The organism is Streptomyces sp. NPDC102270 (genome assembly GCF_044766405.1).
Classification (GTDB): Bacteria; Actinomycetota; Actinomycetes; order Streptomycetales; family Streptomycetaceae; genus Streptomyces.
In genome coordinates, this window is sequence record NZ_JBIWLX010000012.1 from 119,978 (window position 1) to 177,648 (window position 57,671).

The window sequence follows — 57,671 nt, forward strand, 5'->3', positions numbered from 1 at the left end:
TGCCTCCACGGGCCTGTGCAGGCGCAGAGCTCACTGGTCCGCGGCCGTGCGCTGTCGGCAGGCTTGCTGGTCCGCGGCGTGTGTGGCCTGGCCGGCCCCGCTGCCTCCACGGGCCTGTGCAGGCGCAGAGCTCACTGGTCCGCGGCCGTGCGCTGTCGGCAGGCTTGCTGGTCCGCGGCGTGTGTGGCCTGGCCGGGCCCGCTGCCTCCACGGGCCTGTGCAGGCGCAGAGCTCACTGGTCCGCGGCCTTCGCACATCGGCAGCCTCGCCGATCCACGATCCATGCGCCCCCGGCAGGCCCCGCCCCGCCGACGCAGCCGCTAGTCCCACGACCCCTGTGCCGGCGGCAGTTCCCCCGCCTCCGTGAGGTCCTGCGGGGTCAGACGCAGTTCGGCCGCCGTCGCGTTCTCCGTCACCCAGCGCTCCTGCTTGGTGCCCGGTACCGGGATCACGTGGCCGCCCTGCGCCAGTACCCATGCCAGGGCCACCTGGGCAGGGGTCACCCCCTCCCCGTGCCGGGCCGCGATGCGGCGCAGGCCGACGACGATCGGCTGGTTCGCGGCCATCATCTCGGCGGTGAAGCGGGGATGCCGGGCGCGGACGTCGTCCGGTTCGAAGCCCTCGCCCGGGGTCAGAGTGCCGGTCAGGAAACCGTTGCCGAGGGGCATCGCCGCGAGGAAGCCGACGCCGCGCTCCGCGCACCACGGCACCAGCGTCTCCAGAGCCTCCGGCGACCACACCGACAGCTCCGCCTCCACCGCGCTCACCGGGAACACCTGCTGGATGCGCCGCAATTGCCGGATCGTCGCGTCGTACAGCCGGGTTCCGGAACGGCGCCCGCCCCGCGCCCCCATCGCGCACAGCCCCAACGACCGTACTTTTCCGGCCTGTACGAGCTCCGCCATCGCGCCCCAGGTCTCCTCGACCGGGACCTCGGGGTCCTCACGGTGCAGTTGGTAGAGGTCGATCACGTCGGTCTGAAGCCGGCGGAGGGACGCGTCGCAGGCTCTCTTCACATAGCCGGGGCGGCCGTTGGCCACGATGTGCTGCTCGCCCACCAGCAGACCGACCTTGGTCGACACGAACGCCTCCTCGCGCCGCTCCTTCAACACCCGCCCCAGCAACAGCTCGTTGGTGAACGGGCCGTACATGTCCGCCGTGTCCAGCAGCGTCGAGCCCAGATCGAGCGCCCGGTGCACGGCCCTGACCGACTCGTCGCCCCGCTGCCGCGACCCGTTGTAGGCCCAGCTCATCGGCATGCACCCGAGTCCGACGGCTCCCACCGCGAGCGCCGCCGCGCCGATCGTCCTGCGCTCCACCTGCTCGTGACCCTCCCTCTTCCGGCCCCCAACCTAACCTCTGGGCTCCCGGGCGCCTGACATAGCCTCCAGAGCATGAGTGCTGACGTATGGCTTCCCATCCCGCCCGACGACATCGAGGGGCTCCCCGAGGGCCTCGACTACCGCTTCTGGAACGGCGAGGAGGACTTCCCGGCGGACCCGGCCGACTGCGCGTACTACGTCGTCCCCTACATGAAGCCCCTGGACGTGGTCCTGCGGCCCCTGCCCCGGCTGAGCTCCGTCGATGTCGTACAGACGCTGTCCGCGGGCGTCGACAACGTGACTCCCGGTCTGAAGCACCTGCGTCCCGGCGTACGGCTGTGCAACGCGCGCGGTGTCCACGAGGCGAGCACCGCCGAACTCACGCTCACCCTGATCCTCGCCTCGCTGCGCGGGATCCCCGACTTCGTGCGGGCCCAGGACAAGGGGGAGTGGCAGGGCGGATTCCGGCCCGCCCTTGCCGACAAGTCCGTCCTCATCGTCGGCTACGGCTCGATCGGCTCCGCCATCGAGGACCGGCTCGTACCGTTCGAGGTCGCGCGGGTGGCGCGCGTCGCGCGCTCCGAGCGCACCACGGAGCGCGGCCCCGTGCACCCGCTCGCCGAACTGCCCGCCCTGCTCCCCGAGGCGGACGTCGTCATCCTGTCCACGCCCCTCGACGAGACCACGCGTCACCTGGCCGACGCCGATTTCCTTGCCCGTATGAAGGACGGCGCGCTCCTGGTGAACGTCGCCCGCGGCCCCGTGGTCGACACCAAGGCGCTGCTCGCCGAGTTGGAGACCGGTCGCATCACCGCCGCCCTCGATGTCACCGATCCCGAGCCGCTGCCCCAGGGACACCCCTTGTGGCAGGCGCCGGGCGTACTGGTCAGTCCCCATGTCGGAGGACCCACGTCCGCGTTCCTGCCGCGCGCCAAGCGCCTGTTGGTGGATCAGTTGAACCGTTATGTGAACCAGGAGCCGCTGCGCAACGTGATCCTTACGACGGGATCAGGCGGCGCGTGACGCGTACGGAACGCGCTGTCGGGCGCGGGCGCGCAACAGGCGCGTAATCCGCTTCCGGTACCCTCCGCAACCTTTCGGACGCGGTGCGTGCCCGCATCGCCGCTGGTCGTCACGGAGCGTAGAGGAACTATGTCCCTGAGTGACGAGACTGGTGTATCGTCCCGACAGGGGCTGCGCCGTGCATCGTTCGGCGCCGGGGATGGACATTGCAGACTGTGAGGGGGGCGACGGGCGATGCACGGCCTATGGACCAACGATCCGACGCGGCGGGGCCGCCGGCTCCGACCCTGGCACACAGCCGCGCGCGGACGCGGCCACCACGCCGGTCACGGCGGTCACCACAGCCATCACCGCAGGCACAACAGCCGCAGGAGGCATGCGCACCCGGCGCACCCGGAGCCCCGGGACCCCGGAGCGGCGCGGACCGGGAGGGCCCGGTGAGCTCGCCCCCGTCTCCCACGACCACCCTCGACGGAGCGCTGCGGGCCCGGCCCGCACGGGGGGCGCTGCCCTCCCTGCCGCCGGCCTCCCGTGGCGGGTCGACCCTGGTCCATCAACTCCTTCTCGCCCTGGTGTGCGCGGCATACGCCATCGGTTCCGCGCTCGGCTGGGGTTCGCCCGAAGTGGCCCTGATCATGGGTGATTTCGGGCTGAGCGCCGCGGCGGGCACGGCAGCCGTGTCGTGCTTCGTCTACGCCCGTAACCGATGGGTCCGCTTTCGGCCCGCCTGGCTGCTCTTCGGGCTCTCCTCGACCATGGCGTCCCTCGGCAACCTGATCTGGGGGTGGTACGAGGTCGTCCTGGGCCAGGAGGTGCCCAACCCCAGCTACGCCGACCTGTTCTTCCTCTGCTTCGCGCCGCCCGCCATCGTGGGTCTGCTGGTCCTCGCCAAGCGGCCGGTGACGAAGGCGGGCTGGGTCTGCCTCGGCCTCGACGCCTGGCTGATCGGCGGCTCGCTGCTCACGCTCTCGTGGAGCCTCGCCCTCGCCCAGGCGGCGAAGTCCGAGGGGCCGAGCGTCGCGCACACCGCGCTGTCCCTGGCGTACCCGCTGCTGGACATCGCCCTCGTCAGCATGGTCCTCGCCCTGCACTTCCGGCGCTCGGCGGTCAACCGCACCGCGGTGAACACCGCGATCGGCGCGCTCGCCCTGACCGTGATGTGCGACGCCCTGTTCACGTCGCCGCTGCTGCACAACAGCTACCGCTCCGGCCAGTTGCTGGACGCCGGCTGGTTCGCCGGCTCCCTGCTCCTCGCCTACGCCCCCTGGGCCGCGCCCCGGCACCCGGACGGTGACCGGCAGCGGCCGGCCGGGCACACGCGCGTGGTGCGCGAGCACCTGCCCAGACAGCGGTTCGGGATCCAGCACCACCCGTCCGCGCAGGGACCGCAGGGACCGCAGGGCGCGCAGGGCGGTGACCACGGCCGGTATCCGGCCACCCGGCCCATCACCGGGTCGCTGGCCGCCCTCACCCCGTATCTCGCCGCCGCGGTCTGCACGCTGGGGATCCTCTACAACGTCCTCAACGGCCGCAGCGTGGACCGGGTGGTGCTGCTCACCGGCGGCACCGTCGTGCTCGCCCTCGTGATGCGCCAGGGAATCATGCTGCTCGACAACATCACCCTCACCCAGGAACTCGCGCAGAAGGAGAACCACTTCCGCTCCCTGGTGCAGGGCTCCAGCGACGTCATCATGATCGCCGCGCCCAACGGCATCCTGCGGTACGTCTCCCCGGCCGCCGCCGGTGTCTACGGACGCCCCGCCGAGGACCTCGTGGGCACGGAACTGGCCGGTCTCATCCACCCGGAGGATCTGGGCTGCGTGGTGCACGAGGTGCGACGCTTCCTCGCCGCCAACCCCCTCGAAGAACCCACCACCCGCATCGAGTGCCGTTTCCGCTCCGGCGAAGGCGGCTGGCTCAACGTCGAGTCCACCGTCAACCGTCACCACGGCGGTCTCATCTTCAACAGCAGGGACGTGACCGAAAGAGTGCGCCTGCAGGCGCAGCTCCAGCACAACGCCGAGCACGACCCGCTGACCGACCTGCCCAACCGCGCCCTGTTCACCCGGCGCGTCCAGCAGGCCCTGTCCGGCCGCCGCTCCTCCGACCGCGGCACGGCCGTCCTCTTCATCGACCTGGACGGCTTCAAGGCCGTCAACGACACGATCGGGCACCAGGCCGGGGACGAACTGCTCGTCCAGGCCGCCCGCAGACTGCAGGACGCGGTCCGCTACGGGGACACCGCCTCCCGGCTCGGCGGGGACGAGTTCGCCGCGCTGATCGTCGGGGACGGCACCCGCGACCGCACCGCCCGCGAGGCCAACATCCTGGAGCTCGCCGACCGCCTCAGGGTCACGCTCTCGCAGCCCTACCTCATCGACGGCAACGATGTCCGGGTCGCCGCCTCCATCGGTGTCGCCTTCGCCGAGCACGGCCTCGGCGCGGGCGAGCTCCTGCGCAACGCGGACCTCGCGATGTACCGCGCCAAGGCGGGCGGCAAGGGCCGGGTCGAGCTGTACGCGCCCCAGATGCAGCAGGACGTCGTACGGAAGGCGGAGCTGGCCACGCGCCTGCGTGCCGCACTGCACGACGGCGAGTTCGCCCTGCTGCACCAGCCCGTCGTCTGTCTGGGGGACGGCCGGATCACGTCGGTCTGCGCCCAGGCGCGCTGGCGCTCCTCCCAGGGAGTGCTGTTCACGCCGGCCGAGTTCCTGCGGGTGGCCGAGGACAGCGACAGGACGCAGGAGCTGAGCCGCTGGATCCTGGAGGAGGCCGTCGAAAAGGCCGCCGAGCGGGCCGCGACCGGGATCACCGTGCCCGTGGCGGTCCGGATGAGCGCCCAGCGGCTGCTGGACCGCTCGCTGCCCCTGGGGTCCGTCGAGGCGCTGCTGACCCGGCACGGGCTGCCGTCCGGCTCCCTGGTCATCGAGCTCTCCGACGCCGACCCCCGGGTCTCGCTGGACGAGCTGGAGCGCCGGCTGACCGCGATCCGGCGCGTCGGGGTCCGGATCGCGCTGGACGGCTTCGGCAGCGGCTACGCGGCGATCACCGCCCTGCGCAAACTCCCCGTCGACATACTGAAGCTCGACCGCAGCCTGGTCGAGGGCGTCGTGGAGTCCGCCAGACTGCACAAGATCACCAGCGGGCTGCTGAGGATCGCCGGAGATCTCGGCCTGCAGTCCGTGGCCGACGGCGTGGACCTCCCGGAACAGGTCGTCGCCCTGCGGGCGATGGGCTGCACCCACGGGCAGGGCATGGCCTTCTCCGGGCCGCTGGACGAGTACCGGCTGCGCAGGGCGATGGCCTCGGGCCACTATCCGGTGCCGCACGGCCCCGCGGAGCCCGCGTTCGCGGGAACCTTGGAAAGGGGCGCGGGGGTGTACACCGGAAGCATGTCTGCCGTACTCGGTGGTGGGACCACCCTGCGCTCACATAATGAGACTCCCGTCCCACCCACTTGACAGTCAGTGCGTGCCGGGGGGAGGGTCAGTCTCATGCGCACCCGAATTCTCGTACTTGGAAAGCGCGTCGGCTGACGCTGAGCCACAGACCGCTCAGCGATCCCCACCCGGCGCGCTCCCCTCGCTTGCCTTATGGCACGAGGGGTTTTTTGTTGCCCAGCCTCCCCACCTCAGCTTCACACCCTCAGCATCGAGAAGAGAATGACGATGACCGAGCAGGCCACCGGGGCCCATCCGCAGCCGCGGCCCCGATCCGGAGGACAGCAGTCCGCCCCCGAGCACGTCACGGGCGCGCAGTCCCTCATCCGCTCTCTCGAGGAGGTCGGCGCCGAGACGGTATTCGGCATTCCCGGCGGTGCCATCCTTCCCGCGTACGACCCGCTGATGGACTCCACCCGGGTGCGCCACGTCCTGGTCCGTCACGAGCAGGGCGCGGGCCACGCGGCCACCGGTTACGCGCAGGCCACCGGCAAGGTCGGCGTCTGCATGGCCACCTCGGGCCCCGGTGCCACCAACCTGGTCACCCCGATCGCGGACGCCCACATGGACTCGGTGCCGCTCGTGGCGATCACCGGGCAGGTGGCCTCCAAGGCGATCGGCACGGACGCCTTCCAGGAGGCGGACATCGTCGGCATCACCATGCCGATCACCAAGCACAACTTCCTCGTCACCAAGGCCGAGGACATCCCGCGGGTCATCGCGCAGGCCTTCCACATCGCCTCCACCGGCCGCCCCGGCCCGGTCCTGGTCGACATCGCCAAGGACGCGCTCCAGGCGAAGACGACGTTCTCCTGGCCGCCCGTCATGGACCTGCCCGGCTACCGCCCGGTGACCAAGCCGCACGCCAAGCAGATCCGCGAGGGCGCCAAGCTGATCACCCAGGCCAAGCGGCCCGTCCTCTACGTCGGCGGCGGTGTCATCAAGGCCGGCGCCACCGCCGAGCTGAAGGTCCTCGCAGAACTCACCGGAGCTCCCGTCACCACCACCCTGATGGGGCTCGGCGCATTCCCCGACAGCCACCCGCTGCACGTGGGAATGCCGGGCATGCACGGTGCGGTCACCGCCGTCACCGCGCTGCAGAAGGCCGACCTGATCGTCGCCCTCGGTACCCGCTTCGACGACCGCGTCACCGGCAAGCTGGACAGCTTCGCCCCGCACGCCAAGATCGTCCACGCCGACATCGACCCGGCCGAGATCGGCAAGAACCGTGCCGCCGACGTGCCGATCGTCGGGGATGCCCGCGAGGTCATCGCCGACCTGGTCCAGGCCGTCCAGAAAGAGCACAGCGAGGGCCACCAGGGCGACTACAGCGCCTGGTGGAAGGATCTGAACCGCTGGCGCGAGACCTACCCGCTCGGCTACGACCTGCCCGACGACGGCTCGCTCTCCCCGCAGCAGGTCATCGAGCGGGTCGGACAACTCGCCCCGGAGGGCACGATCTTCGCGGCGGGCGTCGGCCAGCACCAGATGTGGTCCGCGCACTTCATCCAGTACGAGAAGCCGGCCACCTGGCTGAACTCCGGCGGCGCCGGAACCATGGGCTACGCGGTCCCGGCCGCGATGGGTGCCAAGGCCGGCATGCCGGGCAACACGGTCTGGGCGATCGACGGCGACGGCTGCTTCCAGATGACCAACCAGGAACTGACCACCTGCGCCCTGAACAACATCCCGATCAAGGTCGCCATCATCAACAACGGCGCCCTCGGGATGGTCCGCCAGTGGCAGACCCTCTTCTACAACCAGCGCTACTCCAACACCGTGCTCCACAGCGGCCCGCAGGACGTCAACCCGGACGCCAAGGGCACCCGCGTGCCGGACTTCGTGAAGCTGTCCGAGGCGATGGGCTGCGTGGGTCTGCGCTGTGAGCGCCCGGAGGACCTGGACAAGGTCATCGCGGAGGCGAACTCCATCAACGACCGTCCCGTCGTCGTCGACTTCATCGTCCACGAGGACGCGATGGTGTGGCCGATGGTCGCCGCCGGCACCTCCAACGACGAGATCATGGCCGCCCGGGACGTCCGCCCCGACTTCGGCGACAACGAAGACGACTGAGCGAGAGAGACGTAAAAGATCATGTCCAAGCACACGCTCTCCGTCCTGGTGGAGAACACCCCCGGCATCCTCGCCCGGATCGCCGCCCTGTTCTCCCGCCGCGGCTTCAACATCGACTCGCTCGCGGTCGGTGTCACCGAGCACCCGGAGATCTCCCGGATCACCATCGTGGTCACCGTGGTCGAGGAACTGCCGCTGGAGCAGGTGACCAAGCAGCTCAACAAGCTCGTCAACGTGCTGAAGATCGTCGAACTGGAACCCGGCTCGGCCGTTCAGCGCGAACTCGTTCTGGTGAAGGTGCGCGCCGACAACGAGACGCGCTCCCAGATCGTCGAGATCGTCCAGCTGTTCCGCGCCAAGACCGTCGACGTCTCCCCGGAGGCCGTCACGATCGAGGCCACCGGCAGCAGCGACAAGCTGTCCGCGATGCTGAAGATGCTGGAGCCGTACGGCATCAAGGAGCTCGTCCAGTCCGGCACCATCGCCATCGGCCGCGGCGCCCGTTCGATCACGGACCGCTCGCTGCGCGCCCTCGACCGCAGCGCGTAGGGCCGGCCACGGGCGGCTTCGGCCGCCCGTATACCGAGACCCCGAATCTTCATGTCAGCCCGCCGTCATACGGTGGGACGCAACATCTGCACTCCAAGGAGAGAACCCAAAGTGGCCGAGCTGTTCTACGACGCCGACGCCGACCTGTCCATCATCCAGGGCCGCAAGGTCGCGGTCATCGGTTACGGCAGCCAGGGCCACGCCCACGCGCTGTCGCTCCGTGACTCGGGTGTCGACGTGCGTGTCGGTCTGCACGAGGGCTCCAAGTCCAAGGCCAAGGCCGAGGAGCAGGGTCTGCGCGTGGTGACGCCCTCCGAGGCCGCCGCCGAGGCCGACGTCATCATGATCCTCGTTCCGGACCCGATCCAGGCCCAGGTCTACGAGGAGTCCATCAAGGACAACCTGAACGACGGCGACGCGCTGTTCTTCGGCCACGGCCTGAACATCCGCTTCGACTTCATCAAGCCCCCGGCCGGCGTCGACGTCTGCATGGTCGCCCCCAAGGGCCCGGGCCACCTGGTGCGTCGCCAGTACGAGGAGGGCCGCGGCGTTCCGTGTATCGCGGCCGTCGAGCAGGACGCGACCGGCAACGCCTTCGCGCTCGCGCTGTCGTACGCCAAGGGCATCGGCGGCACCCGCGCCGGCGTCATCAAGACGACCTTCACCGAGGAGACCGAGACCGACCTGTTCGGTGAGCAGGCCGTTCTCTGCGGTGGTACGGCCGCGCTGGTCAAGGCCGGCTTCGAGACGCTGACCGAGGCCGGCTACCAGCCGGAGATCGCGTACTTCGAGTGCCTGCACGAGCTGAAGCTCATCGTCGACCTCATGTACGAGGGCGGCCTGGAGAAGATGCGCTGGTCGATCTCCGAGACCGCCGAGTGGGGCGACTACGTCACCGGCCCGCGGATCATCACGGACGCCACCAAGGCCGAGATGAAGAAGGTCCTCGCCGAGATCCAGGACGGCACCTTCGCCCGTGAGTGGATGGCCGAGTACCACGGCGGTCTGAAGAAGTACAACGAGTACAAGCAGCAGGACTCCGAGCACCTGCTGGAGACCACCGGCAAGCAGCTCCGCAAGCTGATGAGCTGGGTCGACGAGGAGGCGTAAGCCTCGCGTGACGGGGCCGGAGCACCGCGCTTCGGCCCCGTTGTCCCACCCGTGCCGTCACGGACGGGTGATCCTTCCGCAGAGGCGCAGGACGACCTTGGTAGCGCCACTACACTGCCGTCATACATACGCGTCAGGCCCACAGCGTCGTGCGTCTTCAACGCGGCCAGTACCCTCCACCGCCTGCGGCCGTCGGGACGGCCGTCCGCACGCAATGGACTTGTGAGGACTCACGTGAGCTCGAAACCTGTCGTACTCATCGCTGAAGAGCTGTCGCCCGCGACGGTGGACGCGCTTGGCCCGGACTTCGAGATCCGGCACTGCAACGGAGCGGACCGAGCCGAACTGCTCCCGGCCATCGCCGACGTCGACGCGATCCTGATCCGCTCCGCCACCAAGGTGGACGCCGAGGCCATCGCCGCCGCGCACAAGCTGAAGGTCGTCGCACGAGCCGGCGTCGGCCTGGACAACGTCGACGTCTCCGCCGCCACCAAGGCCGGCGTGATGGTCGTCAACGCCCCCACCTCGAACATCGTGACCGCCGCCGAACTCGCCTGCGGTCTCCTCGTCGCCACCGCCCGCCACATCCCGCAGGCCAACGCGGCGCTGAAGAACGGCGAGTGGAAGCGCAGCAAGTACACGGGTGTGGAGCTGGCCGAGAAGACCCTCGGTGTCGTGGGTCTGGGCCGGATCGGCGCGCTGGTCGCCCAGCGCATGTCCGGCTTCGGCATGAAGGTCGTCGCGTACGACCCCTACATCCAGCCCGCCCGCGCCGCCCAGATGGGCGTCAAGGTGCTGTCCCTGGACGAGCTGCTCGAGGTCTCCGACTTCATCACCGTCCACCTGCCCAAGACCCCCGAGACCGTCGGCCTCATCGGCGACGAGGCGCTGCGCAAGGTCAAGCCGAGCGTGCGCATCGTCAACGCCGCGCGCGGCGGGATCGTCGACGAGGAGGCGCTGTACTCCGCCCTCAAGGAGGGCCGGGTCGCCGGTGCCGGTCTCGACGTGTACGCGAAGGAGCCCTGCACGGACTCCCCGCTCTTCGAGTTCGACCAGGTCGTCGCCACCCCGCACCTCGGTGCCTCCACCGACGAGGCCCAGGAGAAGGCCGGTATCGCCGTCGCCCGCTCGGTGCGCCTCGCGCTCGCCGGTGAGCTGGTGCCCGACGCGGTCAACGTCCAGGGCGGGGTCATCGCCGAGGACGTCAAGCCGGGCCTCCCGCTCGCCGAGCGCCTCGGCCGCATCTTCACCGCGCTCGCCGGTGAGGTCGCGGTCCGCCTCGACGTCGAGGTGTACGGCGAGATCACCCAGCACGACGTGAAGGTGCTGGAGCTGTCCGCCCTCAAGGGTGTCTTCGAGGACGTCGTCGCCGAGACCGTGTCGTACGTCAACGCTCCGCTGTTCGCCCAGGAGCGCGGCGTCGAGGTGCGGCTGACGACCAGCTCGGAGTCGGCCGACCACCGCAATGTCGTCACCGTGCGCGGCACCCTCGGCAGTGGCGAGGAGGTGTCGGTCTCCGGCACGCTGGCCGGGCCGAAGCACCTCCAGAAGATCGTCGCGGTCGGCGAGTACGACGTCGACCTGGCCCTCGCCGACCACATGGTCGTCCTCAAGTACGAGGACCGTCCCGGTGTCGTCGGCACGGTGGGCCGGATCTTCGGTGAGGCCGGGATCAACATCGCCGGTATGCAGGTCTCGCGGGCGATCGCCGGTGGCGAGGCGCTCGCGGTCCTGACCGTGGACGACACGGTTCCGGCCGGGGTGCTGACCGAGGTCGCCGAGGAGATCGGGGCGACGTCGGCCCGTGCGGTGAACCTGGTCTGACGCTTCACCACGAACGCCGGGCGGGCCGAGGGTTTCCTCGGCCCGCCCGGCGCTTCTCTGTTACGCGGGCACCTTCTCCGGCTCCGATGCCTCCTGCGGTGTGTGCAGCTCGACCCGGCGCAGTGTCACCGCAGCCAGCACCGCCGCCCCCGCGAGCAACACTGCGCCCGCGATCGCCGCCCCCTGCATCCCGTTGGTGAACGCCTCCCGGGCCACGGTCGTCAGCCCCGGTACCCGATCGGCGACGGCCAGTGCCCCGCCCAGCGTCTCGCGGGCCACGTCGGGTGCCGAGGCCGGCATGTCGTGGCGGTAGACCGCCGTACCGATGGAGCCGAGGACCGCCATGCCCAGCGCACCGCCGAACTCCGCGCCGGTCTCCATCAGGGAGGACGCGGTACCGGCCCGCTCCACCGGGGCGGTGCCCATCGCGAGGTCCATGATCTGGGACATCACGATGACGCCGCCTACCGCGAGGACACCGCAGGAGGCCAGCACCAGCCACATCGAGTCCGTACCGGCGAAAGCCAGCAGCGCGAAGCCGGCCGCGGCGATCGCGAAGCCCGCGGTGACGACGGAGGCGCGGTTGACGCCCTTCTGGACCAGCGCGGTCGCGACCGGCGCCGCGGCCCCGATCGGCACCGACGGCAGCAGCGCCCACAGGGCCGCCTCCAGCGCGCTCTTGTCGAGCACGGACTGCAGGTACTGCGTGGTGAAGTAGGCCGACCCCATGATCCCGAACGCCGAGACGAGGTTCAGGGCGACGGACGGTGCGAAGCCGCGGCCGCGGAACAGGGTGGGGTCGATCATCGGCGAGGCCGCGGTGCGCTGGCGGTGCACGAAGAGGGCCGCGAAGAGCAGACCGACGGTGATCGAGACGACGTACCGGACGTTCCAGCCCTCGGACGGGATCTCCTTCAGGCCGTAGACGACGGGCAGTACCGCGGCCATCGACAGGGGGACGCTCAGCCAGTCGAACCGGCCGGGCGAGGAGGCCTTCGACTCGGGCAGCAGGATCGGGCCGAGGACCAGGAGCAGCACCATCGCGGGCAGGTTGACCAGGAAGACCGAGCCCCACCAGAAGTACTCGACCAGCACACCGCTCATCACCGAACCGAGCGCGATCCCGGCCGTCATCACGCCCGACCACATGCCGATCGCCTTCGCGCGCTGTCCGGGGTCGGTGAACATCGTGCGGATCAGCGCCATCGTCGACGGCATCAGGGTCGCGCCGCCGATGCCGAGGACCGCGCGGGCCGCGATGAGGGTCTCCGCGCTGTTCGCGTAGGCGGCGATCAGCGAGGCGGTGCCGAAGGCGGCGGCGCCGACCAGCAGGAGCCTGCGGCGGCCGATGCGGTCGCCCAGGGAGCCCATCGTCATCAGCAACCCGGCCAGGACGAAGGCGTAGATGTCGAAGATCCACAGCTGCTGGGTGCCGCTCGGCTCCAGGTCCGCGCTGATCGCCGGGATGGCGAAGTAGAGGACGGAGACGTCCATCGAGACCAGGAGCAGCGGAAGCATCAGGACGGCGAGGGCGGTCCATTCGCGGCGTCCGGCGCGGGCACCGGGGGAGGCGGTCGAGCTCGTCGGGTTCGTCATGCCGGAGACTGTACGGGCGTATTAAACGGTTGTCTAGAACGCTTGTGTAAATCAGCCGTCTAGGACGTCTGTATGGATCGGGATAGGCTGGCTCGCATGGGACACCGTGAGGATCTGCTCGAAGGCGCCAAGCGCTGCCTGTTGCAGAAGGGGTTCGCGCGGACGACGGCGCGCGACATCGTGAAGGAGTCGGGCACCAACCTGGCGTCCATCGGCTACCACTACGGTTCGAAGGACGCCCTGCTGGCGCAGGCGTACATCGCGCTGGTCGAGGGGCTCGGCGAGGCCTTCGACGGCGGCGGAACCGTCGGCGCCGCCACCGAGCCGGGCTCGGTCGAACGGTTCCAGGAGGTCTGGTCGAACATCATCGGCACCATGCGGGAGCCCGGTTCGCTGTGGCATCTGAGCATGGAGATCCTGGTCATGGGCGACCGGATGCCCGAGGTGCGCGACCATCTGGCGCGGGCCCAGCGGGAGGCCGGGCGCGGGATCATTCCGCTGCTCATGGGCGGTCGCGAGGAGGACGTGTCCGACGAGACGACGGACACGCTCGGCAAGCTCTACCTGACGCTGATGACCGGGCTCATCGCGCAGTGGACCTTCGATCCGAAAACGGCACCCACCGCCGAACAGCTCACCGAGGGGCTGCGCCAGCTGGTCGAGGCCGCCACCCGAGGCTGACGCCCTTACAGCCGCGCCCCCTTGAGCGCCATGTGCAGCAACAGCCGGTCCTCGCCGTCGTCCAGGTCGAGGCCGGTGAGCTGTTCGACGCGGGAGAGGCGGTAGTAGAGGGTCTGGCGGTGGATGCCCAACTCCGCGGCGGTGCGCCCCGCCTGGCCCGCGCAGTCGAGGTAGACCTCGGCGGTGCGGGCCAGTTCGCGGTGGGCGGCGGAGAGGAGCGGGCGTACGGCGGGGTCGAGGGCCGTCTCCGGGGGCAGTGCGGTCAGCAGACGGTACGGGCCGATGCGGGACCACTCCGCGACCGGGCCGAGCCGGGGTTCCGCGAGCGCGGCCCGGGCCGCGGCCGACGCCTCCTGCCAGGCGGGGGCCAGCTCGGCGAGGCCCACGCGGGCGGCGGCGATCCCGGCCGCGACCGGGGCCGCCGCCGTGTCCCGAGCCGCGCCCGGCGCGCCCTGGGCCGGCCGGTCGCCGCCGGCCCGTGCGCCGCTGCCGCCCTCCGGTCCGCCGCCCTGGTTCCCGGCCGTGCCCGTCTCGCCGTCGCCGCTCACTCCCACGCCCCGCGCCCGCTCCAGCAACCGGGCCGCCGCCGAGTTCGCCGGGGTCAGTGTGTCCGTCGCCCGAAGGCGCACCAGCACGGCCAGCGACTGGGCCGAGACGCCCCACGGCACCGTGCACGAGGCCGTCGCGTGCGGGATCGTACGGGCGGAAGGGGCGTCGTCCGGGCCGGCGGACGGCCACGGGGCGACGCACACCACGGTGTAGGGGCCGTCGCCGCGGGAGCCCAGTGCCGTGCGCAGGGCCGCCACCGCCATGTCGGACTGCCAGCCGCGCTCGGCGGTCAGTACCGCCCGCAGCTCCCGGCTCAGGTCGGCCCCGTGCTGCGCCTCGTCCGCGAGCAGCGCGCCGATCCGGGCCGTCACCCGCATCGCCGCGTCCAGCTGCCGGTCGGTCGGGCCGGGCTCGGATTCCAGGAGCCAGACGTAGCCGAGGACGACCCCGCGATGGCGTACGGGCAGACAGATCCGCCCCCGGTACACCCCCGCCTCCGGAGTGGGCGGAATCCGCACCGGGCCGCTCGCCCGCGTGATGCCGAAGCCCTCGAACCACGTCCGGACCGCGGCCGTGGAGCGCCGGGTCAGGATCGAGCGGGTGCGGACGGGATCCAGCGCCGACGGATCGAGGTCCCCCTCGCTGTCGTACGCGCCGAAGGCGATCAGCTCGAAGTCGCGGTTCTCCAGGGTCGCCGGTACGCCCAGGAGCTCCGAGATCTCGTCGACCAGCTCCTGGTAGTCACCTTTGTAGTCGCCTGCCACCCGGGCATTCTCGCGCAAAAACCCCCCGCTTCATACATCTGTCTGAGATCTGCGGCACGGATGCGTGACAGCTGTCGATGGCCCACGATCGGAGGGATCCTTAGGTTTCACGGTGGTTCTGTCTGCTGGTCTGTGGAGGTGCCCCGTGCTGGGTCCCGTGATTCTTGCCGCGTCGCGGAGCGACCGGATGCGACGCCTGATCTCGGCGGCCCCGGTGACCAAGCAGGTCGTCGACCGCTTCATCCCCGGCGAGACGGTCGACGAGATCGTGCCGATCGTCCGGGAGCTCACCTCGCAGGGCCTCCAGCTGACCATGGACGTGGTCGGCGAGGACATCACCACGCCCGAGCAGGCCGAGGCCGCCCGGGACGCCTACCTCGCGCTCGTCGACCGGCTCGGGCCGCTCGACCTGGGCACCGGGGCAGAGATGTCCGTGAAGCTGTCGATGTTCGGCCAGGCGCTGGACGGCGGCCACGAGCTCGCACTCGCCAACGTGCGGCCCGTCGTCGAGGCCGCCGCCGCCATCGGCACGACCGTCACGCTCGACGCGGAGGACCACACCACCCTCGACTCGATGTTCGCCATCCACGAGGAACTGCGGAAGGACTTCCCGCAGACCGGCTGTGTGATCCAGGCCTACCTCTTCCGCACCGAGGCCGACGCCCGCCGGCTCGCCGCGGCGGGCGCCCGGGTGCGGCTGGTGAAGGGCGCCTACAAGGAGCCCGCCGAGGTCGCCTACCAGCAGAAGCACGAGATCGACAAGGCGTACGTCCGGGTCCTGCGCGTCCTCATGGAGGGCGAGGGATACCCGATGGTCGGCTCCCACGACCCGCGCCTGATCGCCATCGCCCAGGAACTCGCCCGGCAGGCGGGCCGCAAGCCCGACGAGTACGAGTTCCAGATGCTCTACGGCATCCGCGGCGACGAACACCTGCGCCTGGCCGCCGAGGGCCACCGCATGCGCGTCTACACCGCCTACGGCACCGACTGGTACGGCTACTTCATGCGGCGGCTCGCGGAGAAGCCGGCCAATCTGCGTTTCTTCGTCCGCAGCATGATCAGCAAGGGCTGACGGATGAGGCACGCACAGAGCTCTTTCTGCCGGGGGTCCGGGGGTTGTCCCCCGGGAAGGCGCAGCATGCGGCGGCTCGCGGAGAAGCCGGCCAATCTGCGTTTCTTCGTCCGCAGCATGATCAGCAAGGGCTGAGCCCGAACACCCGCTCAAGTTCAAGGAGTTACGGATCTCATGGACGCTGTGACCCAGGTCCCCACCCCCGTCAACGAGCCGGTGCACGGCTATGCCCCCGGCTCGCCCGAGCGGGCCCGGCTGGAGGTGAAGCTCAAGGAGCTGGCCGAGAACCCGGTCGATCTGCCGATGACCATCGGCGGCGAGAAGCGGCTCGGTGGCGGCGAGCCCTTCCAGGTCGTGCAGCCGCACAACCACAAGGCCGTCCTCGGCACCCTTCGCAACGCCACCCAGCAGGACGCCCGGGACGCCATCGACGCGGCCCTCGCCGCCGCCCCCGCCTGGCGCGCGATGTCCTTCGACGACCGTGCCGCGATCATCCTGCGCGCCGCCGAACTGCTCTCCGGCCCCTGGCGCGAGACGCTGGCCGCCTCCACCATGCTCGGCCAGTCCAAGACCGCCCAGCAGGCCGAGATCGACACGCCCTGCGAACTTGTCGACTTCTGGCGCTTCAACGTCAAGTACGCCCGTGACCTGCTCGCCGAGCAGCCCCCGGCCAACGCCCCGGGCGTCTGGAACCGTCTCGACCACCGCCCCCTCGAAGGCTTCGTCTACGCGATCACGCCGTTCAACTTCACGGCGATCGCGGGCAATCTGCCGACCGCGCCCGCGCTGATGGGCAACGTCGTGGTCTGGAAGCCGTCGCCGACCCAGACGCACGCCGCCGTGCTGCTCATGCAGCTCCTCGAGGAGGCCGGTCTGCCCAAGGGCGTCATCAACCTCGTCACCGGCGACGGCATCGAGGTCTCCAAGGTCGCCCTGGAGCACCGCGACCTCGCGGGCATCCACTTCACCGGTTCGACGAAGACCTTCCAGCACCTGTGGAAGACGGTCGGCGCCAACATCGAGAAGTACCGCACGTATCCGCGTCTGGTCGGCGAGACCGGCGGCAAGGACTTCGTCGTCGCCCATCCGAGCGCCGACCGCGCGATCCTCAAGACCGCCCTGACCCGCGGTGCCTTCGAGTACCAGGGCCAGAAGTGCTCCGCGACCTCCCGGGCTTACATCCCGGCGTCGATCTGGAACAGCGGTTTCCGCGAGGAGTTCGCCGCCGAGGTCGACGGCATCGCCATGGGCGACGTCACCGACCTCTCCCACTTCATCGGCGCGGTCATCGACGAGCGTGCCTTCGCCAAGAGCAAGGCGGCGATCGACCGCGCGCAGTCGGACCCCACCTGCACGATCGTCGCGGGCGGTTCCTACGACGACTCGGTCGGCTGGTTCGTCCGCCCGACCGTCGTCGAGTGCACGGACCCGGAGAACGAGGTCTTCACCACCGAGTACTTCGGCCCCTTCCTCGCGGTGTACGTCTACGAGGACGACCAGTACGAGGAGATGCTGACCCAGATGGAGTCGGCCTCCGACTACGCGCTGACCGGCTCGGTCATCGCCGGAGACCGTGCCGCCGCCGCGTACACGATGGAGAAGCTGCGCTACGCGGCCGGCAACTTCTACATCAACGACAAGTCCACCGGCGCCGTCGTCGGCCAGCAGCCCTTCGGCGGCGGCCGCGCCTCCGGCACCAACGACAAGGCCGGCGCCCCGCAGAACCTCCAGCGCTGGACCCTGACCCGCGCCATCAAGGAGACGCTGGTCCCGCCGACCGACTACGGCTACCCGCACATGGGCTGACGGATCGTCAGCTGCCGGAGGGGGCCGGGCTGTTGCCCGGCCCCTTCGTGTGCGCACAATGCGGGCACTCGTCCCGGAACGCGGCCGACCGCTCGTCGATCAGGCCGAGCAGTACGGGGAACTCAAGAGTGTGGTCCACGTCGGCTGTCCATCACCGGGGTCTGCCCACGGCGCGAGGTTTTCCGCCGCGGTGTCAGCCGGGCACGACCCGCACCAGCGCCCCCTTCCTCCGCCCCGCATCTCCCCGCCCGTGCGCCTTCCCCGCCTCCGCGAACGGCACGACCGCCTCCGACGGCCGCGAGCAACAGCCCTCCCGGCCGCAGCGTCTTCAGCGTGGGGCCGCGCAGGAAGTCGTGCCGGTCCGCGCCGATGACGTACGCGCCCTCCGCCTTCTCGCGTCGCCCGGGACGGGCCGCGGCTGCTCTCCACTCCTCCCGGTGAAATCGCAGGTCAGCGACGGTTGATCCACTTCGCCGTCTCAGATAGTAGGAAGTCCGAGTAATTGTGGAGACAGACCGGCTGTCCTCCCTTAGCTTTGTAGGAGCCGAACGTCTCGCTCGATCAAGCGAATGGCGGTCGTGAGCCGGGCCCCGTGCAGGCAACCCCTGCGGCCCGTCGCTCCCCGCCCCTTCCGGCGTCTCGTTGTCCCCTTCCCGGAAATTCGAAGGAGTCGATTCCTCATGGCCGAGACGACCGCCCGCCGTCGAGTCCGTCACACCTCCCGTACCAGCGAGTCCGACCGCAAGAACGCCGCCGCAGCCCTGCAGCGCGCCCTCGACCGCCGTGACAACGGCGGCTCGACCGGTCACTGACCGGTCCCTCACAGCCGGGAGCCGCCCCCGTACGAGGTGCGGCGCAGGCCCGTCAGGCCCCGCGCCGCACCTCGAAACGGTCGACGCGCTCCCCGTTCTGCGCGAGCGCCGACACCGTCAGCCGCGGCCTGGCCCCGCTCTCCGCCTCCACCGAGAGCAGCGAGAACCCGCGGTAGCGCACCCGTGACCACTCCACGGTCTCCTTGTCGGGCTGCTTCGACTTCGTCCACTGGAAGGTCTCGATGGACTCGTGGTCGTGCACGCGCCCCTCGTAGCTCTCCTTCACGCCCGCGGGGAAGCCGTACAGGTCCCGGCCGCCCCCGCCGGCCGTGACGTACACGATCCCGTCCCGCGTCGGATCCGTGGCGCCGCCGACCGGCACCGCCCGGCCGACCTCGCCACCGCGGATCGCGTCCGTGCGCTCGTACACGTGGTTGTGCCCGTTGATCACCAGGTCCACCTGGTGCTTCTCGAACAGTGGCAGCCACGCGGCGCGTATCCCGCCGTCGGAGGCGTGCGCGGACGTCGAGTACGCACAGTGGTGGAAGTAGACGACCACGAAGTCGATGCCCTTCGCGGCCCGCAGCTCGCCGAGCCGCTTGTCCAGCCACGTCGTCTGCTTCCCGTCCGTGTAGCCGAAGTTGGCGGGGATCTCGTACGACACGTCGTTCGCGTCCAGCGCCACGACGCCGACGTTGCCGTAGGCGAAGGAGTACGCGCCCGGCGCCGAGCGCGGGTCGAAGCCGCTCTCCGGCAGGGACCAGCGGGCCAGCTGGCCGCCGTAGCCGTCGGGGGAGTACCAGGCCTCCATGTCGTGGTTGCCGGTGGTGACCATCCAGGGCACGCTCCGCGCGACCTCCTCGTTCTGCTTGAGGAACAGGTCCCAGAAGCCCGGGTCGTAGCCGTCCGACGTCAGCCCCTGGCCGTTGCCGTCGGCGTAGCAGATGTCACCGGCGTGCAGGTGGAAGGCGGGCTTCTGGCGCAGCAGGAGGTTGTCGTTGGCGGCCGCGGCGGTGCCGACCCCCTGGTCGCCGAAGGCGGTGAAGACGAACTTCTCCGGGCTCGCCGGGGCCGTACGGAAGGTGCTGATGGTCGAGCGGTGGCGCGCGTCCGCCGGGTCGAAGCCGTCGTGGCCGACGCCGTAGTAGTACGTCGTGCCGGGGCGCAGTCCGTCCAGGGCCGCGTGCAGGTAGTACTGGTCGAGGGCGAGGCGTACGCCGCTCTGCCCCGGGGTGTGCAGGTCGCGCAGCTCGGCCTCGATCCCACGGCCCAGGTCGTCGGGCTTCAGGCCGACGCGCACGTAAGGCCTCTTCACCGCGAGCGGGACCTGCCAGGAGATCCGCATCTGTGTCCTCGGATCGGCGCCGAAGGCGAGATGGCGGCCGAAGGGGGAGACGGCCGAGCCGTGCACCGTCGCCGTGGGGGAGGGCGTGGCGGTGGACGATCCGGCGGGCGCGCAGCCGGTCAGCAGACCGCCCGCGACCGCGCCCGCCGTCACCAGCGTGCGGCGCCGGGACAGCTTCGTGCGCAGGTACTCGTGCTGCTCGGCCATGCTCATCCGCTGTGCGAGCCGCGGCGGAATGCCGACGTCGGGAAGGTCCATGGAAGTGAATTTCCCAGCGGACCCCGACAACCGCCACACCTACGGGTGAACACGCGCCGAACGTCCGTGACGCGGTGTCCGCATCGCGGACGTGCGGTGTCATCCCATGGGACGAGGAGTAGGGTTCCCGCATGTCTCGCAGCATCAATCTCGCAGTGATTCCCGGTGACGGCATCGGCCAGGAGGTCGTGGCCGAAGGTCTGAAGGTCCTCTCCGCCGTCCTTCCGCAGGATGTGAAGCTGGAGACCAAGGACTTCGACTTCGGCGCCCGGCGCTACCACGCCACCGGTGAGACCCTCACCGACTCGGACCTCGACGCGCTGAAGAAGCACGACGCGATCCTGCTGGGCGCCATCGGCGACCCGTCGGTCCCCTCCGGCGTACTGGAGCGCGGCTTCCTCCTCAAGCTCCGCTTCGCCTTCGACCACCATGTGAACCTGCGTCCGTCGAAGCTGCTCCCCGGTGTCGACACGCCCCTCAAGGGCGAGCCGGCCATCGACTTCGTGGTCGTCCGCGAGGGCACCGAGGGCCCGTACACCGGCAACGGCGGCACCATCCGCAAGGGCACCGAGCACGAGGTCGCCACCGAGGTCTCCGTGAACACGGCCTTCGGTGTCGAGCGCGTGGTCCGCGACGCCTTCGCCCGTGCCCAGGCCCGGCCGCGCAAGAAGCTCACGCTTGTCCACAAGAACAACGTGCTGACCTTCGCCGGCCACCTGTGGACGAACACCTTCAACAAGGTGGCCGCAGAGTTCCCCGAGGTCACCACCGACTACATCCACGTCGACGCGGCCACGATCTACCTGGTCACCGACCCGGCCCGGTTCGACGTGATCGTCACCGACAACCTCTTCGGCGACATCATCACCGACCTCGCCGCAGCCGTCTCCGGCGGCATCGGCGTCGCCGCCTCCGGGAACATCAACCCGAGCGGCGAGTTCCCGTCGATGTTCGAGCCCGTCCACGGCTCGGCCCCGGACATCGCCGGCCAGGGCAAGGCCGACCCCACCGCAACGGTCCTGTCCGTCGCCCTGCTGCTGCGCCACCTCGGCTACGAGGCCGAGGCCGCCCGCATCGAGGAGGCGGTCTCCGCCGACCTCGCCGAGCGCACCGGCAAGCCCGCCCGCTCCACGTCGGAGATCGGCGACGCGCTGGCCGTACGAGTAGCCGGCTGACCGGGCGGACCACTCGAAAATCCCTTCGAAGCCGCCGGGTCACTCGCACCCGGCGGCTTTCGCATGTCCCCCGCCGGGTGTCACCATCATCCCCCGGGTCGCATTTCACGCCGTTTCTTCCCCGGCTCCCCGCTTGCGATAATCGAACGCGGAGCCGCGGAGTGAGGGAATGCTCGGACGTCCTAGCACTGGTCACTGACAGTAAAGGGGCGTGAGCGCGGCCCGTCACTACACAACCGGTGAAGGACAACCACTCATGACGACGCCCACGATCGAGCTCAAGCCCTCCGCCAGCCCGCTCTCCGCCACCGAGCGCGAGGCGATCCTGGCCAGTCCCGGGTTCGGCCGCCACTTCACCGACCACATGGTGACGATCAAGTGGACCGAGGGCCGCGGCTGGCACGACGCGCAGCTCGTCCCGTACGGCCCGATCTCCCTCGACCCCTCCACCCACGTCCTGCACTACGGCCAGGAGATCTTCGAGGGCCTCAAGGCGTACCGCCAGTCCGACGGCTCGGTCGCCGTGTTCCGTCCCGAGGCCAATGCGCGCCGCTTCCGCAACTCCGCCCGCCGGATGGCGATGGCCGAGCTGCCCGAGGAGCTGTTCATCGAGGCCCTCGACGCGCTGATCGGCCAGGACGCCGACTGGGTCCCGCCGCACGGTGGCGAGGAGTCCCTCTACCTGCGCCCGTTCATGTTCGCCACGGAGGCCGCGCTCGGCGTCCACCCGGCCAACGAGTACCTCTTCATGCTGATCGCCTCCCCGTCCGGCGCGTACTTCGCCGGTGGCGTCAAGCCGGTCACCATCTGGGTCTCCGAGGACTACGTCCGCGCGGTCCCCGGCGGCACCGGTGACGCCAAGACCGGCGGCAACTACGCGGCCTCCCTCCTCCCGCAGGCCGAGGCCGCCGCGCACGGCTGCGACCAGGTCGTCTACCTCGACGCGGTGACCCGCACCAAGGTCGAGGAGTCCGGCTCCATGAACATCGCCTTCGTCTACGGCGACCGGATCGTCACGCCCTCTCTGACCGGCTCGATCCTGGAGGGCATCACCCGGGACTCCCTCCTCCAGGTCGCCCGCGACCTCGGCTACACCGCCGAGGAGGGTGTCGTCACCCTGGACCAGTGGCGCGCCGACGCCGCGTCCGGTGCCCTCACCGAGGTCTTCGCCTGCGGCACGGCGGCGGTCGTCACGCCGATCGGGCACGTCAAGACGAAGGCGGACGCCTGGACCCACGGCGACGGCACGCCCGGCGAGGTCACCCTGAAGCTGCGCGAGGCGCTGCTCGGCATCCAGCGCGGTGTCAGGGAGGACAAGCACGGCTGGATGCACAAGCTGGGCTGAGTCCCGCAGACGCTCCACGGGCCCGTCCGGACATGTTTCCGGGCGGGCCCGTCGCATGTCGGCACACGGTTAGAACAGCACTCAATGTGACTCGACCTACTCTGGTGATTTACCTTGCACCTGCTTTAGAGTGATGCTCTAACTCGGGTCAAGGTAGGGAGGTGTCGTGTCGTGAGACTGACCCCCACGGAACGTGACCGGCTGCTGCTGTTCGGGGCCGCCGAGCTGGCCCGGGCGCGCAGGGCCCGCGGGCTGCGGTTGAACGTCCCGGAGGCGACCGCGCTCATCGCGGACACCGTGTGCGAGGCCGCCCGGGACGGAGTGCGGCTGGCCGAGGCCGTCGAGCGGGCCCGGTCGGTGCTCGGGCCCGACGACGTCCTGCCCGGGGTCGCGGACGTCGTCACCGAGGTGCACGTCGAGGCGGTCTTCGACGACGGCTCTCGGCTCGCGGTCGTCAGCGATCCGATCGGCGGGGGGCTCGGCGCGGGGGCGCCCGGCGCGCTGCTGCCGGGGCCCGAACACGCCGAACCCGGGGCGGTCGTACGGCTGACGGTCACCAACACCGCCCCCGTGCCCGTCTCTGTCACCTCCCACTTCCACTTCTTCGAGGCCAACCCGCGCCTGGACTTCCCCCGCGCGGAGGCCTACGGCATGCGGCTCGCGGTGCCCGCCGGCTCGTCGGTGCGGTTCGGCCCGGGGGAGTCGGCCGAGGTCGGCCTGGTACCGATCGGCGGGGCCCGGGTGGCGGTCGGCTTCGCCGGCCTCGTCGACGGGCCGCTGGACGCGCCGGGTGCGCGCGAGGAGGCGCTGCGCCGTGCGGCCGCCTGCGGCTACCTGGGCGTGCGCGACGAGGAGGCCGTCCGATGAGCCGTCTTGGAGGGCTCCGGGGCGGGGTCCGTCGGCTTGCGTGCCGTGGGTGTGTTGCCGTCTGTGGTTGTCCGGGTGTGTGTGATGAGGGGGCCCGTCCGATGAGTCGTCTTGGAGGGCTCCGGGGCGGGGTCCGTCGGCTTGCGTGCCGTGGGTGGGCTGCCGTCTGTGGTTGTCCGGGAGTGTGTGATGAGGGGGTCGTTCGATGAGCCGCCCCGGAGGCCACCCCGCCGAGGCTCGCCGCCTCACTCCCTACGAGTACGCCGCCACCCACGGACCCCGTGCCGGTGACCGCGTGCGCCTCGGTGACTCCGGGCTGGTGATCCGGGTCGAGGAGGACTCCCAGCGCTACGGCGACGAGTTCCTCGCCGGGTTCGGCAAGACCGCCCGTGACGGGCTGCACCTCAAGGCCGCCGCCGTGCGGGACACCTGTGACGTCGTCGTCAGCAACGTCGTCGTGATCGATGCCGTGCAGGGCATCCGGAAGGTCTCGATCGGTATCCGCGAGGGACGGATCTGCTCCATCGGACGGGCCGGAAATCCCGACACCCTGGACGGGGTCGACGTCGTCGTCGGCACCGGTACCTCCATCGTGTCCGGCGAGGGGCTCATCGCCACCGCCGGGGCCGTCGACACCCACGTCCATCTGCTGTCGCCGCGGATCATGGAGGCCTCGCTGGCCTCCGGGGTGACCACGATCATCGGGCAGGAGTTCGGGCCCGTGTGGGGCGTCGGGGTCAACTCGCCCTGGGCGCTGAGGCACGCGTTCGGAGCCTTCGACGCCTGGCCGGTCAACATCGGCTTCCTGGCCCGCGGTTCGTCCTCCACGCCGGACCCCCTGACCGAGGCGCTGGCCGAGGGAGGGGCGAGCGGCTTCAAGGTGCACGAGGACATGGGCGCCCACACCCGCGCGCTGGACACTGCTCTGCGGGTCGCCGAGGAGCATGACGTCCAAGTCGCCCTGCACAGCGACGGGTTGAACGAGTGCCTGTCCGTCGAGGACACCCTGAGGGTGCTGGAGGGGCGTACGATCCACGCCTTCCACATCGAGGGCTGCGGCGGCGGACACGTACCGAACGTGCTGAAGATGGCCGGGGTTGCGAACGTCATCGGCTCCTCCACCAACCCCACCCTGCCCTTCGGCCGGGACGCCGTCGCCGAGCACTACGGCATGATCGTCTCCGTCCACGACCTCAAGACCGACCTGCCCGGCGACGCCGCCATGGCCCGTGACCGCATCCGCGCCGGGACCATGGGCGCCGAGGACGTCCTGCACGACCTGGGCGCGATCGGCATCACCTCCTCCGACGCGCAGGGCATGGGACGGGCCGGTGAGACGGTCCGCCGTACCTTCGCGATGGCCGGGAAGATGAAGGCCGAGTTCGGTGCCCCGGACGACGGCCACGACAACGAGCGCGTCCTGCGCTACATCGCCAAGCTGACCATCAACCCGGCCATCGCACACGGCCTTTCGCACGAGGTCGGTTCCATCGAGGTCGGCAAGCTCGCCGACCTCGTGCTGTGGCGGCCGGAGTACTTCGGCGCCAAGCCGCAACTCGTCCTGAAGTCCGGCTTCCCGGCCTACGGCGTGGTCGGTGACCCGGGCGCGGCCACCGACACCTGCGAACCCCTCGTCCTGGGACCGCAGTTCGGGGCGCACGGCGCCACCCCCGCCGAGATCTCCGTCGCCTTCGTCGCCCGGGCCGCCCTCGACCAGGGCAACGACCGGCTGCCGACCCGCAGGAGAAGGGTCGCCGTCCACGGCACCCGCGGCATCGGACCGGCCGACCTGCGCCTCAACTCCCGCACCGGGGCGGTGGACGTGGACCAGCGCACCGGCCTGGTGACGCTGGACGGAGAGCCGGTCGTCTCCGCACCGGCCGACTCGGTCTCCCTCAACCGTCTGTACTTCCTCTAGGACTCGTAGGACCCCCTGATGACCTACCGCATGCCGCCCGAGTGGGCGCCGCACGAACGCACCTGGATGGCCTGGCCCGGCCCCAACCCGACCTTCACCGACGACGGGGAACTGGCCGGGGCCCGGGCCGCCTGGGCGTCCGTGGCCCGCGCGGTGCGCCGCTTCGAGCCGGTGACGATGGTGCACGGACCCGGCCACGCCGCGTCCGCGCGCGCCCTGCTCGGCCCGGACGTCGAGCTGGTGGAGCGCGAGCTCGACGACGCGTGGATGCGTGACATCGGCCCGACGTTCGTCAAGGACGAAGAGGGCCGACTGGCCGCCGTGGACTGGGTGTTCAACGGCTGGGGCGGCCAGGACTGGGCCCGCTGGGACCACGACGCGAAGATCGCCCGCCAGGTCGCCGACCTCGCCGGGGTGCCCGTGCTGAGCAGCCCGCTGGTCAACGAGGGCGGCGCGATCCACGTCGACGGCGAGGGCACCGTCCTGCTCACCGACACCGTCCAGCTCGGCGCCGGCCGCAACCCCGGCTGGACCCGCGAGCAGGTCGAGGCGGAGATCCACGCCAGGCTCGGCACCCGCAGGGCCATCTGGCTCCCGCGCGGCCTGACCGGCGACTACGGCAGGTACGGCACCCAGGGCCACGTCGACATCGTCGCCGCCTTCGCCCGCCCGGGGGTGGTCGTGGCGCACGTCCAGCCGGACCCGGCGCACCCGGACCACGAGGTGACCAAGGAGGTCGTAGGCCTGCTGAAGTCGGCGACCGACGCCCGCGGCCGCCGCCTGGAGGTCGTCGAGCTGCTCGCCCCGACCGTCCTGGAGGCGGACGGGCACTGGGTCGACTACTCGTACGTCAACCACTACCTCTGCAACGGCGGCGTCGTGCTCTGCGGCTTCGACGACCCGCGCGACGAGCTCGCCGCCGGCGTCTTCCGGCGGCTGTTCCCCGAGCGCACGGTGACACTGGTCGACGCGCGGACGATCTTCGCGGGCGGGGGCGGCATCCACTGCGTCACCCAGCAGCAGCCGCGGGCGACGGCCGGACGGTCGGGTAGAACAGACGCGTGAACGCCGCACCGCACCACATCGCCCGCGCCGCCCGCGGGCACCGCCGCCCCGAGCCGCCGGGTCGACTCCCCGACGCCGTACGGGTGGCCGCCGTATGACCGCCGCCCGGCGCACGCCCGCGCCCCCGCGTGAACGCGTCCTCGCCGCGGCCATGGAGATGATCGCCGCGGGCGGCCTGGAGAAGCTGACCATGGCCGCGCTCGGCCGCGAGGTCGGTATGAGCAGCGGCCACCTCCTCTACTACTTCCGCTCCAAGGACGAACTGCTGCTCCAGACCCTGGAGTGGAGCGAGGGACGGCTCGGCGCCGAGCGCGCCCGGCTGCTCACCCGTACGGCGACCGCCCGCGAACGACTCGACGCGTACGTCGACCTGTACGTCCCAGACGGCCACCGCGACCCGCACTGGACCCTGTGGCTGGAGGTCTGGAACCGCTCGCAGAACGCCGACGACGAGGCCCGCGAACGCCAGGCCGCGATCGAGGGCGCCTGGCACCGGGACCTGGTCGCACTGCTCGCGGAAGGGGTGTCGCGGGGCGAGTTCCGGGCCGTCGACCCGGACCGCTTCGCGGCCCGGCTGAGGGCCCTCCTGGACGGCTTCTCCATCCATGTGGCGATCGGGCTGCGCGGGACGGACCGGGGGACGATTCTCGGCCACGTGAGGGAGTTCCTCGACGAGAGCCTCCTCGCGGACGCGTGACCTTCCGCCCGGGTTGTACGCAATGAGGACGATTGACCCTGTGGCCCGTGGTGCGTTTGCCTCGTGGGACCCTCGGCGCGGGGCCGGGGGGTCCTGGGTCAACGGGGAACACAGGGGGGAACATGTCCACAGCCGCCGCATGTCTTGTGGGCGCGGCCTTATGCGTCGTGCTCACCGGTACCACCGCATCCGCCGCACCACCCGTCGATCGTGTCGGCACCACCGCCCAGGCCCAGGCCCAGGCCCAGTCCCATCCCGACAAGTCCCCCACCCGGCGGGTGAGCACGGCCGCCGACGGCAGTCAGGCCGACGGACCGTCGAGCGGGGCCTCGATCAGCGCCGACGGCCGCCAGGTCGCGTTCACGTCCACCGCGCCGAGCCTCGGCTGCGAGCGCCTCTCGCCGTGCCTGTTCCTGAAGGACCTGACCGACGGCGGCCTCACCAGGATCGACCTCGGCAGCGGTCACACCTACGACGCGCCGCTGTCGAGCGCCGACGGGAGCCGTGTCGCCTTCTCCGCCGGCAACCGCCTCCAGGCTCCTTACCTGTACGACAGCGCCACCGGCCGTTCGGAGCGGCTGTGGCCCCAAGACCCGCCCGGCGTGGCCGAGGTGGGCCGCGCCCAGTCGATCAGCCCCGACGGCACGCACGTCGCGTACACCGTCGGAGGCCGCAACGGAGGCCAGACCGCGCGGCTGCTGTACGCCCGGGACACGGAGACCGGCACCGACGAGCTGATCTCGACCGCCGAGGAGGGCAACAAGAACGGGGCCTCGGTGAGCGGTGACGGCAACCGGGTCGCCTACTCGGTCCAGGGGGGCGCCGAGGGCAACGACCCGAACGAGGTCTTCGTCAAGGACCGGGCGACGGGCGAGCGCATCCACGTCGGCGCGGACCTCGGTGTCGCCCATCTGATCCGGATCACGGCGGACGGCCGCCGGGTCCTCCTCAACGCCAACACCGGGGTGTACGTCCACGACCTGAGCACGGGCACCTCGCGACGGGTGGCCGACGGAACCGCCTCCTCGGCCACGGCGGACGGCCGGTACGCCGTCGTCTGGGGCACGGACGGCGTGCGGGTGCGTGACCTGCGGACGGGGCTGCGAGGGGCCACCCTCTCGTGGACCGCCACGGTGATGGGCGACTCGCTGGCCGCCAAGGGGCGGGTGGTGGCGTTCAGTTCGACGGAGTCCCACCTGGTGCCGGGCGACACCAACCGGCAGTCGGACGTGTTCGCCTTCTCGGGCCGCCTCGGGAAGAACCCGGCCCCGATGCCGTCCGTCACCGAACGGCTCGGCGGACCGGCCGGGGCGTCCCGCGACCCGGAGATGGATGAGCACAAGCTCGTCACCTTCACCTCGGAGGAAGACGTCTTCATCAACGCGCCCCTCCGCGTCGTCCCGGTCAACTCCGACACGGAGAAGCCGTCGTCGGAGAGCACCCCCTGCTCCAACGGACGCCTGGTGAGCTACCTGGTCCCGTCCGCCGCCGACGGCGCCCCGGAGGTCCACATCCGCTACCGCGCCACCGGCAAGGTCACCGTCCTGGACTCCTACCAGGGCGTCCGCTTCACCTGGATGGGGCGGCCCCGGATCAGCCCCACCTGCCAGTGGATCACCTACGCGGCGACCCTGCCCGCCACCGACGCCGACCCGGACCCGCAACCCCGCGTCTACCGCTTCAATTACGACGGCGGCACCACGGACGTGGTCAGCGCGCCCTCGGGCGGTCCGGCGGGCAACCCGTCCATCGACTTCGACGGCCGGTACATCGCCTTCGAGCAGGGCGGCGACGTCTACGTCCGTGACCTGGACACCGGCGACCTGTCGAGGGTCGCGGACGGCGCCTCGGCCCCCTCCCTCAGCGGCCGCACGATCGCCTTCCAGCAGGGCCGGTACGTCCTCGTCCGGGACCTCGACACCGGCACCACCACGGCCCGGGTCAGAGGCGCCCAGCCCTCGCTCTCCCGGCACGGCACGGAGTTCGCGTACACCTCGGGCGGTTCCGTGTACCTGCTCGGAATCGCCACGGGGAAGAAGCAGTTGGTCAGCGTGGACCGCTGGGGCGGCCGCAACGACCTTCCGGCTGAGCATCCCTCCGTCAACGCCGACGGCACGGTCGTCGCGTTCGAGTCGGCCTCACCCGATCTGGTGGAAGGGGACACGAACGGGGTGACGGACATCTTCCTGCGGACAGTGCAGTAACAGACAGTGCAGTAACAGGCGACAAGCACCACGCACAACAGGCAACACCACAACGGGGGAACCATCATGCACAGCACCAAGCGAGTCTTCGTGCTCGCGGCCGCCCTCGCCGCGGCGGCGCCTCGTACCACGCCGTCATCAGCCGCAACGGCCGCTACGCCGGTTTCGACTCGACCGCCGAGGACCTGGACCCGAACATCCCGCACGGCGGCATGTACATCCGCGACCTGAGCACCGGCAAGCTCCGCTTCTCGGGCTTCGGAAGCACCGTGGCCGTCCTGAACGACGGCCGCTACGTCTACCACCAGAACGACGTCGTGCTCCACGACCCGCGGACGGGCAAGCAGGAGAAGTTCGGCATCGAGGTCCCCGAGGGCTTCGAAGGGCCCATCGGCCAGGTCTCCGTCAGCGCCGACGCCCGCTACGCCGTCTTCACGCTCCGGGAGACCGGCGGGGGCGGCGCGGTCTTCCTGCGCGACCGGATCGCGGGCACCACCGAGCGGATCAGCCACCCGAAGCCCACCTGGGAGCCGCGCGACGCCTCCCGGCCGACGGTCAGCGACGACGGCAGGCGGGTCGTCTACCAGTACAGCTACGCGAACGGCCCGCGCGGCGACGACTGGGGCGACGTCTGGATGTACAACCGCACCACGCACCGGCGCACCCAGATCGACCGCTCCCACGACGGCTCGCAGACCCAGCGGGAGTCGACGCAGCCGTCCATCAGCGGCGACGGACGCACGGTCGTCTTCGAGTCCGCGGACACCCACCTGGTGCCGGACGACACGGACGCCAGCTGGAACGTGTTCGTGCACACCCTCGCCACGGGCACCAACCGGCGCCTCCACCCCCCCGGGGATGCCCCCTCCCACGTCTACACCCGCGCTCCCGCCGTCAGCGCGAACGGCCGGTACGTCACCTTCACGGGCCGGGTCGACACACTGCCCGGCGGCACCCGCAACCCCGTGTACCTGCGGGACCTGAGGAAGGGCACGACCACCCTGGTCAGCCCCGACGCCACCGGCGCCCCGGTGTCCGCCCAGGCCGGACCGGGCGGCATCGCGGACGGGGGCCGGCGGATCGTCTTCGTCTCCTGGGACGGGACGCTGATCCCTGGCGGGGACACCAACGAGGAGCGGGACGTCTTCGTACGTCACCTGCGCTGATCAGCACAGTGTTCGCATCCTGAGACGGACGGTGAGCGCGGGGGCGGTCTGTGCCAGACTGCCTCCGTGCTCTCGTTCGCCACGATTATTGGCAGCAGGCGCGCCGGTCCGCAGTGACCGCCACGTACGACCAGGTACGGGCGGACACCGTCGTCCTCGACCCGCGCGCAGACCTCTCGCACCCGCGAGGGGTTTTTCGCATTTCTGGCCCACCCGCAGCCGGAGGCGAGAGCGCGAGGGACTATGTGGGGGCGGTGGAGCCGGTCATTCCGGTACGACCGAGACCAAATCCTCAGGAGCCTTGAGACCATGACCGCAACCAGCGAGCTCGACGATCAGTTCCACGTCTTCGACACCACCCTGCGCGACGGCGCCCAGCGGGAGGGCATCAACCTCACCGTCGCGGACAAGCTGGCCATCGCACGGCACCTGGACGACTTCGGCGTGGGCTTCATCGAGGGCGGCTGGCCCGGCGCCAACCCGCGCGACACCGAGTTCTTCGCCCGCGCCCGTCAGGAGATCGACTTCAAGCACGCCCAGCTCGTCGCCTTCGGTGCGACCCGCCGGGCGGGCGCCAAGGCCTCGGAGGACCCGCAGGTCAAGGCCCTCCTGGACTCCGGCGCGGACGTGATCACCCTGGTCGCCAAGTCGCACGACCGGCATGTCGAACTCGCGCTGCGCACCACGCTCGACGAGAACCTGGAGATGGTCCGCGACACGGTCTCGTACCTGGTGTCGCAGGACCGCAGGGTCTTCGTCGACTGCGAGCACTTCTTCGACGGCTACCGCGCGAACCCGGAGTACGCGAAGGCCGTCGTACGGGCGGCCTCGGAGGCCGGCGCCTCCGTCGTCATCCTCTGCGACACCAACGGCGGCATGCTCCCGGCGCAGGTCCAGGCGGTCGTCGCGACCGTCCTCGCGGACACCGGCGCCCGCCTCGGCATCCACGCCCAGGACGACACCGGCTGCGCGGTCGCCAACACCCTCGCCGCCGTGGACGCGGGCGCGACCCACGTCCAGTGCACGGCGAACGGCTACGGCGAGCGCGTCGGCAACGCGAACCTCTTCCCGGTCGTCGCGGCCCTGGAGCTCAAGTACGGCAAGAAGGTCCTCCCCGACGGCAAGCTCCGCGAGATGACGCGGATCTCCCACGCCATCGCCGAGGTCGTCAACCTCACCCCCTCCACCCACCAGCCCTACGTCGGCGTCTCCGCCTTCGCCCACAAGGCCGGCCTGCACGCCTCCGCGATCAAGGTCGACCCGGACCTCTACCAGCACATCGACCCCGAGCAGGTCGGCAACACCATGCGGATGCTGGTCTCCGACATGGCGGGCCGCGCCTCGATCGAGCTCAAGGGCAAGGAACTCGGCATCGACCTCGGCGGCGACCGCGAGCTGGTCGGCCGGGTCGTCGAGCGCGTCAAGGAACGCGAGCTCAGGGGCTACACGTACGAGGCCGCCGACGCCTCCTTCGAACTCCTGCTCCGTGCCGAGGTCCAGGGCAAGCCCCTCAAGTACTTCGGGGTGGAGTCCTGGCGCGCGATCGTGGAGGACCGCCCCGACGGGACCCACGCCAACGAGGCCACGGTCAAGCTCTTCGCCAAGGGCGAGCGCATCGTCGCCACGGCGGAGGGCAACGGCCCGGTCAACGCCCTCGACCGCGCCCTGCGCGTGGCCCTGGAGAAGATCTACCCCCAGCTCGCCAAGCTCGAGCTCGTCGACTACAAGGTCCGCATCCTGGAGGGCGTGCACGGCACCTCCTCCACGACCCGCGTCCTGATCTCCACGTCGGACGGCACGGGCGAGTGGTCGACGGTGGGCGTCGCGGAGAACGTGATCGCGGCGTCGTGGCAGGCGCTGGAGGACGCGTACACGTACGGCCTCCTCCGCGCGGGCGTGGAGCCGGCCGAGTAACCCTCAGATGTGCTCGTCCCGCCGAGCGAGCCCGAGGAACGCGGCCCAAGTGCCCGGCTCCACCGTGAGGTTGGGGCCGATGTTCTTGGAGTCACGGATGTGGACGGCGGACGGCTGGGCGGCGACCTCGATGCAGTTGCCGCCCTCGCTGCCGCTGTAGCTCGACTTGAACCAGTGAAGTGCGGTGCTCATCGGTCTCCTAGCAGTCCGTGCAGGTATCGCACGCTCTCGTCGGGCGAGAGGGCCTGTGACCGCAGCATTCCATACTTGTGGTGATAGTCGCTGACCTCGTCGGGATCGGCCAGGAGGAAGCTGGCGCGCTGCACTTCCAGGTAGACCAGACGCTCGAAACTGGGCGTTTCCAGTAGCACCATGGGGCCGTCGAGGCAGGCGTGTGGGGTTCGGTTCGTGGGCATGATCTGGAATCCCATGTGGACGGGCTCGGTGTACTCCAGGATCTGGCGGAACTGCTCCCGCATCACCTCAGGGCCGCCGACCTGACGGCGCAGCACGCTCTCCTCGATGATGAAATGACCCACGGGTGGTCGCTCCCGCTGCCAGACCAACTGCCGTTCCATACGGGACGCCACCCACTGCTCGGCTGTCTCGCTGCCCAGGGCGGGGTACCGATAGCCGACAACAGCCCGACAGTAGTCCTGGGTTTGAAGCAACCCGGGCACGACCTGCGTCTCGTACGACAGGAAGCTCATCGCCTCCTGCTCATGATCCACCAACGACTGCGCGAACTGCACCACCTTCTCCCGCACCGGCATCCGCTCCACGAGCAGCGCCAACGCCCCCTTCGTGTCCAGCAGTTCGTCGAACTGTTCCGCCCGGTCCGGCTGGAGTGCCAGCCGCCCCTGCTCGATCGACCTCACCGTGTCCACGTGAAGGCTGGCCGCCTCGGCCAACTGCTCCTGAGTGAGACGGGCCTGCTTCCGATAGTGCGCGACGAGCGCGCCGACCGCGTACCACGAACCGACCTTCTTCGACATGGCCGTCCCCTTCCCCCGCGCGCACCCCAAGTCCTCGTAGTGAGGTCGTAGCAATCAGAACTACGACCTCACTCACTGCCCCACAATAGTCACTCCCTGTGACAGTCGCCCCGTGAATCCCCAAGCCCAGCTCCTCCACGCCCGCACCGCCCTCTACCCCCGTGACCGCAGGTCAGTGGCCGTGGCCAGAGATCTGACGCGCATCACCCTCACCGACTGGGGCGTGTCCGAGCGCAGCGACGACGTCCTCCTCTGTGTCAGCGAACTCGCCACCAACGCTCTTCTCCACGGCGTCCCGCCCCACCGCTGCTTCCGCCTCGACCTCGCCCTGCTCGCCGACGGAGTCCTCCGCGTGGAGGTCCACGACAGCGGCCCGGGCGAGATCCGCGTCCCGGACCCGACGCCGGAGTCGGAACACGGCCGTGGACTGCTGCTCGTGGACGCGCTGGCCGACGACTGGGGTGTGCGGGAGCGGGACCCCGGCAAGATCGTGTGGTGCGACTTCGCGGTCAGGGCATCGGTGGACTGACCTCAGCACGAGTCCTCGGCGAGCTCCTCGAACTCGCCGAGGCTCATCGCCCGGTCGTCGGCCCAGACCTGGCCGGGCTCGAGCGCGGCCAGGTCCGCGGCGGTGAAGGTGACGATGCCGTTGTAGGAGTCGCCGGTCACGTAATGGCCAAGCTCAGGGTGCAGTGGTCCTTCGGCAGCAGTCGCTGGGCGCCCCGGTGCCGGGCGCCCCAGGCGGGTGGAGGTGAGAACAGCGGGAAGTCGGCGTCTCCGCTCAGCTTCGTGTTCTTCACGGACCACCCGGTACTGAAGGGTCCGTCCCCGGCCGACCCGTCGAGCCCGGGCGTGCGGTAACCGTCGTCCCCGCACGGCCTGAGCAGCGCGTACAGCGTCCCGTCCGCTCCGGCCCGGACCCCGGTCAGCGGCAGATCGACGGCCGTGCACCCGCTCAACAACCCCACACCGACGACGACACCGGCCACCGCGAAGAATCCCCGTTTCATCACCCCAGCACATCAGCGAAAGCGGCGCCGTGCGACCACAGTTGCGCACCGATCGCATTGCGGCCGTACCACCCGCGCGGGACGCGATGGCCGACGCGGTGTCTTGACGGATGCGCGTGCTCTCAGTTCACTCACGCCGTGAGGTAAGTCCTGTGTGACCCCTGAGAGCCGAGGGAAGGTCCATGCGTAGAACCGCCCTGCTCGTCTCCGCCGCCCTGCTCACCTCCTTGCTGCCCCTGGCCGTCGCCCGTGCGGCCGACGACCCGCCCCCGGTCCCCGTCGACCGCTTCGAGGGCGAAGTCCCCTTCGCCAACCCGCCCGCGGGTGGCCTCTTCACCTGGGGCAGCGACACCGACGACCCACCGACTCTCCAGCTCAGCAGCCGAGTTGACGCGCCGGAAGGAGACCAGGTCCTCTCCGGCACCTACGACATCAGCGGCTACGGCGGCTTCACGCACGACTTCGCCTTCGCCGACCCCGCCCACGACTGGTCCGCCCACAAGGGCATCCGCTTCTGGTGGGAAGGACAGGACAACGGCAAGAAGATCGCCTTCGAGCTCAAGGACGGCGGCGCCAACGGTGAGGCGTCCGAGCTGTGGACGACGTCCTTCACCGACGACTTCACCGGCTGGAAGCAGATCGAGATCCCCTTCTCCGACTTCGCCTACCGGACCGACTACCAGCCCGTCGGCGGCATCGACCACATCCTGGGGCTGACGGAGATGTGGGGGTACGGCGTCACGCTCCCCGTCGGCACACCGGGCCGATTCGCCCTGGACGGCGTCGAGTTGTACGGCAGGGCCGATCAGTCACTGCGCGCCTCGGTGCTCACCGACTCCGCGGTGTACCCCGTGCGGGAAGGCGGCACCGCCCAGGTGAAGGTCACCGTCGCCACCACCGGCTCCGCCCCCGTCGACGAGCCGGTCACGGTCGCCTACGAGACGGCGGGCGGCACGGCCTCGGCCGCCGACTTCACCCCGGTCAAGGGCGAGTTCACCTTCCCCGCGGGCACCGCGTCCGGGACCACCCGCACCCTCAAGGTCGCCACCCTCAAGGACAAGACCGCCTCCGAGACCGCCGAGACCATTCCCCTCAAGCTCACCGTCACCGGCGCCAAGGCCCCCGCCGAGACCCCGCAGGTCGTCATCGACGCGCACGGGCTGCCGTATCTGAACAGCAAGCTTCCCGTGCACAAGCGCGTCGCCGACCTGCTCTCCCGCATGTCCCTGGAGGAGAAGGCCGGTCAGATGACCCAGGCCGAGCGCGGCGCCGTCGGGACCGGGGCCGACATCACCGCCGACGACCTCGGCTCGCTGCTCTCCGGCGGCGGCTCGACGCCCACGCCCAATACCCCCGAGGCCTGGGCGAAGATGATCGACTCCTTCCAACTCCGGGCCCAGGCGACCAGATTCCAGATTCCGCTCATTTACGGAGTCGACGCCGTCCACGGCCACAACAACCTGGTCGGCGCCACGGTCATGCCGCACAACATCGGCATCGGGGCGAGCCGCGACCCCGCACTCGCCCAGCGGACCGGTGCCGTGACCGCAGCCGAGGTCCGTGCCACCGGCATCCCCTGGGACTTCGCGCCCTGCCTCTGCGTCACCCGTGACGAACGCTGGGGCCGCTCCTACGAGTCCTTCGGCGAGGACCCGGCCCTCGTCGAGTCCATGGAGACCGTGATCCAGGGTCTCCAAGGGGCCAGGAGCGGCACGGACCTCGACAGGAACGACAAGGTCCTCGCCACCGCCAAGCACTTCGTCGGCGACGGCGGCACCGCGTACGGCTCCTCCACCACCGGCACCTACACCATCGACCAGGGCGTCACCACGGTCACCCGGAAGCAGCTGGAGGCCATTCACCTCGCGCCGTACAAGAGCGCGGTGGACCGCGGCGTCGGCACGGTCATGCCGTCGTACTCCTCGCTCGACGTCGTCGGGGACGGCCTCGGCCCGGTCAAGATGCACGCCCGCGCCGACATGATCAACGGGGTCCTGAAGAAAAAGCTCGGCTTCGACGGCTTCGTCATCAGCGACTGGAACGGCATCGACCAGATCCCCGGGGACTACGCGAGCGACGTCCGCACCTCCGTCGACGCCGGCGTCGACATGGTCATGGCGCCCTACGCCTACAAGGACTTCCGCACCGCGCTCGTCCAGGAGGTGCGGGCCGGTCGCGTCAGCGAGAAGCGGATCGACGACGCCGTAGCGCGCATCCTCACGCAGAAGTTCAAGCTCGGCCTCTTCGAGAAGCCGTACGCCGACACGAGCGGCGCCTCGAAGATCGGTTCCGCCGGGCACCGGGCCGTGGCCCGCCAGGCGGCCGCCGAGTCGCAGGTGCTGCTGAAGAACAGCGGCGGGCTCCTGCCGCTGAGGAAGTCGCAGAAGGTGTACGTCGCCGGGTCCAACGCCGACGACATCGGCAACCAGAGCGGCGGCTGGACCGTCACCTGGCAGGGCTCCTCAGGCGACATCACCCCCGGCACGACGATCCTGGAGGCGATGCGCAAGAACTCCGCGGCGCTGACGTACTCGAAGGACGCCTCCGCCCCGACCGGCGGTTACGACGTCGGTGTGGTCGTCGTCGGCGAGACCCCGTACGCCGAGGGGGTCGGGGATGTCGGCAACGGCCACGACCTGGAGCTGTCCGCCGCCGACCGGGCCGCCGTGGACAAGGTGTGCGCGGCCATGAAGTGCGCGGTGCTGATCGTCTCCGGGCGGCCACAGCTCATCGGCGACCGGCTCGGCGACATCGACGCCCTGGTCGCCTCCTGGCTGCCGGGAACCGAGGGCGACGGCGTCGCCGACGTCCTCTACGGCAAGCGCCCCTTCACCGGTCGACTCCCCGTCACCTGGCCCAGGTCTCAGACCCAGCTGCCGATCAACGTCGGCGACCCGACGTACGACCCGCAGTTCCCGTACGGCTGGGGCCTGACCACACTCACCAAGGTCCCGGAGGGCGGGGCGGCCACGCTCAAGGCGCTCGGGACCGCGGCCCGGGCGGCCGAGCGGGCCGGTGCCGACGACCGGGGCCGCGCGCTCGTCGAGAAGGCCCGGCTGATCGTCCAGCGGAAGACGGACCGGCGCATGACGGCCGCCGTCGCGGCACCCTTCGCCGACGCCGATCACCTCCTTCTGACCGGCCGCTACGGAGAGGCGGTGCGGAAGCTGACGCAGGCGTACCGGGCGGCCTGAGGGGCGGCCGGACAGGCCTCTTTCGGGGGGCTTCGGGTAGCGTCGAAGTATGAAGGCCATCGCGCAGGCCGTAGTACGGACCCGAAGCCTTCCGGGGCTGCTGTTCGCCCTGGTGCTCGCGGCCCTGGCCGTCCTGGCGGCGGCCGCCCCGCCCGTCTCGGCCACGACGGCTGCGGAGCCCGCGACGAGCGTCTCGGCGATCGGCCGGGCCCTGCGCAAGAGTCCGGTCTACGTCGATCCGGCCGCCGCGGCCCAGCTGTCCGCCGCGGACGCCGACGCCCTGGCGGACCGGATCGCGAAGGCGGACAAGCCGCTGTTCGTCGCGGTGCTGCCCGCCGACTACCCGAAGCAGGACCTGTTCACCAAGCTGCGCACGGCGACCGGGATCACCGGCGTCTACGCGGTCCGCCTCGGCGACGCCTTCGACGCCCGCGCCGACTCCTCGGTCCTGCCGAAGGCGGCCGTACGAAACCTGGTGACGACCGTCGAGGGCGAGGACACCCGGGCCCAGCTCACCGACTTCACCGCCGCCGCGGTCACCAATATGGGCGGCTCGGCCCCGTCGACCTGGCGGTCCGGGGACGACGGCGGCGGGGTGTCGAGCACGGCACTGATCACGGTCGGCGCGGTGCTCGTGGTCGGCGGCGCGGGCGCGTACACGCTGGTGCGCCGCAACCGGCGCCGGCACGCGGAGGAGCAGCGGGCCGCTCTGGAGAAGCTGCGGGTGGTGGTGGACGAGGACATCACGGCGTTCGGCGAGGAACTGGACCGGCTGGACTTCCACCCCGCCGAGGCGGGCGCCGACGATGCGATGCGCGCGGACTACGAGCGGGCACTGGACGCGTACGAGCAGGCGAAGTCGCTCATGGGGGCGGCCACCAGGCCCGAGGACGTGCGGGCGGTCACCCAGGCACTGGAGGACGGCCGCTTCTCGCTGGCCCAGCTCGCCGCGCGCCGCGAGAACCGGCCGCTTCCCGAACGCCGGGTCCCCTGCTTCTTCGACCCTCGCCACGGCCCCTCCGTCACCGACGCCACCTGGACGCCGCCGGGCGGTGCCCAGCGCGACGTCCCGGTCTGCGCCGCGGACGCCACCCGCCTGGCCGACGGCCGCGACCCGGTGATGCGCGAGGTCGACACCGACCAGGGCCGCCGTCCGTACTGGGACGCGGGCCCGGCGTACGGCCCCTGGGCCGGCGGCTACTTCGGCGGCGGCCTCCTGCCCGGGCTGCTGGTCGGCACGCTCCTCGGCAGCATGATGGCCACGCCCGCCTACGCGGCCGACTACGGCTCCGGTTACGGCGACTTCGGCGGCGGTTACGAGGGCGGCGACCTGTCCGGATCGGACTTCAGCTCCGGGGACTTCGGCGACTTCGGGGGCGGCGGGGACTTCGGCGGCGGAGGCGATTTCGGCGGCGGGGGAGGGGACTTCGGGGGCGGGGGGTTCTGAGCAGAACAGCCCCTCCGGCGTTGGGGGGAACGGGGGCCCGGGGGAACCGCGGGCCCGGCACCCGTCGCACCGGACCCGCAGCACACCGCACCTGCCTCGCCTCACCTCACAGCGACGCGGCCGCCGAGGCGATGGCCGAGGCGAACGTGGACACCTCGGTGTAGACCCCGGGCGCGTTCGCCCGGGCGCACCCTATGCCCCAGCTCACGATGCCCACCTGCACCCACGCGTTCGCCGAGTCCCGCCGGAACATCGGCCCGCCGGAGTCCCCCTGGCAGGTGTCGACCCCACCCGCGGCGTACCCCGCGCAGATCTCCTCGTTGGCGATGAGCCCGCTGTACCCGCTGTATCCCCGGCAGGTCGCGTCGCTCACGAACGGCACGGTGGCCTTCAGCAGATACCGCTGCTGAGCCCCGCCCTCGGTGGCCGCACCCCACCCCGCGATCGTGAAGGTCCCGGTGTTGTACTGCGTGGTCGTCGCGATCTTCAGCGTAGGAAGGTTGATCGGCGCGGCGAGCTTGATGAGCGCCCAGTCCTTGCCGTCACCGTTGTACCCGGGAGCCCGGTACACGTACGTCGACTTGACCTGCACCCGCCCGCTGCTGGACTGGAGGTCCGCGACACCCGCGGTGGCGGTGATGCCGGTGTTCGCGCCGGTCCCGTTCACACAGTGCGCGGCGGTGAGCACGATCTGCTGGGTGTACAGCGCCCCGCCGCACCCCATGGACAGCCGCACCATGAACGGGAACTCGCCCTGCGCGGCACGGCTGCCGCCGACGACGGGCGAGGGCGCGGCCTGCGCGGCCGACACGGGCTGGAGACTGGCGATCGCGAGCGCGGCGGCTCCGACCGCCAGACATCTCTTGACCGCCGTGAGGAGTCTCTTCAAGGTGATGCCTCTTCCAGGTGGGGGGGTGGCTTTGACGAGAGCATGCCAATTCTGGGCATCAAAGAAACGCCCAAGTTCTGACATGGGCTGGTCAAATCTGTTGCTGGATTATGGGAATCCTGTGAACCCACGCACAAGGGGTGCGATTCAGCCAGACGTCTCCGTGTCGGCGACCCGCTCCATCAACTCCGCGGCCAGCTCCAACACTCCCCGCTCGGTCGCGCTCAAGGACGCCAACGCCTCCGCCAGCCAGGCGTCCCGCTCGGCCATGTCCCGCTCCAGCGTGAGCCGCCCCGACGCCGTGACGGACAGCACGGACCGACGCCGGTCCACGGTCCCGGCCTCGCGCGCCACCAGCCCGTCCGCCTCCAGTTCGGCGAAGACCCGGGTGAGCGACTGCGGCCGCTGCCGCAGCGCCGCCGCGACCTCGCCGGGGGTGGCGGACCCGTGCCGGTACAGATGCCCGAGCGCCTCCAACTGTCCAGGGGGAAGGCTGCCGTCACCGCGCTCCTGCCGAAGTCGCCGGTTCAGCCGCACGATTCCGTGACGGATGCGAGCGGCGGAGGAGAGGTGATCCATGGCGAAATCGTACGCGGATGCTTACTACTCCGGCGAGCACTATGGCCGTATTCTCACCCAAGTGATGGTCAAACTGATACGCAATGCGTACGAAGCAGCCCTGACCATGACGGCCGTGCTGCTCTGCTGGGCCCTCGCCCTGTGCCTGGAGGCGGTCGCCGGACTGCACACCGACGTCCTCGTCCTCGCGGTCGCCCTGACCCTGACCCTGGCCGGAACCCAGCGGACCGCGGACACTCGCCGCCGTCTCACCGCGCTCGCGTTGCTGCCCGCGACGGCGGCGGTCTCGATCCTGGTCGGACGGCTGATCGCCGTGCACTACGTCGTCGGCGCGGCGGTCTTCACGGCAGGGATCTCGGCCCCCGTGTGGATCCGCCGCTACGGCCACGCCGCCACGAAGGCGGGCACCCTGATGACCCTCCCGTTCATCGCCCTCCTGGTCGTCCCCGGACCGGCGCTGCCGCCCAAGGCCCAGTCCGGGCTGGTGAGTTGGACCTGGGCGGCAGTGATCGCGGTGCTCGCGGTGTGCTGCGTGTGGCTGGTCCAGGGGCTGGGGGACCGCTACGGCCCCTGGCGCCCCGATCCCGAGCCGCCGAACCCCGTGCCCCGCCGCCCGTCCCGTCTCCGTCCGCGTCCCAGCACCCGCATGGCGTTGCAGCTGGCGGTCGCGATCGCCGCGGCCTTCGTCGCCGGCCGGCTCCTCTTCGACGAGCACTGGCCCTGGGCGGTCCTGACGGCGTACGTCGCCGCGAGCGGCAACCGCGACCGAACGGACGTCGTACGCAAGGGAATCCAGCGCCTCGGGGGAGCCTGCGCGGGCACGCTGCTGGCGGCCGGTGTCGCCACGGCCGGGGTCGCCGGCCCGACTTCGGTGGCCCTGATGTTCACGGTCCTTGCGATCGCCCTGTGGCTGCGCCCCATCAACTACGCCTACTGGGCAGCCGGGATGACCACCGCCCTCGCCCTCCTCCTCGGCTGGTTCGGCCAGGACGCGACGAGCCTGTTGCCCACCCGCCTCGCGGCGATCGCGGTCGGCGCGGCACTGACGGTGGCATCGGCGTGGTGGCTGCTCCCGGTCCGGAGGCGACGGACGGCGACACCGGATGCCGGGACCGCTCGGCGACTTGTGCGACCGTCCGGGAGCGGAGTGGCTCAGGACGCGTGACGTGTGAGGGCGTACCGCTCCCCGGCGGCATGCCACCAACCTGGCGGCGAGGACCTGATCACCACCGCGGGCTTCGCCCCCGACGGCTCACGGCTGGCCGTGGGAGACGTCCTGGGTCGGGGCACCCTCTGGGGCGGGGCCGCGCGGGCGCGTCTCGGCGTGCTGGACGGCACCACGTCCGACGTACGTCCGTCGTGGGAGAAGGCAAGCGCCGTCACCGCGCCGGTGGCGTCCGTCGTCGGGCCGCAGCTGCAGGCTGCCGCCGAACCGGCGACGGCGAGCGACGGCTGCTGGGGACCGCCCTGCCCACTCCGGGCGACGAGATACGCGCCCTCGCGTTCGGCGCCGACGGCACGCTCGACGCCTCCGGCACCCACCTTCCTGTACAGCGGTACGACCTAGACCCGCACCATCTGATCACCGAGGTCTGTGAGCGCGCCGGCGCGGGGCTGTCCGAGGCCGTCGGGAAGACGTACCTCCCGGATCTCCCGTACCGGCGCACCTGCTGACCGCGGCGACGGGTCACGCGTTCTTGATCGCGGAGATGTCGAAGGTCAGCTTGATCTTGTCGGAGATCAGGACGCCGCCGGTCTCCAGGGCCGCGTTCCAGGTCAGGCCCCACTCGGAGCGCTTGATCTCGGCCTTGCCCTCGAAGCCCACGCGCTCGTTGCCGAAGGGGTCCTTCGCGGCGCCGTTGAACTCGAGGTCGATGGTGAGCGGCTTGGTGGTGCCGAGGACCGTCAGGTCGCCGGTGATGCGGTAGTCCTCGTCGCCGAGCGCCTCCGCCTTGGTGGAGCGGAAGGTCATCGTCGGGAACTCGTCGATCTTGAAGAAGTCCGCGCTCTTGAGGTGCCCGTCCCGGTCCGCCGACCCGGTGTCGATGCTGTCCATCTTGACGTCGATGGAGGCCGTCGACGCGGACGGGTCGCTGCCGTCCAGGTGCAGCGAGCCGCTGAAGTCGTTGAACTTGCCCTTGACGTTGGTGACCATCGCGTGCCGGACAGTGAAGCCGATCGTGGAGTGCGCGGCGTCGATCGTGTAGTCGCCGGTCAGTGCGGTCAGGTCGGTGTTCGCCATGACAGAGCTCCTTGAAGTGAGGATGTTGAACGTTGAACCACTCAACGCGAACGACCGTAGACCTATTCCGTACAGGTTTCAACATCATCCGTAGAGTGTTGGCCTGATCGCCCCGCGGTGGTAGATGCCCCGGTATGAACCCGCAGCGCAGAGCCTCCGTACGTCCCACCCGCAGAGCCGTCTTACTCGCGGCGGCACTCCTGGCCACCGTCACCGCCACAGCCGCCCCGCCGGCCCGCGCCCGCTCCCTCTCGGCCGACCCCTACGACACCCTCCGCCGGCGCTGGCTCGACATCGCCCTCGGCACCGGTTACGACCCGGCACAGGAGCCCTACGCCTCCCGCCTCGCGGAGACCGGCGAGCTGGCCCGCGGCTTCCAGGCCACCATGGCCCCGGCACCCACCTCCCTGTGGCCGGGCTCTCCCTACGACCCCCCGGCCGGTGTCACCCGCAGCTACAGCCGCCTGTGGACCATGACCCAGGCCTACGTCCAGCGGGGCACCGGCTCGACCGGCGACGAGAGCCTCCTCGCGGACGTCCTGCGCGGCCTCGACCACCTCTTCGCCACCGTCTACAACCCCTCCACCACCCGCTACGGCAACTGGTGGGAATGGCAGATCGGCAGCCCCCGCCTCCTCATGGACATCACGGCCGCCCTGTACGACCACCTCACGGACGCCCAGAAGACCGCGGCCTGCGCCGCCGTCGACCACTTCCTCCCCGACACGATGCTCACCGACTACTCCGGCACCTCCACCGGCGCCAACCGCGTGGACCTGTGCCGCTCCGTCGCCCTGCGCGGCATCCTCGGCAGGGCCCCGGACCGGATCGCCCTCGCCCGTGACGCCCTCTCGCCGGTCTTCCCGTACGTCACGAAGGGAGACGGCCTCTACGCCGACGGCTCCTTCGTCCAGCACACCTGGGTCGCCTACTCAGGCACCTACGGCCAGGTCATGCTCGACGGACTCGGCCGCCTCTTCGCCCTGCTCGCCGGCTCGGCGTGGGAAGTGACCGACCCGCGCCGGCAGACCGTCCTCGACGGCGTCGAGCGCGCCTACGCCCCGCTCATCCACGACGGGCTGGTGATGGACAGCGTCAACGGCCGCGCCATCAGCCGCGGTCACCTCAAGGGCGACGACCGCCACGTCCTGCGCGGCGACCACTTCCACGGCCAGGGGATCATCGCCGCCATCGCGCTGCTCGCGGACGCGGCGAGCGAGGAGGAGCGCGGGCGCTGGCACGGCCTGATGAAGGGCTGGATCGAACGGGACACCGTCAGCCCCGTCCTGACAGCGCCCCAGTTCGGGGTGGCCGACCTCGCCCGGCTGCACGCGGTGGCCGCCTCACCGGTCCCGGCCGCTCCCGAATCCGTCGGGCACACCCTCTTCGCCGCCATGGACCGGGCAGTCCACCGCCGCCCCGGATTCGTCGCGAACATCGCCATGGCCAGCGACCGGATCGCCGCCTACGAATGCGGCAACGGCGAGAACCCGCGCGGCTGGCACACCGGCGCCGGAATGCTCTCCTGGTGGGCCGCCGACTCGGGCCAGTACACCGACTGGTACTGGCCCACCGTCGACTGGTACCGCCTCCCCGGCACGACCGTGTCCACGAAACGCCTCCCCGACCGGGCCGGCGGCGAGTGGGGCGAGCCCAAGCCGGACGTCCGCTGGGTCGGCGGCACGACCGACGGCGAGTACGCGGCGATCGGCCAGCACCTGAAGGGGCTGGGGTCCACGCTCCAGGCCCGCAAGTCGTGGTTCTGCGTCGCGGACGCGGTGATCTGCCTGGGCGCGGGCATCACCTGCACCGACGGCGTCCCGGTCGAGACGGTCGTCGACAACCGCAATCTGGGGGAGGGCGGGACACAGTCCTTCGTCCGCGGACGGGGCTGGGCCCACCTGGAGGGGCACGGAGGCTGGCTCGTCCCCGACGGCCTGCGCGCCCTGCGCGAGGACCGCACCGGCGCCTGGTCCGACATCAACACCTCCAGTACGACCGAACGGCGCGCCCGGCGCTGGCAGACCCTCTGGCTCGACCACGGCACCGACCCGGTGGACGCCTCCTACGCCTACGTCCTGATGCCCGGGGCCTCCCGCCGTACCGTCGCCGCCCGCGCCGCCGACCGTCACTGGCTGTCCGTCCTCGCCAACGACAGCGCGTGCCAGGCGGTCCGCGTCGACAGCCTGGGCCTGACCGCCGCGAACTTCTGGCGGGCCGGCACGGCGGGTCCGCTCACCGCGTCGGCCGGGGCGAGCGTGCTGGTCCGCCGCAAGGGCCGTACCGCTACTCTCTCCGTGGCCGAACCACCCCGTTCGGGCGAACCGCTGGAGATCGTCTGGAACCGGCCCGTGCGCTCGGTCCTGCGGGCCGACGACACGGTCGAGGTGCTTGCCACCGGCCGCCTGCTGCACCTGCGTGTCACTCCGGGGATGGCATGCGCCCCCCACGAATGTGAGGTGGCTCTCACACTCTGACTTTGTACGACCCCTACAAGCGGCGGGCCCTCTGAGCAGTCAGAACGCCTGCATGCTTCCAGGGTTCTGTTCGGTCGCACCAGGAAAACGGTCCGGAGACTGTGAGGAGTCAACGGCTCGCATTCCTCGCGGGTCTTCGTAAGGTCACTACATGACCGTTTTGGATGAGGCGCCGGGTGAGACGACGGGTGAGCCGACGGACGCGCGGGGACGGGTGGCCGAGCTGCACGAGATCCGTGCGGCGGCCCTGGCCGGCCCCAGCGAGAAGGCGACCGAGGCGCAGCACGCCAAGGGCAAGCTGACCGCGCGCGAGCGCATCGAGCTGCTCCTCGACGCGGGGTCCTTCCAGGAGGTCGAGCAGCTGCGCCGGCACCGGGCGACCGGGTTCGGCCTGGAGGCCAAGAAGCCGTACACCGACGGTGTCATCACCGGCTGGGGCACGGTGGAGGGCCGTACGGTCTTCGTCTACGCCCACGACTTCCGCATCTTCGGCGGCGCGCTGGGCGAGGCCCACGCCACGAAGATCCACAAGATCATGGACATGGCCATCGCGGCCGGGGCGCCCCTGGTGTCGCTGAACGACGGCGCGGGCGCCCGTATCCAGGAGGGTGTGAGCGCCCTCGCGGGCTACGGCGGCATCTTCCAGCGCAACACCAAGGCCTCGGGCGTCATCCCGCAGATCTCGGTGATGCTCGGCCCGTGCGCGGGCGGCGCGGCCTACAGCCCCGCCCTCACCGACTTCGTCTTCATGGTCCGCGAGACCTCCCAGATGTTCATCACAGGGCCGGACGTCGTGAAGGCGGTGACGGGCGAGGAGATCACCCAGAACGGCCTCGGCGGCGCCGACGTGCACGCCGAGACGTCCGGTGTCTGCCACTTCGCCTACGACGACGAGGAGACGTGCCTCGCCGAGGTGCGCTACCTCCTGTCGATGCTCCCGCAGAACAACCGGGAGAACCCGCCGCGGGTGGAGTCCACCGACGCGGCCGACCGGCGCGGCGACGTGCTGCTCGACCTGGTGCCCGCGGACGGCAACCGGCCGTACGACATGGCCAAGGTCATCGAGGAGATCGTCGACGACGGCGACTACCTGGAGGTCCACGAGCGCTGGGCCCGCAACATCATCTGCGCGCTGGCCCGCCTGGACGGGCAGGTCGTCGGCATCGTGGCCAACCAGCCCTCGACCCTCGCCGGTGTCCTGGACATCGAGGCATCGGAAAAAGCTGCGCGCTTTGTCCAGATGTGTGACGCTTTTAACATCCCGATCGTCACCTTCCTGGACGTTCCCGGGTTCCTCCCGGGCGTCGACCAGGAGCACGGCGGAATCATCCGCCACGGCGCCAAGCTGCTGTACGCGTACTGCAACGCCACCGTGCCGAGGATCTCCCTGATCCTGCGCAAGGCGTACGGAGGCGCTTACATCGTCATGGACAGCCAGTCCATCGGCGCCGACCTCACCTACGCCTGGCCGACGAACGAGATCGCGGTGATGGGCGCCGAAGGTGCCGCCAACGTCATCTTCCGGCGTCAGATCGCCGAGGCCGAGGACCCCGAGGCCATGCGGGCCCGCATGGTCAAGGAGTACAAGTCCGAGCTGATGCACCCGTACTACGCGGCGGAGCGCGGCCTGGTGGACGACGTGATCGACCCGGCGGAGACCCGCGAGGTCCTGATCCGATCCCTGGCGATGCTCCAGTCGAAGCACGCCGACCTGCCCTCCCGCAAGCACGGCAACCCTCCGCAGTAACCCCGCGGACCCTCCGCGACACCCTCGCGGAAACCTCTCTCACGGAGACTGTGACCTATGAGCACCCCTGACATCCGCGTCGAGAAGGGCCACGCCGAGCCCGAGGAGGTCGCCGCCATCACGGCGATCCTCCTGGCCCGCGCGGCGGCCGCCCCGTCGTCCACCCCGGCCCACCGAGGCCGCCCCAAGGCCGGCTGGCGCCGCCTGGAGCGCGAGGGCGGCTTCCGAGCCCCGCACAGCTGGCACTGAGCCGTAAGCACGTCTAAGGGCCCCTCTCAATGAGAGGGGCCCTTAGACGTGCCCCAAAGGGGCGCGGGGAACCGCACGACAAGCCACCGGGCTGCCGCAGACGGCGTACAACCGTCCGTGGCAGCCCAGTAGCCGCAAACAGAACCACTTACCGCAAGCGAGCCATGAGTGCGTGCTCCACGAGCGTGATGAGCGCCGACTTCGCGTCCGCCCGGTGCCGCGCGTCCGTCGTGATGATCGGCGTGTCCGGCCCGATCTGCAGAGCCTCCCGGACCTCGTCCGGGTTGTACGGCTGGTTCCCGTCGAACCCGTTCAGGGCGATCACAAAAGGAAGCCCCGAGTTCTCGAAGTAGTCCACCGCCGGGAAACAGTCGGCGAGGCGCCTCGTGTCCACGAGGACGATCGCGCCGATGGCGCCGCGGACCAGGTCGTCCCACATGAACCAGAAGCGGTCCTGTCCGGGCGTACCGAAGAGGTACAGGATCAGGTCCTGGTCGAGGGTGATGCGGCCGAAGTCCATGGCGACCGTGGTGGTCGTCTTGTCCCCGGTGTGGGTGAGGTCGTCGATGCCGGCCGACGCGGACGTCATGACGGCCTCGGTGCGCAGCGGGTTGATCTCCGAGACGGCGCCGACGAACGTGGTCTTGCCCACGCCGAAGCCGCCAGCCACCACGATCTTCGCGGACGTGGTGGAGCGGGAAGGCCCTCCGCTAGAGCTTGCGAAGTCCACTGAGCACCCTTTCGAGCAGTGTCACGTCTGGCTGGCCGCCGGCGCTCTCGTCGCCGCCGGGCTGATGGATGGCGACCAGGCCCGCCTCCGCCAAGTCGGCGACGAGGATCCTGGCCACGCCGAGAGGGATCGTGAGGAGGGCCGAGATCTCGGCCACCGACTTGATCTCACGGCAGAGGTTGCAGATCCGCTGATGCTCGGGCAACTGGCCCTGCATCTGGTGCGGCTGCGCGGTGGTGTGCACCAGCGCCTCGATGGCGAGCTGGTAGCGCGGCCTGGTGCGGCCGCCTGTCATGGCGTACGGGCGCACCAGGGGGTTGCTGGCGCCTCCCGCGGGGGAAGGCTCAGGGGAGCGTCGATGCGGCTGCACGGGCTGGATGCGCGGGGCCGCCGGCTGGTCGTACGGCGACGGGCCGGGGCCCTGCGGCGCGTACGGCTGCTGGCGCCGCTGGCTCGGTGCGGAGGGGAAGTTGTAGCGGTTCGGGTTCTGGGAACCGTCGTTCTGACCCTGGCCAGGGCCGTACGACCAATTGCCAGATGAACCACCTGGGGGTGTTGCCACTTTTTCTCCTCCTCCGACTGTGCCGGGCACCCATCACGCTGTGTGGAGCCGCGTCCCGAAACCTTACGGCCCCGGGACGCCAAAACGCACCGTCTGTCTGTCAGTTGAGCAGGCTGCCCTGGAGCTCTGCACGCAGATCGGGCGTCAGGACCGAACCGGCACGGTCCACCAGAAGGGCCATCTCGTACCCGATGAGGCCGATGTCCGCCTCGGGGTGCGCGAGGACCGCTAGCGAGGAACCGTCCGACACGGACATGATGAACAGGAATCCCCGCTCCATCTCCACAACCGTCTGGTTCACCGCGCCGCCCTCGAAGATGCGCGAGGCACCCGCGGTCAGCGAGGTCAGACCGGAGGCAACGGCCGCAAGCTGGTCGGCACGGTCGCGGGGAAAGCCTTCGGACATCGCCAGAAGGAGTCCGTCGGCGGAGACCACCACCGTGTGGGACACACCCGGGGTGTTGTCCACGAAGTTGGTGATCAACCAGTTCAGGTTCTGCGCCGCCTGGCTCATCGGGCTCACACTAACGCTCCTGGTTGTAGGTGCTGTCAGGACCGAAGCCCTGACCGTTCGTTTCACTGCCTGCGCTGCGGCCCCGCTGCACGCCGCGACGCAAATTGCTCAGCCTGCCCCGGACGTCCTCGGGAGCGCGGGAGACCGACGGGCCTCCCTGGGGGCTGGCTTCGGCGGCTCCCTCGACCAGGTTGGCCTTGGGCACCCGCCGCGGCAGACCGGAGGAGGTGACCCCGCCCGCCTTGGGCTTCCGGAGCTGGGAGGCCTGCTGCCACCGCTCGTCGTTGGACGACCGCCAGAGGTCGCCGCCGCCGTTGCTCTCCGGCGCGGAGGCCGGCTGCTCCTGGGTCGCTTGCCGCGTGCCGTTCGAGCCGTTCGCACCGCTGCCGGGGGAGCCACGGCGGGGGAGCCCTGCGTCGGTCAGTTCATGACCCACGGCGGCTGGGGCCGGCCCCGGTCGGTCGAAGCCTACGCGGTCGCGCTCACTCACGTCAGCGGCCTGCGCGGATTCCGCTTCCGGAGCGTACTGGTCCGGGTAGCCGCCCCGGTAACCGTCCGCCTGCGGCCAGTCATCCTGGTAGCGACGCTCCTCGAAGCCCGAGAAGGTCTCCGGGGCAGCCGCGTGCACCGCCGCGGGCTCCTCCTGGACCGGCTCCGCATAGGAGGGCTCCGGGTAGCCGCCGCCCGGGGAGAACGTCTCGTTCTGCGGCAGGCCGCCGTTCTGCGCGTAGTACGGCTCGTCGTACGCCGGGCGCTTCGGCTCCTCGTACGACGTCTGCCGCTGCTCCTCGTACGGCGCCTGCTGAGCCTCCTCGTACGACGTCTGCTGGTCGTACGAGGCGGGCTGCTGCTCGGGGTAGCCGTTGCGGCTGTTGTCGTAGCCGTTCTGCCGGCCGCTGCCGGTGGCGTCGTACGCGTCGGTGTACGACGACTCCGGGCCCTGCAGGGCGGGCGGCCCGTCCTGGCTCTGGGCCTCCAGGGCCGCGCGGCGCTCCTCACGCATCAGGGAGCGGCCGACCGGGTCCAGCTCGCGTATGTCGTCCGGGACCTCGGAGTAGCGGCTGTCGTCGAAGCCGAGCTCCGCGGCCGTACGCATCGGCAGACCGGTGTTGAAGTCCTCACCCGGGTAGTGCTGCTCCGGCATGATCTGCGAGACGGTGAACTCGTCCGCGGCCGGCTGCTGCTCGCCGCCACCGCCGTGGGTGATCGCGTCGGGCAGCATGACCAGCGAGGTGGTACCGGCCTGCTCGCCCGAGGGGCGCAGCTGGACGCGGATGCCGTGCCGGTCGGACAGCCGGCCGACCACGAACAGGCCCATGCGCTGGGAGATCGCGGCGTCCACGGTCGGCGGGTTGGCCAGCTTGTGGTTGATGTCCGCGAAGTCCTCGGCGGTCAGGCCGATGCCCTTGTCGTGGATCTCGATCATGATGCGGCCGTCGGGCAGCCGGGTCGCGGTGACGCGGACCTTGGTCTGCGGCGAGGAGAACGTCGTCGCGTTCTCCAGCAGCTCGGCGAGCAGGTGCACGAGGTCGGTGACCGCACGGCCGTGGATCTCGGCCTCGGGGACGCCGGACAGCTCGACGCGCTCGTACTGCTCCACCTCGGAGGAGGCGGCACGCAGCACGTCGACCAGCGGGACCGGCTGGTCCCAGCGGCGGCCGGGCTCCTCGCCGGCGAGGACCAGGAGGTTCTCGCCGTTGCGGCGCATACGGGTCGCGAGGTGGTCCAGACGGAAGAGGTTCTCCAGCTGGTCCGGGTCGGCCTCGTTGTTCTCCAGTTCGGTGATCAGGGTCAGCTGGCCCTCGATCAGCGACTGGTTGCGCCGGGACAGGTTGGTGAAGATCGCGTTGATGTTGCCCCGCAGCAGGGCCTGCTCGGAGGCGAGTCGTACGGCCTCGCGGTGGACCTGGTCGAAGGCGCGGGCGACCTCGCCGATCTCGTCCTTGGTGTTGATGGGGATCGGCTGGACCCGGGTGTCCACCCGTCCGGGGTCGGTGCGCGAGAGCTGGTCGACGAGCATCGGCAGGCGCTGCTCGGCTATGCCGAAGGCGGCGTTGCGCAGCTGGCGCATCGAACGGGACATCTGCCGGGCCACGGCGCCGGCCAGGATGAACGCGAGGAGCAGGGCGACCACGACTGCGGCACCCACGATGAACGCGTCCCGCTTGGCGTTGTCGGCGATGCTCGCGGCCTCGTTCACCGCGGTGTCGGCCAGGTCGGTCTCGATCTGGCGGTAGGCGTTGTACTTGAGGGTGTTGACCGCCCACCAGTTCTCGGCGGTGATGCCGTCCTTGCCGAGGGCCTGACGGGCGCTGTCGTTCATCGACGGCAGCTGGGCGATGGCGGAGACCATGTCCACCGGGTTGGACGGCGGCGGGACGTAGTCGGGGTTCTTGGCGGCGGCCTCCTTGGCCAGCGCCGCGCCCTCCGCCTGGATCTGCTTCTTCGCGGTGTCGAGCTTCGCCGCGTCGGCCGCGGTGCCACCGCCGACGTACTCCTCGACGGCGATGCCCTCCAGGTACGCGTACGAGGAGAGGGCGACCTTCTGGCTGGCGAAGCTGCTCAGTCCCGGGCCGGGCTTGATCAGCAGGTGCATGCCGATGGAGCGCTGCAGCGACAGGGCCGCCTTGGTGAGCTCGATGGCGTAGACGGTACGGCCGTAGCTGGTGATGTTGCCGGTGCCCAGGCCGAGCTCGTTGGCGAACTCGGTGAGCGGGTGCGCGATCTGCGTGTAGCCCTCTTCGGTCTTCACGCCGGTGAGCTTGGAGGAGGTGTAGGCGCCCGCGCGCAGCGTCTGGAGGCCTCCCTCGCCGTCCCTGAACAACTGGAGGCGGCGCTTGAGGCCCGCCTTGTCCGGCATGTTCTGGGTGGCCTCGTCGAAGGCGTCCGCGGCCTCGTCGGTCTTCTTGCGGGCGGCGACGACCGTGGCGTTGTCCTGGCCCTCGCCGCTCAGCAAGGGGGCGGCGGAGCTGTCGCGCTCCTGGTAGAGGGCGTCGGCGTAGCTGAGGGAGGCTCGCACCAGACGCGCGGTGTTCTCCGCGTCCTGGGCCTCACGCCAGGTGTCGATCGAGCTCTTGACCTGGAAGCCGCCCATGACGAGGCCGACGATCACGGGTATGAGCAGAATCGCGTTCAGCCGGGTGGGCACCCGCCAGTTGCGCGGGGAGAACCGGCCACCGCTGGACGGCGGCGCGGCCGTCGGCTCCGGACCGGACACAGGGGCGGACGCCGCTCCGCGCGGCGGCGGGGTGAAGTTGCCCCGGGCCGACGGCTCGGGACCGTTCTTGCTTCGCCTCACTCGACCAACAACCTCTCGGAGGGGTCGGCACCTACGTTGTGCCGCAGTCTCTCAGAGCCCAGTACGCCATCGACTAGTGAGTACGTCTTTGACTATTGGGCAGTTCAGGCATTCCAGCACGACGGCCTGCGCACCACCAAACATTGGTACGCGGAGATTCCGCGTGATGTAAGCCCTAGATAAAACGGTCATAAAGAGCGAGCCCCGTCAAATGACGGGGCTGTTGTGAGCGCAGCGAGACCGGTTGGCAACCACGCGTGGCCGTACCATCCGATTCCTCTGCCGAAACGTTATGAACACCGGGGCCGACCGTGTCCAAGGCCACAGCCGGCTCCGGGACATCTACGACAACTGCCGTATGACGCTTTTGATTTGGCAGCCGCTCGACATGTCCTTGGGGCGTTACCGCAGACGCGCCATGAGGGCGTGCTCGACCAGTGTGATCAGGGCACTCTTGGCATCCGACCGGTGCCGGGCGTCCGTCGTGATGATCGGGGCGTCCGGCCCGATCTGCAGGGCCTCGCGCACCTCCTCGGGGGCGTACGGCTGGTGCCCGTCGAAGCCGTTGAGGGCCACGACGAAGGGCAGGCCGCTGTTCTCGAAGTAGTCCACCGCCGGGAAACAGTCGGCGAGACGCCGGGTGTCCACCAGCACCACCGCGCCGATGGCGCCGCGGACCAGGTCGTCCCACATGAACCAGAAGCGGTCCTGTCCGGGCGTACCGAAGAGGTACAGGATCAGGTCCTGGTCGAGGGTGATGCGGCCGAAGTCCATGGCGACCGTGGTGGTCGTCTTGTCCCCGGTGTGGGTGAGGTCGTCGATGCCGGCCGACGCGGACGTCATGACGGCCTCGGTGCGCAGCGGGTTGATCTCGGAGACCGCGCCGACGAACGTGGTCTTGCCCACGCCGAAGCCACCCGCCACCACGATCTTCGCGGAGGTGGTGGTCCGCCCCGCGTCAGAGCTTGCGAAGTCCACTGAGCACCCTTTCGAGCAGCGTCACGTCAGGAGCGCCGCCGTTGTTCTCGTCGCCGCCCGGCTGGTGGATGGCCACCAGGCCGGCCTCGGCGAGGTCCGCGACGAGGATCCTGGCCACCCCGAGCGGCATGGCGAGCAGCGCCGAGACCTCGGCGACCGACTTCACCTCTCGGCACAGATGGCAGATGCGCTGATGCTCGGGGAGCAGCCCCATCAGCGCCGCCGGGTCGGCCGTGGTGCTGATCAGAGCCTCGATGGCGAGCTGGTAGCGCGGCCGGGTCCGGCCACCGGTCATCGCGTACGGACGTACCAGCGGCTGGTCGCCCTCATCCTCGTACGGCTCCGCGTACGGATCATGAGAGGCGGTGGGCGGGGTCATGAATCCTCCGGGCGGGACAGCAAGTCGATCTGGCTAGCCGTCTGGTGAGGCCGGTGGGGGGATTGTGGCGGCCGGACGGTGATGTGGTGAGACAGGTGGATCCGGGCGGGTCAGTGGAGCAGACTGCCTTGAAGCTCGGCTCGCAGATCGGGTGTGAGCACGGCGCCCGCGCGGTCGACGAGCAGTGCCATCTCGTAGCCGACGAGGCCGATGTCGCATTCCGGATGCGCGAGCACCGCGAGCGACGAACCGTCCGAGACGGACATGAGGAAGAGGAATCCCCGCTCCATCTCCACGACGGTCTGGGCCACGCTGCCGCCCTCGAAGATCCGCGAGGCGCCCGCCGTGAGCGAGGTCAGCCCGGAGGCGACGGCCGCCAGCTGGTCGGCACGGTCGCGCGGGAAGCCCTCGGACATCGCCAGAAGGAGGCCGTCGGCGGACACGACGACGGTGTGGGACACCCCTGGGGTGTTGTCCACGAAGTTGGTGATCAACCAGTTGAGGTTCTGTGCCGCCTGGCTCATCGGGCTCAACTAACGCTCCTGCTGGTGAGTGGGGTTCGGGAAGCTGCCCGTCTGGCCGTTACCGCCGACCTGACGACCTTGTGCGATACCCCGACGGAGATTGGTCAGCCGGCCGCGAACGTCGTCAGGCGAACGCGAGACCTGCGGACCGGTTTGGTGCTGTTGCTGCTGAGCCGTACCCGGGACGAGGTTCGCCCTGGGCACCCGGCGCGGCAGACCGGAAGTGGTGACACCGCCCGCGGCCGGCTGGCGCACACGCTCCGCCTGCCGGACGAGGTCGTCATTGGGTGAGCTGCGCCAGCCCGCGGAGGCCGCGGGTCGTTGCGGAGCGGCGGCAGAACTCTGGGGGGCCGCCGGAGCCTGCTGCTGCCGCGGAGCCTCGGCCGGGGAGGAGCCGTTGCCGTTGACCGGCTGCTCCTGTCCCTGCTGCTGGCTGCCGTGGAACCAGTTGGTCTCCAACGTGTCGTACAGCGGCGTACGGCCGTCACCGGGACCCGCGGGCGGCAACGCCTCCGGCTCCTGGCGGACCGGCCGCTGCTGAGGACGCGGCGGCATGGGCGGCCGCGGGGCACCGAAGTCGGCGCCGTTGGTCTGGGGCCGCTCGAACTGACCCGTGGACGCGGGGTCCTGGCGGCCCGGCAGCGAGTGCTGACCGGTGGAGTCGCCGTCGTAGCCCGGCATCGCGAACTGGCCGGTCGAGCCGTTGTCGTAGGCCTGCGGAGTCGCGAACTGCCCGGTCTGGGAGCCGCTGTTCTGCGAGCCGCCGTTCTGTCCGGACGCGGTGCCGAAGACGTCCGGGCGGACGAACCCACCCGTGTTGCCCGGGTCGTTCATGCCCGGGCGGGGGAACTCGCCCGTGTCCTGGGGCCCGCCGGATCCCGGGCGCGGGTACTGGCCGGTGTTCTGCGGGCCGCTGGTGCCGGGCCTCGCGAACTGACCGGTGTTCTGCGGGGCGTTGAAGTCCGGGCGGGGGAACTCGGAGGTGCTCGCCGGACCCTGGTGCTGCTCGATCCGCGGCATGCGCGAGGTGGCGGCGGGGTCCTGCTCGTCGTGGCCGCGCGGGACGTCGAGCGAGGCGCGCGGCACCGGCGGCTGCGCGTTCTCGTCGCTCCAGCTCGGGGTGCGGGGCTGCTGGTCGCCGCCGGGCAGCTCGGCCCGCGGACCACCGCGGCCCGGAAGCTGCGGCCGCCGGCGCCGGCCGCCCGGCTCGGGAGCCTGGCCGGCGTTCGGGGCCTGCGACTGCGGGGGTACGGACCCCCGGCCGCCGAAGGCGTCCTGTCCGCCGCCGAAAGAGTCCTGACCACTGAAGGCGTCCTGGCCCGGACCGCCCGTGCCCGCGGCCTGGAGGCCCTGCGGGGCACCCGGCGCCTGGCCGCCGAACCCGGCGCCGGCTCCGGCCGGAGCCGGCCGGCCCTGCGGAGGCATACCCGGACCCTGCGGTCCGCGCTGTCCGCCCGGCGCACCGGGACGACCGCCCTGGCCACTGCCGGGCAGCGCGGCCCGCGGTCCCTGACCGGCGTTGAGGCGTCCGCCCGAGGAGGCGCCGGCGCCGAGAGCGCCACCGCTCGGGCCGCCGGGAGCACCGCCGAGGGCGCCGCCGCCCTGGCCGTGGCCGCCGCCACGACGGGCCGCGGCCACACCGGCGGCGGCCTGCGCCGCGGCGGGAACACCGGGGGCACCCTGACCCGACTTGGGCTGCGGCTGGGGCTTCTTGCCGCCCTGGGCGACATCGACGGGCAGCATGACCAGCGCGGTCGTACCACCGGAGTCGGACGGGCGCAGCTGGATACGGATGCCGTGGCGCTGGGACAGCCGGCCGACCACGAACAGGCCCATGCGGCGGGAGACGGAGACGTCCACGGTGGGCGGCGAGGCGAGCCGCTCGTTGATCGCGGCGAGGTCCTCGGGGGAGAGGCCGATGCCGGTGTCGTGGATCTCGATCAGGACCCGGCCGTCGGGCAGCGCGTGACCGGTGACCTTGACCTTGGTCTGCGGGGAGGAGAACGAGGTCGCGTTCTCCAGCAGCTCGGCGAGCAGGTGCACGAGGTCGTTGACCACGCGGCCGGCCACTTCGGTGGTCGGCACGGAGGCCAGCTCGATGCGCTCGTACTGCTCCACCTCGGACGCGGCGGCGCGGAGCACGTCGACCAGCGGGACCGGGCGGGTCCAGCGGCGGCCGGGCTCCTCACCGGCGAGGACGAGGAGGTTCTCACCGTTACGGCGCATACGCGTCGCGAGGTGGTCGAGCTTGAAGAGCGAGGACAGCTGGTCCGGGTCGGCCTCGCGGGACTCCAGTTCGGAGATGAGCGAGAGCTGACGCTGGATGAGGCCCTGGGAGCGGCGCGAGAGGTTGGTGAACATCGCGTTGACGTTGCCCCGCAGCAGGGCCTGTTCGGCGGCGAGGCGGACCGCCTCGCGGTGCACGTCGTCGAAGGCCGCGGCCACCCGGCCGATCTCGTCCCGGGAGTGCACACCGACCGACTCCACGGACGTGTCGACGTCCTGCGGGTCGGACTCGGACAGCTGCTTGACCAGCTCGGGCAGGCGGTCCTGGGCGACCTTGGTGGCGGTCTCCTGCAGGCGGCGCAGCGAGCGGATCATGGATCGGGCGACGACGAAGGCGCCGACCAGGGAGACACCCAGCACGAGCAGGATCAGCGCACCGGCGATGATCGCGTCACGCTCGGTGGCGTTGCGCAGCTCGCGGGCCTTCTGCTCCATGTCCTCGAGCAGCGAGTGCTCGATGTTGCCCATCTGCTGGATCTTGGTCGAGCTGTCGTCGACCCAGTCCTTGTAGGAACGCCGGTCCAGGTCGGCCAGGCCCTCCGGCCGGCCGAAAGCACGGCCGGCGTACTGGTCGGCGGCCTCGATGGTGGAGCTGCCGTTCTCGATGGGCTTGAGGAGTGTCTCGGCGCTGTCGTCGCCGTAGATGCTCCGGAAGCTGCTGAGGTCGGACTCCTCGCTCTCCAGGGCGCCCTGGGCGTACAGCCGGTCGTTCTCGCTGAGGTCGCCGAGGCTCGTGTTGTTGGCCGGCAGGGCCGCGGCGAGGACCGCGCGCTGGATGGAGGCGTACTCCTTGGCGGAGGAGAAGGCCGACAGGGCACGCGTGCGCTGGATCATGTCCGGATTGCTGGTGGCCTCGGCCATGTCCTGGGAGAGGCCCAGCAGGTGGGTGATCAGGCGGTGGTAGGACTCCACCGTCTGGGTGGCGTTGCCCTTGGTCTCGTAGGCGTCGCTGCGGATCTTGCTCAGCGTGTCCAGGTCGCGGACCAGGCCGACGAG

At 70.6% G+C, this 57,671-nt stretch carries 47 protein-coding genes (1 of these 47 cut by a window edge); 27 read left to right on the forward strand and 20 right to left on the reverse strand.

What is annotated here, in order from left to right; translation table 11 throughout:
* Positions 1-320: 320 nt before the first annotated feature.
* Positions 321-1,319, reverse strand: a complete 999-nt coding sequence (locus ACIRP7_RS25565) for an aldo/keto reductase (protein WP_403663871.1) — start codon at positions 1,317-1,319, stop codon at positions 321-323.
* A 75-nt stretch (positions 1,320-1,394) separates the two neighbouring features.
* On the opposite strand from ACIRP7_RS25565, the gene ACIRP7_RS25570 reads away from it, so the two are divergent.
* The 6 genes from ACIRP7_RS25570 to serA all read left to right on the forward strand — a co-directional run bounded on the left by ACIRP7_RS25570 (position 1,395) and on the right by serA (position 11,341).
* Positions 1,395-2,345: a 2-hydroxyacid dehydrogenase gene (locus ACIRP7_RS25570; protein ID WP_403663874.1), complete on the forward strand. Its 951-nt coding sequence runs from the start codon at positions 1,395-1,397 to the stop codon at positions 2,343-2,345.
* A gap of 437 nt (positions 2,346-2,782) precedes the next feature.
* Entirely contained in the window at positions 2,783-5,806 is a 3,024-nt protein-coding gene (locus tag ACIRP7_RS25575; protein ID WP_403663877.1) for a putative bifunctional diguanylate cyclase/phosphodiesterase, read from the forward strand.
* Positions 5,807-6,013: 207 nt separating this feature from the next.
* Positions 6,014-7,858: an acetolactate synthase large subunit gene (locus ACIRP7_RS25580; protein WP_352389355.1), complete on the forward strand. Its 1,845-nt coding sequence runs from the start codon at positions 6,014-6,016 to the stop codon at positions 7,856-7,858.
* Positions 7,859-7,879: 21 nt separating this feature from the next.
* On the forward strand, positions 7,880-8,407 hold the full coding sequence (ilvN, locus tag ACIRP7_RS25585) for an acetolactate synthase small subunit (RefSeq protein ID WP_352389356.1): 528 nt from the start codon (positions 7,880-7,882) through the stop codon (positions 8,405-8,407).
* A 111-nt stretch (positions 8,408-8,518) separates the two neighbouring features.
* Complete coding sequence (gene ilvC, locus ACIRP7_RS25590; protein ID WP_393605215.1) at positions 8,519-9,517, forward strand: ketol-acid reductoisomerase; 999 nt, start codon at positions 8,519-8,521, stop codon at positions 9,515-9,517.
* A gap of 234 nt (positions 9,518-9,751) precedes the next feature.
* Positions 9,752-11,341, forward strand: a complete 1,590-nt coding sequence (gene serA / locus ACIRP7_RS25595; RefSeq protein ID WP_007384881.1) for a phosphoglycerate dehydrogenase — start codon at positions 9,752-9,754, stop codon at positions 11,339-11,341.
* A gap of 60 nt (positions 11,342-11,401) precedes the next feature.
* Here serA and ACIRP7_RS25600 read toward each other — a convergent pair whose 3' ends face one another.
* Positions 11,402-12,937 carry an MFS transporter gene (locus ACIRP7_RS25600; RefSeq protein ID WP_403663882.1) on the reverse strand — a complete coding sequence of 512 codons (1,536 nt, stop codon included), beginning with the start codon at positions 12,935-12,937 and terminating at the stop codon, positions 11,402-11,404.
* 96 nt (positions 12,938-13,033) lie between these two features.
* Here ACIRP7_RS25600 and ACIRP7_RS25605 point away from each other — a divergent pair, with 96 nt between their 5' ends.
* The gene (locus tag ACIRP7_RS25605) at positions 13,034-13,618 is read left to right on the forward strand and encodes a TetR/AcrR family transcriptional regulator (protein ID WP_403663885.1); all 585 of its coding nucleotides are present in this window, start codon (positions 13,034-13,036) and stop codon (positions 13,616-13,618) included.
* Positions 13,619-13,623: 5 nt separating this feature from the next.
* On the opposite strand, the gene ACIRP7_RS25610 is transcribed toward ACIRP7_RS25605, so the two are convergent.
* The gene (locus tag ACIRP7_RS25610; RefSeq protein WP_403663888.1) at positions 13,624-14,931 is read right to left on the reverse strand and encodes a PucR family transcriptional regulator; all 1,308 of its coding nucleotides are present in this window, start codon (positions 14,929-14,931) and stop codon (positions 13,624-13,626) included.
* A 145-nt stretch (positions 14,932-15,076) separates the two neighbouring features.
* Between ACIRP7_RS25610 and ACIRP7_RS25615 the strand changes: the two genes are divergently transcribed.
* Positions 15,077-16,003 (forward strand): proline dehydrogenase family protein, encoded by a 927-nt coding sequence (locus tag ACIRP7_RS25615; protein WP_403663890.1) that lies wholly within the window; start codon positions 15,077-15,079, stop codon positions 16,001-16,003.
* A gap of 174 nt (positions 16,004-16,177) precedes the next feature.
* Positions 16,178-17,809, forward strand: a complete 1,632-nt coding sequence (gene pruA, locus ACIRP7_RS25620; RefSeq protein ID WP_403663893.1) for an L-glutamate gamma-semialdehyde dehydrogenase — start codon at positions 16,178-16,180, stop codon at positions 17,807-17,809.
* A gap of 7 nt (positions 17,810-17,816) precedes the next feature.
* On the opposite strand, the gene ACIRP7_RS25625 is transcribed toward pruA, so the two are convergent.
* Positions 17,817-17,948 (reverse strand): hypothetical protein, encoded by a 132-nt coding sequence (locus ACIRP7_RS25625; protein WP_403663896.1) that lies wholly within the window; start codon positions 17,946-17,948, stop codon positions 17,817-17,819.
* A gap of 541 nt (positions 17,949-18,489) precedes the next feature.
* Between ACIRP7_RS25625 and ACIRP7_RS25630 the strand changes: the two genes are divergently transcribed.
* Complete coding sequence (locus tag ACIRP7_RS25630; RefSeq protein WP_020121043.1) at positions 18,490-18,621, forward strand: hypothetical protein; 132 nt, start codon at positions 18,490-18,492, stop codon at positions 18,619-18,621.
* A 52-nt stretch (positions 18,622-18,673) separates the two neighbouring features.
* On the opposite strand, the gene ACIRP7_RS25635 is transcribed toward ACIRP7_RS25630, so the two are convergent.
* A complete protein-coding gene (locus tag ACIRP7_RS25635; RefSeq protein ID WP_403663899.1) occupies positions 18,674-20,224 on the reverse strand; it encodes a purple acid phosphatase family protein in 1,551 nt (516 codons plus the stop codon).
* A gap of 131 nt (positions 20,225-20,355) precedes the next feature.
* Here ACIRP7_RS25635 and ACIRP7_RS25640 point away from each other — a divergent pair, with 131 nt between their 5' ends.
* The 9 genes from ACIRP7_RS25640 (at position 20,356) to cimA (ending at position 32,575) form a co-directional block, all read left to right on the forward strand.
* Positions 20,356-21,399, forward strand: coding sequence for a 3-isopropylmalate dehydrogenase (locus tag ACIRP7_RS25640; protein ID WP_403663902.1), 1,044 nt, complete (start codon positions 20,356-20,358; stop codon positions 21,397-21,399).
* A 256-nt stretch (positions 21,400-21,655) separates the two neighbouring features.
* Positions 21,656-22,744, forward strand: a complete 1,089-nt coding sequence (locus ACIRP7_RS25645; protein WP_403663905.1) for a branched-chain amino acid aminotransferase — start codon at positions 21,656-21,658, stop codon at positions 22,742-22,744.
* Between the two features lie 171 nt (positions 22,745-22,915).
* Complete coding sequence (gene ureA / locus ACIRP7_RS25650; RefSeq protein WP_403663908.1) at positions 22,916-23,611, forward strand: urease subunit gamma; 696 nt, start codon at positions 22,916-22,918, stop codon at positions 23,609-23,611.
* 205 nt (positions 23,612-23,816) lie between these two features.
* Positions 23,817-25,529 (forward strand): urease subunit alpha, encoded by a 1,713-nt coding sequence (locus tag ACIRP7_RS25655; RefSeq protein ID WP_403663911.1) that lies wholly within the window; start codon positions 23,817-23,819, stop codon positions 25,527-25,529.
* A gap of 18 nt (positions 25,530-25,547) precedes the next feature.
* On the forward strand, positions 25,548-26,594 hold the full coding sequence (locus ACIRP7_RS25660) for an agmatine/peptidylarginine deiminase (RefSeq protein ID WP_403663914.1): 1,047 nt from the start codon (positions 25,548-25,550) through the stop codon (positions 26,592-26,594).
* Positions 26,595-26,688: 94 nt separating this feature from the next.
* Positions 26,689-27,291: a TetR/AcrR family transcriptional regulator gene (locus ACIRP7_RS25665; RefSeq protein ID WP_403663917.1), complete on the forward strand. Its 603-nt coding sequence runs from the start codon at positions 26,689-26,691 to the stop codon at positions 27,289-27,291.
* A 167-nt stretch (positions 27,292-27,458) separates the two neighbouring features.
* Positions 27,459-29,495, forward strand: coding sequence for a hypothetical protein (locus tag ACIRP7_RS25670; RefSeq protein WP_403663920.1), 2,037 nt, complete (start codon positions 27,459-27,461; stop codon positions 29,493-29,495).
* A 212-nt stretch (positions 29,496-29,707) separates the two neighbouring features.
* Positions 29,708-30,661: a TolB family protein gene (locus tag ACIRP7_RS25675; protein WP_403663923.1), complete on the forward strand. Its 954-nt coding sequence runs from the start codon at positions 29,708-29,710 to the stop codon at positions 30,659-30,661.
* Positions 30,662-30,970: 309 nt separating this feature from the next.
* Complete coding sequence (cimA, locus tag ACIRP7_RS25680; RefSeq protein WP_403663926.1) at positions 30,971-32,575, forward strand: citramalate synthase; 1,605 nt, start codon at positions 30,971-30,973, stop codon at positions 32,573-32,575.
* 3 nt (positions 32,576-32,578) lie between these two features.
* Here cimA and ACIRP7_RS25685 read toward each other — a convergent pair whose 3' ends face one another.
* Together ACIRP7_RS25685 and ACIRP7_RS25690 are read right to left on the reverse strand one after the other, a co-directional pair.
* Positions 32,579-32,767, reverse strand: a complete 189-nt coding sequence (locus ACIRP7_RS25685) for a DUF397 domain-containing protein (RefSeq protein ID WP_403663929.1) — start codon at positions 32,765-32,767, stop codon at positions 32,579-32,581.
* Positions 32,764-33,570, reverse strand: a complete 807-nt coding sequence (locus tag ACIRP7_RS25690) for a Scr1 family TA system antitoxin-like transcriptional regulator (RefSeq protein WP_403663932.1) — start codon at positions 33,568-33,570, stop codon at positions 32,764-32,766. The genes ACIRP7_RS25685 and ACIRP7_RS25690 overlap by 4 nt, the downstream gene beginning before the upstream one ends.
* Before the next feature lie 112 nt (positions 33,571-33,682).
* Here ACIRP7_RS25690 and ACIRP7_RS25695 point away from each other — a divergent pair, with 112 nt between their 5' ends.
* Positions 33,683-34,099: an ATP-binding protein gene (locus ACIRP7_RS25695; protein ID WP_403663935.1), complete on the forward strand. Its 417-nt coding sequence runs from the start codon at positions 33,683-33,685 to the stop codon at positions 34,097-34,099.
* Positions 34,100-34,101: 2 nt separating this feature from the next.
* On the opposite strand, the gene ACIRP7_RS25700 is transcribed toward ACIRP7_RS25695, so the two are convergent.
* Together ACIRP7_RS25700 and ACIRP7_RS25705 are read right to left on the reverse strand one after the other, a co-directional pair.
* Positions 34,102-34,239, reverse strand: coding sequence for a hypothetical protein (locus ACIRP7_RS25700; protein ID WP_403663938.1), 138 nt, complete (start codon positions 34,237-34,239; stop codon positions 34,102-34,104).
* On the reverse strand, positions 34,236-34,580 hold the full coding sequence (locus ACIRP7_RS25705) for a hypothetical protein (protein WP_403663941.1): 345 nt from the start codon (positions 34,578-34,580) through the stop codon (positions 34,236-34,238). The genes ACIRP7_RS25700 and ACIRP7_RS25705 overlap by 4 nt, the downstream gene beginning before the upstream one ends.
* 182 nt (positions 34,581-34,762) lie before the next feature.
* Here ACIRP7_RS25705 and ACIRP7_RS25710 point away from each other — a divergent pair, with 182 nt between their 5' ends.
* Positions 34,763-37,774, forward strand: a complete 3,012-nt coding sequence (locus tag ACIRP7_RS25710; RefSeq protein ID WP_403663944.1) for a glycoside hydrolase family 3 protein — start codon at positions 34,763-34,765, stop codon at positions 37,772-37,774.
* Between the two features lie 49 nt (positions 37,775-37,823).
* Positions 37,824-39,221, forward strand: a complete 1,398-nt coding sequence (locus ACIRP7_RS25715) for a hypothetical protein (protein WP_403663947.1) — start codon at positions 37,824-37,826, stop codon at positions 39,219-39,221.
* Between the two features lie 106 nt (positions 39,222-39,327).
* On the opposite strand, the gene ACIRP7_RS25720 is transcribed toward ACIRP7_RS25715, so the two are convergent.
* Both ACIRP7_RS25720 and ACIRP7_RS25725 read right to left on the reverse strand, forming a co-directional pair.
* Positions 39,328-40,110, reverse strand: a complete 783-nt coding sequence (locus tag ACIRP7_RS25720) for a serine protease (protein WP_403663950.1) — start codon at positions 40,108-40,110, stop codon at positions 39,328-39,330.
* Between the two features lie 147 nt (positions 40,111-40,257).
* A complete protein-coding gene (locus ACIRP7_RS25725) occupies positions 40,258-40,689 on the reverse strand; it encodes a MarR family winged helix-turn-helix transcriptional regulator (protein WP_403663953.1) in 432 nt (143 codons plus the stop codon).
* Between ACIRP7_RS25725 and ACIRP7_RS25730 the strand changes: the two genes are divergently transcribed.
* Together ACIRP7_RS25730 and ACIRP7_RS25735 are read left to right on the forward strand one after the other, a co-directional pair.
* Positions 40,688-41,854 (forward strand): FUSC family protein, encoded by a 1,167-nt coding sequence (locus ACIRP7_RS25730; protein WP_403663956.1) that lies wholly within the window; start codon positions 40,688-40,690, stop codon positions 41,852-41,854. The genes ACIRP7_RS25725 and ACIRP7_RS25730 overlap by 2 nt on opposite strands.
* A gap of 194 nt (positions 41,855-42,048) precedes the next feature.
* Positions 42,049-42,363 (forward strand): hypothetical protein, encoded by a 315-nt coding sequence (locus ACIRP7_RS25735; protein WP_403663959.1) that lies wholly within the window; start codon positions 42,049-42,051, stop codon positions 42,361-42,363.
* Positions 42,364-42,376: 13 nt separating this feature from the next.
* On the opposite strand, the gene ACIRP7_RS25740 is transcribed toward ACIRP7_RS25735, so the two are convergent.
* Complete coding sequence (locus ACIRP7_RS25740) at positions 42,377-42,931, reverse strand: YceI family protein (RefSeq protein WP_403663961.1); 555 nt, start codon at positions 42,929-42,931, stop codon at positions 42,377-42,379.
* A 134-nt stretch (positions 42,932-43,065) separates the two neighbouring features.
* Here ACIRP7_RS25740 and ACIRP7_RS25745 point away from each other — a divergent pair, with 134 nt between their 5' ends.
* The 3 genes from ACIRP7_RS25745 (at position 43,066) to ACIRP7_RS25755 (ending at position 47,404) form a co-directional block, all read left to right on the forward strand.
* The gene (locus ACIRP7_RS25745; protein ID WP_403663963.1) at positions 43,066-45,408 is read left to right on the forward strand and encodes a polysaccharide lyase 8 family protein; all 2,343 of its coding nucleotides are present in this window, start codon (positions 43,066-43,068) and stop codon (positions 45,406-45,408) included.
* A 151-nt stretch (positions 45,409-45,559) separates the two neighbouring features.
* Positions 45,560-47,155, forward strand: a complete 1,596-nt coding sequence (locus tag ACIRP7_RS25750) for an acyl-CoA carboxylase subunit beta (protein WP_403663965.1) — start codon at positions 45,560-45,562, stop codon at positions 47,153-47,155.
* Positions 47,156-47,212: 57 nt separating this feature from the next.
* The gene (locus tag ACIRP7_RS25755) at positions 47,213-47,404 is read left to right on the forward strand and encodes an acyl-CoA carboxylase subunit epsilon (protein ID WP_352389381.1); all 192 of its coding nucleotides are present in this window, start codon (positions 47,213-47,215) and stop codon (positions 47,402-47,404) included.
* Between the two features lie 148 nt (positions 47,405-47,552).
* Here the strand turns inward: ACIRP7_RS25755 and ACIRP7_RS25760 are convergent, their stop codons facing one another.
* The 8 genes from ACIRP7_RS25760 to ACIRP7_RS25795 all read right to left on the reverse strand — a co-directional run.
* A complete protein-coding gene (locus ACIRP7_RS25760; protein WP_026248371.1) occupies positions 47,553-48,134 on the reverse strand; it encodes an ATP/GTP-binding protein in 582 nt (193 codons plus the stop codon).
* Positions 48,115-48,696, reverse strand: a complete 582-nt coding sequence (locus tag ACIRP7_RS25765; RefSeq protein ID WP_352389382.1) for a DUF742 domain-containing protein — start codon at positions 48,694-48,696, stop codon at positions 48,115-48,117. Before ACIRP7_RS25765 ends, ACIRP7_RS25760 begins: the two co-directional genes overlap by 20 nt.
* Positions 48,697-48,796: 100 nt before the next feature.
* Positions 48,797-49,210, reverse strand: a complete 414-nt coding sequence (locus ACIRP7_RS25770; protein ID WP_007384910.1) for a roadblock/LC7 domain-containing protein — start codon at positions 49,208-49,210, stop codon at positions 48,797-48,799.
* Positions 49,211-49,220: 10 nt separating this feature from the next.
* A complete protein-coding gene (locus ACIRP7_RS25775; RefSeq protein ID WP_403663970.1) occupies positions 49,221-52,508 on the reverse strand; it encodes a nitrate- and nitrite sensing domain-containing protein in 3,288 nt (1,095 codons plus the stop codon).
* A 402-nt stretch (positions 52,509-52,910) separates the two neighbouring features.
* Positions 52,911-53,486: an ATP/GTP-binding protein gene (locus ACIRP7_RS25780; RefSeq protein ID WP_123991819.1), complete on the reverse strand. Its 576-nt coding sequence runs from the start codon at positions 53,484-53,486 to the stop codon at positions 52,911-52,913.
* Positions 53,467-53,865, reverse strand: a complete 399-nt coding sequence (locus ACIRP7_RS25785; protein ID WP_003973454.1) for a DUF742 domain-containing protein — start codon at positions 53,863-53,865, stop codon at positions 53,467-53,469. Before ACIRP7_RS25785 ends, ACIRP7_RS25780 begins: the two co-directional genes overlap by 20 nt.
* 110 nt (positions 53,866-53,975) lie before the next feature.
* Entirely contained in the window at positions 53,976-54,389 is a 414-nt protein-coding gene (locus ACIRP7_RS25790; protein ID WP_003993189.1) for a roadblock/LC7 domain-containing protein, read from the reverse strand.
* A gap of 9 nt (positions 54,390-54,398) precedes the next feature.
* Positions 54,399-57,671, reverse strand: partial view of a nitrate- and nitrite sensing domain-containing protein gene (locus ACIRP7_RS25795; protein ID WP_403663974.1) — the 3' portion only. The gene runs 582 nt beyond the window's last position; 3,273 of the gene's 3,855 nt are visible here — the last part of the coding sequence; its start codon lies beyond the right edge, outside the window; its stop codon occupies positions 54,399-54,401.

What these genes read in the sequence shown, in the direction of transcription:
- ACIRP7_RS25685 (WP_403663929.1), bottom strand. Translation starts at nt 32,767, where the DNA reads ATGAGCACCGCACTTCACTGGTTCAAGTCGAGCTACAGCGGCAGCGAG.
- ilvN (WP_352389356.1), top strand. Translation starts at nt 7,880, where the DNA reads ATGTCCAAGCACACGCTCTCCGTCCTGGTGGAGAACACCCCCGGCATC.
- pruA (WP_403663893.1), top strand. Translation starts at nt 16,178, where the DNA reads ATGGACGCTGTGACCCAGGTCCCCACCCCCGTCAACGAGCCGGTGCAC.
- ACIRP7_RS25715 (WP_403663947.1), top strand. Translation starts at nt 37,824, where the DNA reads ATGAAGGCCATCGCGCAGGCCGTAGTACGGACCCGAAGCCTTCCGGGG.
- ACIRP7_RS25740 (WP_403663961.1), bottom strand. Translation starts at nt 42,931, where the DNA reads ATGGCGAACACCGACCTGACCGCACTGACCGGCGACTACACGATCGAC.
- ACIRP7_RS25665 (WP_403663917.1), top strand. Translation starts at nt 26,689, where the DNA reads ATGACCGCCGCCCGGCGCACGCCCGCGCCCCCGCGTGAACGCGTCCTC.
- cimA (WP_403663926.1), top strand. Translation starts at nt 30,971, where the DNA reads ATGACCGCAACCAGCGAGCTCGACGATCAGTTCCACGTCTTCGACACC.
- ACIRP7_RS25600 (WP_403663882.1), bottom strand. Translation starts at nt 12,937, where the DNA reads ATGACGAACCCGACGAGCTCGACCGCCTCCCCCGGTGCCCGCGCCGGA.
- ACIRP7_RS25660 (WP_403663914.1), top strand. Translation starts at nt 25,548, where the DNA reads ATGACCTACCGCATGCCGCCCGAGTGGGCGCCGCACGAACGCACCTGG.
- ACIRP7_RS25640 (WP_403663902.1), top strand. Translation starts at nt 20,356, where the DNA reads ATGTCTCGCAGCATCAATCTCGCAGTGATTCCCGGTGACGGCATCGGC.
- ACIRP7_RS25655 (WP_403663911.1), top strand. Translation starts at nt 23,817, where the DNA reads ATGAGCCGCCCCGGAGGCCACCCCGCCGAGGCTCGCCGCCTCACTCCC.
- ACIRP7_RS25675 (WP_403663923.1), top strand. Translation starts at nt 29,708, where the DNA reads ATGTACATCCGCGACCTGAGCACCGGCAAGCTCCGCTTCTCGGGCTTC.
- ACIRP7_RS25580 (WP_352389355.1), top strand. Translation starts at nt 6,014, where the DNA reads ATGACCGAGCAGGCCACCGGGGCCCATCCGCAGCCGCGGCCCCGATCC.
- ACIRP7_RS25690 (WP_403663932.1), bottom strand. Translation starts at nt 33,570, where the DNA reads ATGTCGAAGAAGGTCGGTTCGTGGTACGCGGTCGGCGCGCTCGTCGCG.
- ACIRP7_RS25750 (WP_403663965.1), top strand. Translation starts at nt 45,560, where the DNA reads ATGACCGTTTTGGATGAGGCGCCGGGTGAGACGACGGGTGAGCCGACG.
- ACIRP7_RS25570 (WP_403663874.1), top strand. Translation starts at nt 1,395, where the DNA reads ATGAGTGCTGACGTATGGCTTCCCATCCCGCCCGACGACATCGAGGGG.
- ACIRP7_RS25755 (WP_352389381.1), top strand. Translation starts at nt 47,213, where the DNA reads ATGAGCACCCCTGACATCCGCGTCGAGAAGGGCCACGCCGAGCCCGAG.
- ACIRP7_RS25725 (WP_403663953.1), bottom strand. Translation starts at nt 40,689, where the DNA reads ATGGATCACCTCTCCTCCGCCGCTCGCATCCGTCACGGAATCGTGCGG.
- ACIRP7_RS25785 (WP_003973454.1), bottom strand. Translation starts at nt 53,865, where the DNA reads ATGACCCCGCCCACCGCCTCTCATGATCCGTACGCGGAGCCGTACGAG.
- ACIRP7_RS25605 (WP_403663885.1), top strand. Translation starts at nt 13,034, where the DNA reads ATGGGACACCGTGAGGATCTGCTCGAAGGCGCCAAGCGCTGCCTGTTG.
- ACIRP7_RS25630 (WP_020121043.1), top strand. Translation starts at nt 18,490, where the DNA reads ATGGCCGAGACGACCGCCCGCCGTCGAGTCCGTCACACCTCCCGTACC.
- ACIRP7_RS25770 (WP_007384910.1), bottom strand. Translation starts at nt 49,210, where the DNA reads ATGAGCCAGGCGGCGCAGAACCTGAACTGGTTGATCACCAACTTCGTG.
- ACIRP7_RS25790 (WP_003993189.1), bottom strand. Translation starts at nt 54,389, where the DNA reads ATGAGCCAGGCGGCACAGAACCTCAACTGGTTGATCACCAACTTCGTG.
- ACIRP7_RS25730 (WP_403663956.1), top strand. Translation starts at nt 40,688, where the DNA reads ATGGCGAAATCGTACGCGGATGCTTACTACTCCGGCGAGCACTATGGC.
- ACIRP7_RS25645 (WP_403663905.1), top strand. Translation starts at nt 21,656, where the DNA reads ATGACGACGCCCACGATCGAGCTCAAGCCCTCCGCCAGCCCGCTCTCC.
- ACIRP7_RS25635 (WP_403663899.1), bottom strand. Translation starts at nt 20,224, where the DNA reads ATGGACCTTCCCGACGTCGGCATTCCGCCGCGGCTCGCACAGCGGATG.
- ACIRP7_RS25710 (WP_403663944.1), top strand. Translation starts at nt 34,763, where the DNA reads ATGCGTAGAACCGCCCTGCTCGTCTCCGCCGCCCTGCTCACCTCCTTG.
- ACIRP7_RS25745 (WP_403663963.1), top strand. Translation starts at nt 43,066, where the DNA reads ATGAACCCGCAGCGCAGAGCCTCCGTACGTCCCACCCGCAGAGCCGTC.
- ACIRP7_RS25705 (WP_403663941.1), bottom strand. Translation starts at nt 34,580, where the DNA reads ATGAAACGGGGATTCTTCGCGGTGGCCGGTGTCGTCGTCGGTGTGGGG.